At 38.1% G+C, this 57,671-nt stretch carries 52 protein-coding genes and 1 other RNA gene (1 of these 53 running past the window's edge); 25 read left to right on the forward strand and 28 right to left on the reverse strand.

The features are described 5' to 3' along the window. Nucleotides 1–270 precede the first annotated feature (270 nt). A complete protein-coding gene (locus DEU42_RS15595; protein WP_114759263.1) occupies nt 271–567 on the forward strand; it encodes a hypothetical protein in 297 nt (98 codons plus the stop codon). A 32-nt stretch (nt 568–599) separates the two neighbouring features. On the opposite strand, the gene DEU42_RS15600 is transcribed toward DEU42_RS15595, so the two are convergent. From DEU42_RS15600 to DEU42_RS15615, 4 genes are read right to left on the reverse strand one after another with little or no spacing between them, the layout of a single operon-like run. Further along, the gene (locus DEU42_RS15600; RefSeq protein WP_114759264.1) at nt 600–1,241 is read right to left on the reverse strand and encodes an endonuclease III domain-containing protein; all 642 of its coding nucleotides are present in this window, start codon (nt 1,239–1,241) and stop codon (nt 600–602) included. Between the two features lie 16 nt (nt 1,242–1,257). Next, nucleotides 1,258–1,650 (reverse strand): peptide-methionine (R)-S-oxide reductase MsrB, encoded by a 393-nt coding sequence (gene msrB / locus DEU42_RS15605; RefSeq protein WP_114759265.1) that lies wholly within the window; start codon nt 1,648–1,650, stop codon nt 1,258–1,260. A gap of 9 nt (nt 1,651–1,659) precedes the next feature. After that, on the reverse strand, nt 1,660–2,172 hold the full coding sequence (gene msrB, locus DEU42_RS15610; RefSeq protein ID WP_114759266.1) for a peptide-methionine (R)-S-oxide reductase MsrB: 513 nt from the start codon (nt 2,170–2,172) through the stop codon (nt 1,660–1,662). Continuing rightward, on the reverse strand, nt 2,169–3,032 hold the full coding sequence (locus DEU42_RS15615; RefSeq protein WP_114759267.1) for an alpha/beta hydrolase: 864 nt from the start codon (nt 3,030–3,032) through the stop codon (nt 2,169–2,171). Before DEU42_RS15615 ends, msrB (DEU42_RS15610) begins: the two co-directional genes overlap by 4 nt. Before the next feature lie 203 nt (nt 3,033–3,235). Here DEU42_RS15615 and DEU42_RS15620 point away from each other — a divergent pair, with 203 nt between their 5' ends. The 10 genes from DEU42_RS15620 (at nt 3,236) to DEU42_RS15675 (ending at nt 15,963) form a co-directional block, all read left to right on the forward strand. Next, entirely contained in the window at nt 3,236–4,051 is an 816-nt protein-coding gene (locus tag DEU42_RS15620; protein ID WP_114759268.1) for a M48 family metallopeptidase, read from the forward strand. Between the two features lie 225 nt (nt 4,052–4,276). Further along, nucleotides 4,277–5,686: a hypothetical protein gene (locus DEU42_RS15630; protein ID WP_147278139.1), complete on the forward strand. Its 1,410-nt coding sequence runs from the start codon at nt 4,277–4,279 to the stop codon at nt 5,684–5,686. A 106-nt stretch (nt 5,687–5,792) separates the two neighbouring features. Next, nucleotides 5,793–7,088: an MFS transporter gene (locus tag DEU42_RS15635; protein WP_114759271.1), complete on the forward strand. Its 1,296-nt coding sequence runs from the start codon at nt 5,793–5,795 to the stop codon at nt 7,086–7,088. A gap of 151 nt (nt 7,089–7,239) precedes the next feature. After that, a complete protein-coding gene (locus DEU42_RS15640; RefSeq protein WP_147278140.1) occupies nt 7,240–8,130 on the forward strand; it encodes a DUF6252 family protein in 891 nt (296 codons plus the stop codon). A 17-nt stretch (nt 8,131–8,147) separates the two neighbouring features. Beyond that, on the forward strand, nt 8,148–8,942 hold the full coding sequence (locus DEU42_RS15645; protein WP_114759273.1) for a hypothetical protein: 795 nt from the start codon (nt 8,148–8,150) through the stop codon (nt 8,940–8,942). 141 nt (nt 8,943–9,083) lie between these two features. After that, the gene (locus DEU42_RS15650; protein ID WP_114759274.1) at nt 9,084–9,992 is read left to right on the forward strand and encodes a DUF6252 family protein; all 909 of its coding nucleotides are present in this window, start codon (nt 9,084–9,086) and stop codon (nt 9,990–9,992) included. 191 nt (nt 9,993–10,183) lie between these two features. Then, complete coding sequence (gene lon / locus DEU42_RS15655; protein WP_114759275.1) at nt 10,184–12,634, forward strand: endopeptidase La; 2,451 nt, start codon at nt 10,184–10,186, stop codon at nt 12,632–12,634. Between the two features lie 109 nt (nt 12,635–12,743). Next, complete coding sequence (porQ, locus tag DEU42_RS15660) at nt 12,744–13,763, forward strand: type IX secretion system protein PorQ (protein WP_114759276.1); 1,020 nt, start codon at nt 12,744–12,746, stop codon at nt 13,761–13,763. 3 nt (nt 13,764–13,766) lie between these two features. Continuing rightward, on the forward strand, nt 13,767–14,459 hold the full coding sequence (gene cmk, locus DEU42_RS15665) for a (d)CMP kinase (RefSeq protein ID WP_114759277.1): 693 nt from the start codon (nt 13,767–13,769) through the stop codon (nt 14,457–14,459). Nucleotides 14,460–14,751: 292 nt separating this feature from the next. Next, nucleotides 14,752–15,963 (forward strand): nucleoside permease, encoded by a 1,212-nt coding sequence (locus DEU42_RS15675; protein ID WP_114759279.1) that lies wholly within the window; start codon nt 14,752–14,754, stop codon nt 15,961–15,963. Nucleotides 15,964–15,987: 24 nt separating this feature from the next. Here DEU42_RS15675 and DEU42_RS15680 read toward each other — a convergent pair whose 3' ends face one another. Continuing rightward, nucleotides 15,988–19,377 carry a T9SS type B sorting domain-containing protein gene (locus tag DEU42_RS15680; protein WP_158537894.1) on the reverse strand — a complete coding sequence of 1,130 codons (3,390 nt, stop codon included), beginning with the start codon at nt 19,375–19,377 and terminating at the stop codon, nt 15,988–15,990. 389 nt (nt 19,378–19,766) lie between these two features. Between DEU42_RS15680 and rpsA the strand changes: the two genes are divergently transcribed. The 4 genes from rpsA to DEU42_RS15700 all read left to right on the forward strand — a co-directional run bounded on the left by rpsA (nt 19,767) and on the right by DEU42_RS15700 (nt 23,720). Then, nucleotides 19,767–21,545, forward strand: coding sequence for a 30S ribosomal protein S1 (gene rpsA, locus DEU42_RS15685; protein WP_114759281.1), 1,779 nt, complete (start codon nt 19,767–19,769; stop codon nt 21,543–21,545). A gap of 121 nt (nt 21,546–21,666) precedes the next feature. After that, nucleotides 21,667–22,212: a hypothetical protein gene (locus DEU42_RS15690; RefSeq protein WP_114759282.1), complete on the forward strand. Its 546-nt coding sequence runs from the start codon at nt 21,667–21,669 to the stop codon at nt 22,210–22,212. Nucleotides 22,213–22,340: 128 nt separating this feature from the next. After that, complete coding sequence (locus DEU42_RS15695) at nt 22,341–22,964, forward strand: hypothetical protein (RefSeq protein WP_114759283.1); 624 nt, start codon at nt 22,341–22,343, stop codon at nt 22,962–22,964. Nucleotides 22,965–23,171: 207 nt separating this feature from the next. After that, the gene (locus tag DEU42_RS15700) at nt 23,172–23,720 is read left to right on the forward strand and encodes a fasciclin domain-containing protein (protein WP_114759284.1); all 549 of its coding nucleotides are present in this window, start codon (nt 23,172–23,174) and stop codon (nt 23,718–23,720) included. A 58-nt stretch (nt 23,721–23,778) separates the two neighbouring features. On the opposite strand, the gene DEU42_RS15705 is transcribed toward DEU42_RS15700, so the two are convergent. Both DEU42_RS15705 and DEU42_RS15710 read right to left on the reverse strand, forming a co-directional pair. Beyond that, complete coding sequence (locus tag DEU42_RS15705; RefSeq protein ID WP_114759285.1) at nt 23,779–24,246, reverse strand: hypothetical protein; 468 nt, start codon at nt 24,244–24,246, stop codon at nt 23,779–23,781. A gap of 130 nt (nt 24,247–24,376) precedes the next feature. Next, entirely contained in the window at nt 24,377–25,474 is a 1,098-nt protein-coding gene (locus tag DEU42_RS15710) for a glutaminyl-peptide cyclotransferase (RefSeq protein ID WP_114759286.1), read from the reverse strand. Nucleotides 25,475–25,562: 88 nt separating this feature from the next. On the opposite strand from DEU42_RS15710, the gene ffs reads away from it, so the two are divergent. Together ffs and DEU42_RS15720 are read left to right on the forward strand one after the other, a co-directional pair. Beyond that, nucleotides 25,563–25,661, forward strand: an RNA gene (ffs, locus tag DEU42_RS15715) — signal recognition particle sRNA small type. Nucleotides 25,662–25,764: 103 nt separating this feature from the next. Beyond that, the gene (locus DEU42_RS15720) at nt 25,765–26,742 is read left to right on the forward strand and encodes a polysaccharide deacetylase family protein (protein WP_114759287.1); all 978 of its coding nucleotides are present in this window, start codon (nt 25,765–25,767) and stop codon (nt 26,740–26,742) included. 55 nt (nt 26,743–26,797) lie between these two features. On the opposite strand, the gene DEU42_RS15725 is transcribed toward DEU42_RS15720, so the two are convergent. Together DEU42_RS15725 and DEU42_RS15730 are read right to left on the reverse strand one after the other, a co-directional pair. Beyond that, nucleotides 26,798–27,700 (reverse strand): alpha/beta hydrolase, encoded by a 903-nt coding sequence (locus DEU42_RS15725; protein WP_114759288.1) that lies wholly within the window; start codon nt 27,698–27,700, stop codon nt 26,798–26,800. A gap of 23 nt (nt 27,701–27,723) precedes the next feature. After that, nucleotides 27,724–29,436, reverse strand: a complete 1,713-nt coding sequence (locus tag DEU42_RS15730) for a family 43 glycosylhydrolase (protein ID WP_114759289.1) — start codon at nt 29,434–29,436, stop codon at nt 27,724–27,726. Nucleotides 29,437–29,562: 126 nt separating this feature from the next. Here DEU42_RS15730 and DEU42_RS15735 point away from each other — a divergent pair, with 126 nt between their 5' ends. Further along, nucleotides 29,563–30,366, forward strand: coding sequence for an SDR family oxidoreductase (locus DEU42_RS15735; protein ID WP_114759290.1), 804 nt, complete (start codon nt 29,563–29,565; stop codon nt 30,364–30,366). A 133-nt stretch (nt 30,367–30,499) separates the two neighbouring features. Further along, nucleotides 30,500–31,156 carry a fructose-6-phosphate aldolase gene (fsa, locus tag DEU42_RS15740; RefSeq protein WP_114759291.1) on the forward strand — a complete coding sequence of 219 codons (657 nt, stop codon included), beginning with the start codon at nt 30,500–30,502 and terminating at the stop codon, nt 31,154–31,156. 123 nt (nt 31,157–31,279) lie between these two features. Here fsa and DEU42_RS15745 read toward each other — a convergent pair whose 3' ends face one another. From DEU42_RS15745 to DEU42_RS15755, 3 genes are all read right to left on the reverse strand, one after another. Beyond that, a complete protein-coding gene (locus tag DEU42_RS15745) occupies nt 31,280–33,097 on the reverse strand; it encodes a chloride channel protein (protein ID WP_114759292.1) in 1,818 nt (605 codons plus the stop codon). Between the two features lie 83 nt (nt 33,098–33,180). Continuing rightward, nucleotides 33,181–33,474 (reverse strand): hypothetical protein, encoded by a 294-nt coding sequence (locus tag DEU42_RS15750; protein ID WP_114759293.1) that lies wholly within the window; start codon nt 33,472–33,474, stop codon nt 33,181–33,183. Continuing rightward, the gene (locus DEU42_RS15755) at nt 33,471–34,067 is read right to left on the reverse strand and encodes an ACP phosphodiesterase (protein WP_114759294.1); all 597 of its coding nucleotides are present in this window, start codon (nt 34,065–34,067) and stop codon (nt 33,471–33,473) included. Before DEU42_RS15755 ends, DEU42_RS15750 begins: the two co-directional genes overlap by 4 nt. A 139-nt stretch (nt 34,068–34,206) precedes the next feature. Between DEU42_RS15755 and glmM the strand changes: the two genes are divergently transcribed. Together glmM and def are read left to right on the forward strand one after the other, a co-directional pair. Continuing rightward, complete coding sequence (gene glmM, locus DEU42_RS15760; protein WP_114759333.1) at nt 34,207–35,595, forward strand: phosphoglucosamine mutase; 1,389 nt, start codon at nt 34,207–34,209, stop codon at nt 35,593–35,595. A 2-nt stretch (nt 35,596–35,597) separates the two neighbouring features. Beyond that, the gene (gene def / locus DEU42_RS15765) at nt 35,598–36,248 is read left to right on the forward strand and encodes a peptide deformylase (protein WP_114759295.1); all 651 of its coding nucleotides are present in this window, start codon (nt 35,598–35,600) and stop codon (nt 36,246–36,248) included. 228 nt (nt 36,249–36,476) lie between these two features. On the opposite strand, the gene DEU42_RS15770 is transcribed toward def, so the two are convergent. Further along, entirely contained in the window at nt 36,477–37,205 is a 729-nt protein-coding gene (locus DEU42_RS15770) for an ElyC/SanA/YdcF family protein (protein WP_114759296.1), read from the reverse strand. 127 nt (nt 37,206–37,332) lie between these two features. After that, nucleotides 37,333–41,265: a choice-of-anchor I family protein gene (locus DEU42_RS15775; protein ID WP_114759297.1), complete on the reverse strand. Its 3,933-nt coding sequence runs from the start codon at nt 41,263–41,265 to the stop codon at nt 37,333–37,335. A 248-nt stretch (nt 41,266–41,513) separates the two neighbouring features. On the opposite strand from DEU42_RS15775, the gene DEU42_RS15780 reads away from it, so the two are divergent. Further along, on the forward strand, nt 41,514–42,068 hold the full coding sequence (locus DEU42_RS15780; protein WP_114759298.1) for a Crp/Fnr family transcriptional regulator: 555 nt from the start codon (nt 41,514–41,516) through the stop codon (nt 42,066–42,068). Nucleotides 42,069–42,188: 120 nt separating this feature from the next. Next, nucleotides 42,189–43,001, forward strand: coding sequence for a hypothetical protein (locus tag DEU42_RS15785; protein ID WP_114759299.1), 813 nt, complete (start codon nt 42,189–42,191; stop codon nt 42,999–43,001). A 67-nt stretch (nt 43,002–43,068) separates the two neighbouring features. On the opposite strand, the gene tpiA is transcribed toward DEU42_RS15785, so the two are convergent. The 5 genes from tpiA to DEU42_RS15810 all read right to left on the reverse strand — a co-directional run bounded on the left by tpiA (nt 43,069) and on the right by DEU42_RS15810 (nt 47,403). Further along, nucleotides 43,069–43,821, reverse strand: coding sequence for a triose-phosphate isomerase (tpiA, locus tag DEU42_RS15790; RefSeq protein ID WP_114759300.1), 753 nt, complete (start codon nt 43,819–43,821; stop codon nt 43,069–43,071). Then, nucleotides 43,821–44,321: a TlpA family protein disulfide reductase gene (locus tag DEU42_RS15795; RefSeq protein ID WP_114759301.1), complete on the reverse strand. Its 501-nt coding sequence runs from the start codon at nt 44,319–44,321 to the stop codon at nt 43,821–43,823. Before DEU42_RS15795 ends, tpiA begins: the two co-directional genes overlap by 1 nt. A 219-nt stretch (nt 44,322–44,540) precedes the next feature. Further along, nucleotides 44,541–45,617: an ABC transporter permease gene (locus DEU42_RS15800; protein WP_114759302.1), complete on the reverse strand. Its 1,077-nt coding sequence runs from the start codon at nt 45,615–45,617 to the stop codon at nt 44,541–44,543. Between the two features lie 93 nt (nt 45,618–45,710). Beyond that, the gene (locus DEU42_RS15805; RefSeq protein WP_114759303.1) at nt 45,711–46,802 is read right to left on the reverse strand and encodes a MauE/DoxX family redox-associated membrane protein; all 1,092 of its coding nucleotides are present in this window, start codon (nt 46,800–46,802) and stop codon (nt 45,711–45,713) included. A 58-nt stretch (nt 46,803–46,860) separates the two neighbouring features. After that, on the reverse strand, nt 46,861–47,403 hold the full coding sequence (locus DEU42_RS15810) for a DUF1599 domain-containing protein (RefSeq protein WP_114759304.1): 543 nt from the start codon (nt 47,401–47,403) through the stop codon (nt 46,861–46,863). 84 nt (nt 47,404–47,487) lie between these two features. Here DEU42_RS15810 and folP point away from each other — a divergent pair, with 84 nt between their 5' ends. After that, nucleotides 47,488–48,312, forward strand: coding sequence for a dihydropteroate synthase (gene folP, locus DEU42_RS15815; RefSeq protein WP_114759305.1), 825 nt, complete (start codon nt 47,488–47,490; stop codon nt 48,310–48,312). Between the two features lie 55 nt (nt 48,313–48,367). On the opposite strand, the gene rlmH is transcribed toward folP, so the two are convergent. The 8 genes from rlmH to rpsF form a co-directional block, all read right to left on the reverse strand. Beyond that, nucleotides 48,368–48,841, reverse strand: a complete 474-nt coding sequence (gene rlmH, locus DEU42_RS15820) for a 23S rRNA (pseudouridine(1915)-N(3))-methyltransferase RlmH (protein ID WP_114759306.1) — start codon at nt 48,839–48,841, stop codon at nt 48,368–48,370. Nucleotides 48,842–48,887: 46 nt separating this feature from the next. Then, the gene (locus tag DEU42_RS15825; protein WP_114759307.1) at nt 48,888–49,895 is read right to left on the reverse strand and encodes a hypothetical protein; all 1,008 of its coding nucleotides are present in this window, start codon (nt 49,893–49,895) and stop codon (nt 48,888–48,890) included. Between the two features lie 2 nt (nt 49,896–49,897). After that, nucleotides 49,898–51,346 (reverse strand): MBOAT family O-acyltransferase, encoded by a 1,449-nt coding sequence (locus DEU42_RS15830; protein ID WP_114759308.1) that lies wholly within the window; start codon nt 51,344–51,346, stop codon nt 49,898–49,900. Between the two features lie 23 nt (nt 51,347–51,369). Next, a complete protein-coding gene (gene ligA, locus DEU42_RS15835; RefSeq protein WP_114759309.1) occupies nt 51,370–53,373 on the reverse strand; it encodes an NAD-dependent DNA ligase LigA in 2,004 nt (667 codons plus the stop codon). Nucleotides 53,374–53,473: 100 nt separating this feature from the next. After that, nucleotides 53,474–53,941, reverse strand: coding sequence for a DUF6495 family protein (locus DEU42_RS15840; protein WP_114759310.1), 468 nt, complete (start codon nt 53,939–53,941; stop codon nt 53,474–53,476). A gap of 113 nt (nt 53,942–54,054) precedes the next feature. Then, entirely contained in the window at nt 54,055–54,501 is a 447-nt protein-coding gene (rplI, locus tag DEU42_RS15845; RefSeq protein ID WP_114759311.1) for a 50S ribosomal protein L9, read from the reverse strand. Between the two features lie 15 nt (nt 54,502–54,516). Further along, complete coding sequence (gene rpsR, locus DEU42_RS15850) at nt 54,517–54,813, reverse strand: 30S ribosomal protein S18 (RefSeq protein ID WP_020211613.1); 297 nt, start codon at nt 54,811–54,813, stop codon at nt 54,517–54,519. Between the two features lie 2 nt (nt 54,814–54,815). Next, nucleotides 54,816–55,157: a 30S ribosomal protein S6 gene (gene rpsF, locus DEU42_RS15855; protein ID WP_114759312.1), complete on the reverse strand. Its 342-nt coding sequence runs from the start codon at nt 55,155–55,157 to the stop codon at nt 54,816–54,818. Between the two features lie 173 nt (nt 55,158–55,330). Between rpsF and DEU42_RS15860 the strand changes: the two genes are divergently transcribed. After that, nucleotides 55,331–56,023, forward strand: a complete 693-nt coding sequence (locus DEU42_RS15860; RefSeq protein ID WP_114759313.1) for a LytR/AlgR family response regulator transcription factor — start codon at nt 55,331–55,333, stop codon at nt 56,021–56,023. Nucleotides 56,024–56,065: 42 nt separating this feature from the next. Here DEU42_RS15860 and priA read toward each other — a convergent pair whose 3' ends face one another. Beyond that, nucleotides 56,066–57,671 carry the 3' portion of a primosomal protein N' gene (priA, locus tag DEU42_RS15865; RefSeq protein WP_114759314.1) on the reverse strand. It continues 842 nt past the right edge of the window, so the window shows 1,606 of its 2,448 coding nt (coding positions 843–2,448); its start codon lies off the right edge, out of view; it ends in the stop codon at nt 56,066–56,068.

Raw genomic sequence — 57,671 nt, forward strand, 5'->3', positions numbered from 1 at the left:
AGCCCGACTGCGCAGATGGTACTGCAATTTGTGGGAGAGTATGTCGTCGCCTTTCTTTTGAAAACCCTTCATCATTTACGATGAAGGGTTTTTTGTTTTATAGCATTATTGGTACTGCAATTTGTGGTAGCCGATAGCTATCGGGGGTAGTCGCATTTCTTTTACTTTTTTCGCGCTTGTCTCGTTTTTTGCTTTGAAAGTTTATGATTATTTTAATAACTCCCCTTTATAGGTTTAAGTAACTTTGAGATTATCACTAATCGATTTACTATGAGAAAGTTACTTTTTATGCTGACTATAACAGTATGTGTAGCAATAATCAGTCCGGTTAAAGCTTACATAAATGTATCTGGAATAATTATAGTTCAGGAAAAACAATACAAAAAAATTAATGTATCTGATATCCCTAAGGAGGTGTTGGATAAGATTAAAAAGCAATATGGTAATTATACTATAAAGGAAGCTCAGAAGGCTGATGACGGTGAATATAAGTTAATACTCAGCAAAGATGGAATTGATAACACGGCCACATTTACTTCAGCAGGAGATCTGATTAAGATATATTAATAAAAGAGAGAAGTATATTGCTCTCTCTTTTATTATTTGTGACTCAGACAATATTCACATACTTTATTCATGACACATTCGCTGTGTTTTGGATTGGTAGGTCTGCAAATTTCTCGTCCTAAAAATGAAATTGCCATCCCGATTTCACTCCACATATCTTTAGGCAATACTTCCATCATTTGTTTTTCAATTTTGGTTGCATCTTTACCTTTGGCAATGCCAAGTCTCGGAGCGACACGTAATACATGAAGATCAACCATAATTCCTTCGGGTTCTGAACCGGCTTCACGCATGATTACATTCGCAGACTTTCTGCCAACTCCTTTAAGAGCCGTCAGTTCTTTCATGGTTTTCGGAATGTTCCTATCTTCTTTAACCGTTTCCGCTATTTCCTGAAGCCAAGCTATCTTATTTTGATGAAAACGAACTTCTTCAAGATATTCCATAAGTCCGGCAGTATTAGCCTTCGCTAAAGCTTTCATATCAGGATACTTTTTAAAAAACGCAGGTGTAATTTTGTTGATATGAGCATCGCTGTCCTGTGCTGAAAGAACAACCATTATTAAAAGCTGGTAAATGTTCTTATAATCCAAAGGATGCTGTTTTCCCTTATATTTCGCTATAAGAGGTCGGAGCTCCTTTTGCCAGTTTACACTTTCGTTAAAAAGATCCATAAGCTGAAGTTACAAATTATTCCTTTAGGTCAATAGAAAGAGAGTTTACGCAATATCTTTGGCCGGTTTCAGTGGGGCCATCGTCAAAAACATGACCAAGGTGACTGCCGCAATTGGCACAGAGAATCTCAGTTCGCATCATTCCATGAGAAGTATCTTTGATATATTCTATTTTTCCAGAAATTGATTCGTCAAAAGATGGCCAACCACAGCCTGACTGGAATTTGGAATCGCTTTCAAATAAGGGTTCACCACAAGCACCACAACAGTATGTTCCTTTGTCAAATGTTAGGTTATATTTTCCTGAATGTGGAAATTCAGTCCCCTTTTCACGTAATATTCTGAATCTTTCTAAACCCAGTTCTTCTTTCCACTGAGCTTCAGTTTTTTCTATATTGTATTTTTCCATGAAGTAAGCTTATTTTTTGGCAGGTATAAATTTAATAGAAACTGAGTTAGTACAAAATCTATTTCCGGTAGTTTCTTCAGGCCCATCATCAAATACATGACCTAAGTGTCCACCACAATTCGCACACATAACTTCAGTTCGGGTCATGCCCAATGATTTATCTTCTTTATAAATTACCGAACCTTTTATTGCCTGGTCAAAAGATGGCCATCCGCATGAAGAATCAAACTTTGCATCAGATTTAAACAAAGGATTACCACAGGCTGCACAAACATATACACCTTTTTCAAAATGTTTATAATATTCTCCTGTGAAAGGTCTTTCTGTTGCTTTTTGACGAAGTACCTGATACTGTTCCTCGGTTAACACTTTTTTCCAATCAGCATCGGTAGTACTTTTGTCCAGTTTCACATTTTTATCAGTTTGCTGAAGCGTTTCAGTCTTTACTACTGCATTTTTCTTTTCCTGGCCCTGGCATGCAGCAAGGGTAAATAAGAGGGCAATAACAACTAGTTTTTTCATGATTCTAAGAATTGAATAATTTTTTTTATGACTTTATTGTCGCCTAAAATTTTACGATGCCCCAAGCCCTTTGTTATCATTATTTCATGATATGCAAGATGTTTTGCTATATGATGAGCCGCACTTACCGGTACATCTGTATCATCTTCATCATGAATTACCAAAACAGGACAAACTACATCCATTGCAGCTATATACGCTGAATAGGTGTTAATGGTTTCGCCAAATTTCTTTTCAAACAAACCAATCATTATTTTACCTGTATCAATATTCATTCCTAATTTTTCGGTAAAGTCATTCATTATATCCTCAATAACGTCTCCACTCCCTATAATTGCTGCTTTTTTTACCTTTAACCCTTTCTTAATTGCATTTAGAACCGACATAGCTCCCAATGAATGCCCAATTGCATACTCGAAAGGACCAAATTGTTTATCAAGTTCAAGAATGGCGGTAATAAATTCAGACATATCGCTGTATTTTCCTTCTGCTTTTCCATGTGAAGGAGCGTCGAAACTTATGGTGCTATAACCTTGCTTCAGGAGTTTATCGGCAATACTGTGCAATTGGGTTCCGCGGCCACTCCATCCGTGTACTAGCAAAACTTTTTTATCGCTTTCACCATAATGGTAAACATGTATTTTTTTTCCGATAGATGGTAGTAAAAAGTCATGTTGCCTGCTTTTGCTATCCATTTCTTCTTCACGTTTTGGAAGTCTGAATTTCATGGGTGTCGTAAAAAGTTTCATGGCAAATTTTGCTGCAAGACGTGGAGAAGTCATCTCCAGAATTTTAGCAGTAACCAATATCGGCTTTGGTATTCTCATCGAATCACGATGCTTTTTGGGATTATCGGACATTTTAAAGGAATTTTTCAGCAAGTTACAATTTATTATGCTTGCCTAGTTTTAAGTGTGTTATAAAATTGATAGTAGGTGTATTATGATTCAAATGTGAATTAATTTGAACATTCACAATACTTTAACTTCGCAGTGTTAATTTTTTGAAATAGTTATAAAATGAATTTCCTAAATTTGAATAGAATTTAATAAACTTCATAACCATGAGAAAAGGTGTATTAACATCATCTGCTTTTCTACTGCTTTTTATATTTGCCTGCAGTACGAATCCTTTAACAGGTAAATCGGATCTGAATTTTGTATCGAATGATCAGATATTTCCAACTGCTTTTGCAGAATATAGCCAGTTCCTGAAAGAAAATAAAGTAATCAAGGGAACGGCTGATGCGCAACGTGTTGTAACCGTAGGGCAAAAAATTAAAGCTGCGGCAGAAAAACTTCTTAATTCGAAAGGACAATCAAATTACCTTAACGGCTATGCATGGGAGTACAACCTTGTTGATAGCAAAGAGGTAAATGCCTGGTGTATGCCTGGAGGTAAAATTGTGGTTTATTCAGGGATTTTGCCAATTACGAAAGATGAAGCAGGACTTGCAACTGTAATGGGGCACGAAGTAGCTCACGCATTGTTAAATCATGGAGCTCAACGTATGAGTGCTGCGCAACTACAGCAACTAGGTGCTGCAGGTGTTCAGGTGGCGGCATCCGGGCAAAGTTCATCAACACAGGAAATACTTATGCAGGCTTATGGATTAGGATCTGAAGTAGGAGGGATGCTTCCTTTCAGTAGAAAACATGAAACCGAAGCTGATGAGATTGGCCTTACGCTTATGGCCATAGCTGGCTATAATCCGGATAAAGCCGTTGAATTTTGGCAAAGGATGGAAGCTAACTCAGGAGGAGCGACTCAACCTGAATTTTTGAGTACACACCCTTCAGGTTCAACAAGGATTGCACACATAAAGAGTATCGTTGCTAATGCAAAAGTGGAAGCAGCTAAGTTTGGAGTAAAATACTAATTGTATTGAAACAATAATATTGTTAGAAAGCTACCATAAGGTAGCTTTTTTTATTTTACAAAGTATTGAATGTTAAATTAGTAGTAATATAAGTATGAATATTTACGTTTTTTATGGAGGGAAAGCATTGGTTTGCTTGTTCTATAAATAAAGAAAAAGCTTTGTTTATACTGAAAATGCTGTATAAATCGATATGTATGTTTAAAAACAAAAATTTTAGAGAAAATGATGTGGAGATTTGTTTTGTTAGTATTTCCTTTATCCTTGATGGCTCAGGATCCGGTTATTTTCAGTAATGATAAATACAGTGGTATAAGTGGTGTAGGCTTTTCTCCTACGCAACCCTTTTTTAATCCGAATCCATGGGATGTAAATGTTATTGCGGAAGATATTTTTGTGCAGAATAACTATACTTATATTTCGAATTTAAGTATTGTTGGTATTCCAGGTGCTGATATCAAATCGGTAAATTTGTTTGACAATATTATGGGAGTTACCGGACTGCATATTCAGGATTATTACAATAAAGCTAAAGGTGGCTATCATTTCAGTTCCGATCTTTTAGGTCCATCATTTTCATTCACAACAGATATACAGCAGAAAAAATATGTTTTCGGACTGTTTACCCGAGTGCGCACTCAAGGCTCGGCTCTTGATATTGATAATTATTCACGAATAAATAATACCAATACTGATGCTGTTTACCTCTATGATTTTCATCCTTTCAAAACCAATTTTATGAACTGGGGCGAAGTAGGGATTAATGTTTCTACACAAATATTTGAGAAAAAAGAATTTAGATTGGTGCTTGGAGGCAGCCTGAAATATGAGATTGGTTATGATGCTATGAAAATTAACAGCAAGAGCACCGCGAATATTGTCAGGACTGTTGACAGTAATTTCGCGACCGATGGAGTATTGACAAATTATAATATTGATGCTTCTTATGCAACCGCCTATGATTCAGAAAAAAAGAAGTATGATTTTAAGTCTAACGGAAGAGGTTTGGGTGCTGATGTAGGACTAACTTTTATAAAATGGAATTACAGGATGGAAGATTATGACTATAAGATATCATTTAATGTACTGGATATAGGGTATATCAATTTTAAGGGACAGAATCATCATTTTAGGGGCAGGCCTTTTGACTTTAATAGTCTGTCGGGCAGAAACATTAACAGTCCTGAAGAATTAATGCATATTTTAAGCGAAGAGGTATACGGAGACCCCGACGCTTCGTTAGTAGGTACAGATTTTTCTATTGGCCTTCCTACAAGCATGCATGTTAATATGAGTAAAAGGATAAGGGATGATCATTATTTGAATTTTGATTTAGTGCAAAGAGCACCAGTTTTTAAAAACAGTCTCAGACGTGCTAATATTGCTAATGTTTCCTACTCGGTTCAAAAGAAAATATTGGGATATGGAGCTTCGGTTTCTATGTATGAATTCAGGGATTTACAGCTTGGTACTTATTTAAGGCTGGGGCCACTTATCATAGGAAGCGAAAACTTTTTGCCTCTTTTCTTTAAGCAAAAGAAACTTCATTCAGCGGATTTTTATTTTGCCATTAAGATTTATCCGTTTATTGAAAGAAATAGCGACAAACCCCATAGAAGTAATTGCAGATGCTGATGTTATGTGGATATGTTTTTAGTCATTAAAAGTTTACGACTTTATAACCTTAGACTTTACGATATAAGGAAAAATAAATTAGCTTTGGTTTTCCAAACCAAAAACTATGACACAATTAGAAAAAGGAAGTAAAAAGCTTCTGAATGCCTGGGCTTTTTACGATTGGGCTAACTCTGTATACAGCCTTGTGATCGCTTCGGCTATATTCCCAATTTTTTATGATGCTTTGTTCTCCTCAAAAGGTATTACTCATGTGCCTATTTTTGGTTCGTCAGTAAAGGGAACGGCGCTAATGAGCTTTGTAACTGCTTTTGCTTTTTTATTGGTGGCTTTTATATCGCCTTTACTTTCGGGTATTGCCGATTATTCAGGAAATAAGAAAGGTTTCCTTAAGCTCTTTTGTTATATAGGGGCATTATCGTGTATAGGACTTTACTGGTTTGACCTTGATAACATTTATCCGAGCCTTGTATTTTATTTCTTTGGTTTGGTTGGGTTTTGGGGTAGTCTTGTTTTTTATAATTCCTATCTTCCTGATGTTGCTTTTCCTGATCAACAGGATGCATTGAGTGCACGTGGCTATTCTATGGGGTATATTGGGAGTGTTATCTTACTGATCGTTAACCTTGGAATGGTTATGTCTGTGGAAGAGGGTGAGTCACAAATTACCATGATGCGCTGGTCATTTGTTTCTGTAGGTGTATGGTGGATATTGTTTAGCCAATATACCTATTACTATCTGCCAAAGGGAAATAAGCCTGCTAATAAGGTTACTGCCGATGTATTGCTTAATGGCTTTAGAGAACTTCGTAAAGTTTGGTTCCAGCTGAAGCAGAATATTACGCTTAAGAGATATTTGGGAGCTTTCTTTGTTTATAGTATGGCAGTACAAACAGTTATGCTTGTAGCTACATACTTTGGAGCGGAAGAGATTCAATGGGGAGAAGGTGGCGCGAAACAGATGGGGCTTATTATTAGCATACTGCTTATCCAACTCGTAGCAGTAGGAGGAGCTATTATTACATCAAGACTTTCTGAGAAATATGGAAATATAAAAGCACTAATAGGTATCAATTGCATTTGGGCAGTAATATGTATTGTCGCTTATTTTATATCGTTACCAATACACTTTTATGTAACTGCTGCATTTGTAGGTTTGGTTATGGGAGGTATACAGTCACTTTCACGTTCCACCTATTCAAAAATGTTGCCTGAAACACAGGATACAGCTTCCTTCTTTAGCTTTTATGATGTTACCGAGAAGGTTGGAATCGTGATAGGTATGGTGCTATATGGCGCTATTGACCAAATATTCGGAAGTATGCGTTATTCTGTAGTTTTCCTTACATTATTCTTTATTGTAGGTGTATTTTTGTTGCTAAGAGTAAACAGAAACAGATAGTTTGCTTAACTATATTGAATTGTCAGATGAAATATGTAAATAATAGTTTTGATAATTAAGAACTTATTTGTTTTTTTGACATTTTGTAGCATTAGCTTTTTGACTTAAACTGAAACCAAAATAATTATTATTAAAAACGACCAAAACTGATATGAAAAAACTTAGATTTCTAACGGCTTTTGTTGCTTTTGCAACTATGTTAGGGCTTACCTCTTGTTCTGATGATCCTGCCGAATTGCTTAATGGGGGACAAGGACCTGCAGGTTCGACTATTTTGAATGTAAACTACACGATTCCGGGAGATTCTACAAAGGTTTTTGTGGCTACAAGTGTTAATGCTACTGCTTCGGGAGATTATGTTACTATTGATGCTGAAAATGCTGATACAGGAGAATCATTAGTAATAGAATTTGGTAACCAGCTTAATAAGAATGGTGGTTTTGCTGAAGGAACTATAACTTATGTTGATGCTTCAGGTAATGAATATACCGCAACAAGTCCGTTTACAAGCCTGAATACAGGTGTTGTTAAATTGTCTGAGTCAGCTGCCGGTACTATAACAGGTGCATTCAGTTTTATAGGTTATGATAACAACGCTGCTGCTCCGGAAGACGGTGTTCCATTCTTTAGTGGTATTTTTGAACAGGTGCCATTATCGGGGACTCTTCCTACGCCACTTCCTTATGAGCCTCCATTTGAGGCTTCAATAAAAGCTACTGTTGGTGCTACAACTGTTGATTTTGGCACTGCCTGGTCTGTTGTAAATCAGCAAGGGCATACATTTAAAGGAACCAATACAGAACCAGCATATGAAATAAGTCTTTTTTTAACAGCTGTGAGTGAAGGTACCTTTGTGATTGATATGTCTACTGTATCAGCTTCGGTTACTGTTGGAGAGGATGTATATAATGCAGTTAGCGGTGAAATTATCATTACAGATGTTACAGATGGTATTGCAACAGGAACATTTACGTTTACCGCAGAAAATGAGTTTGGAACTGTCGAAGTGACAAATGGAACATTTAAAATGTCTGTTGAATAAAACTTAAAGGATAGATAATGAAAAAGAGCATCATACGATCTTTAGTAATAGTTTTAATTACGGCAATTGGTTTTGTTTCATGTGACACTGAACCCGTTGACCCGGTTTTAAACGATAACAACAATAATGGTGAGAATCCTGGTAATAGCCCCGGATCAAATCCTGGTACTGAACCTGGTACCAGTGATGGTGATTACTGGCCTTATGCTATTAATAATCAGTGGGTATTTGAACAGGATGGAGAAGCTAATCAGCCAATGAAGATTACTTCAACTGAGGTTGTAAACAATAAAACATATTATAAGATAGACCATTTCTTTGAAAATGAAGGAACTGGTGATGGATTTACAGGAAATGCTACCATGCTTCTTAGAAAAGAGGGGGGAAGTTATTCGGTAAGGGTAAGTGTTGAAATACCGTCGGAAGAAGGAATGTCTATCACTGTATCTCCTTTTGAGTATATTTTCCTTAAGGATAACCTTGAAGTAGGACAAACCTGGACAGATACGGCCGAACAAGTTACAAGTTATGAAATAGAAGGTTCTCCAATACCTATGCCTGACGTGGTAATGAATTTAACTTTTGAGGGCAAGATTTTAGCTAAAGATGTTACTGTTACTGTTAATGGAGTAACTTATAATGACGTTATTAAAATATCTTTTAAGCAAACTGCTGTAATTGAAGGAATGGGTACTGAAACGGTAACAAATTCTGAAATATGGTTTGCAAAAAATATAGGACCTGTTAAGTCTGTTGCAAATGCAGGGACGGATACTTTTACTCAGGAACTTCAGTCTTATATAGTAAATTAAGATAAAAATATCCTTTATTATACTGAAAAGCATCCGCATAAGCGGATGCTTTTTTTATAAAATATTATCGTTTACTTTTTAATAGTAATAATTTGTCTAAAAATACTTTTATATTTGGACTGAAAAAATAAACAATTAACTATGAAAAAGCTAAAAATCAGTTCTGTTGTATTGATCCTTCTTACAGTATTCAGTTTTATCTCTTGTGATACAGAACCTGTAGATCCGGTTTTAAATAATAACAACAATAATGGAGGTAACCCAAATAACCCAAATACTCCGGGTGTATTTAAAGTTGACTACAATGGATCAACACATACTGCCATAACTGCTGCAGCTTCTCTTGGTAATGAACTTATTCAGATTTCTGCTGTCTTTGGAACAAATGGTGAAGCTATCGGTATTGGTGTAGCAGCACCTCCGGTTGTAGGTACTTATGCTATGAATGATGATATTCTGATTGGATATAATCCAAGTGCTTCGTCTGAAGATAGCTATATAAACGCCACTAATGATGGCTATTTTGAAATTACAGCTATTGATACTGCTAATAAAACGGTTTCGGGTAAATTTAGTTTTAAAGGAACTTCTTTAAGTGATTCGTCAACGATTATGTTTACTAATGGTGTGTTTACGAATATCTCTTATACTGGAGAAGTAGGGGGAGGCAGTACACTTGATAATGTTTTTAAAGCAACTGTTGATAATGTAACTACAGATTATAGTGATGATACCCTTGGAGCGTATTTTGGAGTAGGTGATTCTGAATATGTTGTTATAACTGCTTTAGGCGATAAAAAAATCACTCTTCAGATTGATTACAACGCTGTACCTGGTACTTCTCAGTTTAAAGGGAACATTACACAGGGAATGCCTTTGGCTACTTTAACCGTTGATGGTGTAGAGTATACAAATATTACAGGAGGTAACCTTACAATTACTTATAATGATGGTGAGCGCATTACAGGAACTTTCAACTTCACAGTCAGAAATTCTGAAGGCGTGGCTATCCATACGGTAACCGGCGGTCAGTTTGATATCTTCTACTAAGAAAGTAGTATAAAAAAATAAAAATCCGCAGTCTGCGGATTTTTTTATGGCATAATGATTGTCATAAAAGTATGCAGGTATGATCTATATATGCCTCATTTTATTGATACAGAGGTTCTATGCTGATTTTCTTTTAAAATCGGCTAACTTTGTGTATCTATGTTTAATGACAAAATGACCTTTACAATAGTATGGCGAATCAAAAAATATTAAATATTGACAGTTTGTCACTTCAGGAACTGGATACAGATGCGGAATTGATTCCGTTAATGACACCTGAGGATGAAGAAGAAATGAATAACGAACAATTGCCTGAAACCCTGCCAATACTGCCATTGCGCAATATGGTGTTGTTTCCGGGAGTTGTTATCCCTATTACAGCAGGACGCGATAAGTCGATAAAACTTCTTAATGACGCCAATGCAGGCGGAAAAATCATTGGAGTTGTTGCTCAAAAAGACGAAAGTGTTGAAGAGCCCGCTATTGATGATATAAATACAGTAGGTACGGTAGCGAGAATCCTTAGAGTGCTTAAAATGCCTGATGGTAACACCACGGTGATCCTTCAGGGTAAAAAGCGTTTTGAAATCGATCAGGTTATTACTGATACTCCTTACCTGCAGGCTACAATAAAAGAAGTTAATGAAGTAAGGCCGGCATCCGGTGAAGCGGAGTTTACTACTATTATTGAGTCGATCAAGGAACTTGCTATACAAATAATCAAGGAAAGCCCCAACATCCCTACTGAGGCTACTTTTGCTATCAAGAATATTGAAAGTAACTCTTTCCTTGTAAACTTTGTGTCGAGTAATATGAACCTTACTGTTGAGGAAAAACAGGCTCTACTTGCCGAAAATGACCTTAAAGCGAGAGCGCTTGAGACACTTCGCTATATGAATCTTGAGCTTCAGAAACTTGAATTGAAGAATGATATACAAAGTAAAGTTCGTTTTGATCTTGACCAACAGCAACGTGAGTATTTCCTGCATCAGCAGATGAAAACCATCCAGGAAGAATTGGGTGGTGTTTCGCACGATCAGGAAATCGAAGAGATGCGCCAAAAGGGCAAAGCTAAAAAATGGACCGAAAAGGTTAAATCCCATTTTGATAAAGAGGTTGCCAAATTACAGCGCATGAATCCGCAGGTGGCGGAGTATGCAACTCAGCGTAATTATCTTGAGTTAATGCTTGACCTGCCTTGGAATGAATTCTCTAAAGATAATTTTGACCTTAAGCATGCCGAGAAAGTACTTCATAAAGACCATTATGGGCTTGATGATGTAAAAAAACGTATTATAGAACACCTTGCGGTGCTTAAGCTTCGTAAGGATATGAAATCGCCTATACTTTGTTTATACGGCCCTCCGGGTGTTGGTAAGACTTCAATAGGTAAATCTGTAGCTGAGGCATTAGGAAGAGAATATATACGTATTTCGCTTGGTGGACTTCGTGATGAGGCGGAAATAAGAGGACACAGGAAGACTTATATTGGTGCCATGCCGGGAAGAATTATCCAAAGCCTTAAAAAGGCGGGTACTTCTAATCCTGTATTTGTGCTGGATGAGATTGATAAGCTTAGTGTGAGCAATCAGGGTGATCCGTCATCTGCATTGCTGGAAGTGCTTGATCCGGAACAAAACAAAGAATTCTATGATAATTTCCTTGAGCTTGGTTTTGATCTTAGTAAAGTAATGTTTATCGCTACATCGAATAACCTTTCTACCATTCAGCCTGCACTTCGCGACAGGATGGAAATCATCAACATGACAGGTTATACGATAGAGGAGAAGGTTGAAATCGCTAAAAAACACCTTGTTCCCAAACAGATAAAAGAGCATGGCCTTGAATCGAAAGATCTGACTATTGGTAAAAAACAGATAGAAAAGATTGTTACGGGTTATACTCGCGAGTCGGGTGTAAGAGGATTGGAAAAACAAATCGCTAAAGTGATACGTCATTATGCGAAGTGTATTGCAATGGAAGAAGAATTTAATTCTAAAGTTACAGAAGAGGATGTTCTTGAAATTCTTGGTGCTCCTAAAATGGAACGCGATAAATATGAGAACAACGAAGTTGCCGGTGTGGTAACAGGTCTTGCGTGGACCAGTGTAGGGGGCGATATCCTTTTCATTGAGTCGATACTTTCTAAAGGTAAAGGCCACATGACAATGACAGGTAACCTTGGTACTGTAATGAAAGAGTCGGCTACTATAGCACTTGAATACATTAAATCAAATGCAGAGCAACTGGGTATTGATCCGGAAGTTATCAATAATTATAATATTCATATACACGTGCCTGAAGGTGCCACGCCTAAAGATGGGCCGAGTGCAGGTGTGGCTATGCTGACATCTTTAGTGTCTACTTTTACTCAGAAACGTGTTAAGAAAAGCCTTGCCATGACAGGCGAGATTACATTGCGAGGAAGAGTATTACCTGTGGGTGGAATTAAAGAAAAGATACTTGCTGCAAAAAGGGCAAATATTAAGGAAATCATTATGTGTGAGGATAACAGGAGGGATGTAGAGGAGATTAATCAGGATTATCTTCAGGGGCTGACTTTTCACTATGTAACCAAAATGGAAGATGTTATTAAACATGCTATAACCGATCAAAAAGCGAAAAATGCTAAAACGCTTTAAAACAGGTTAAATCATAAAAAAAAACGGCTAAAATTTCTTAGCCGTTTTTTTATTTAAAAATAATATCTTCGCATCTGCGTTATAGTATGCGAAATCCTATAAAACCACAATGTTTAAAAACCGGTATCTTTTACTCATCCTACTGTACACCACTTTGTCTTTTAGCCAGATAGGAGGTAAATATACCTATCAGTTCTTAAATCTTGTTACCTCTCCACGGCAGGCTGCTCTTGGCGGAAAAGTTGTTACCCTTTACGATTATGACGTAAATCAGGCTATTTTTAATCCTGCTACCATTAATCCTGAGATGGATAATCATCTTTCTGCCAATTATGGTAATTATTATGGTGAAGTCGCTTATGGTACGGCTGCCTATGCCTATACTTGGGACAGACACGTACAAACTTTTCATGTAGGAGTTAATTATGTAGATTACGGTACTTTTGAAGGCCGTGACGAAGCCGGGCTGATAACAGGTGATTTTACAGGTAGTGAAATCGCGCTTTCATTAGGATATTCTTATAATGTACCTTACACCGATCTTTATATTGGAGCCAATGCTAAGTTCATATCATCAACCCTGGAGAGTTATCACTCTTTTGGTGCTGCTGTAGATATTGGTGCTATTCTTATCGATGAGGACAATGATATTAATTACGGACTTGTAATACGTAATGCAGGTATGCAGCTTTCTACCTATGCAGGCACACGCGAGCAGCTTCCTTTAGAGATTATTGCAGGGATTTCTCAGGAGATGGAAAATGTACCATTAAGATGGCACATTACACTTGAGAATCTTCAGCAATGGAATATAGCTTTTTCCAATCCTAACCGTGCCGAGCAGGGTATAGACGGAGGAACAACAGAGGAAAAGGTTTCTTTCTTTAATAATGCGCTACGACATGTTATTCTGGGAGCTGAATTCCTTCCGGGAAAGAGTTTTAATCTTCGTGTAGGGTATAACTTCAGGAGAGCTGAAGAACTACGCTTAGAGGACAAACGAAGTTTTTCAGGAATTTCGGCAGGGGTAGGTATTAGATTTGGTAAATTGCGCTTTGATTATTCGTATTCACGATATACTCTTGCAGCAAATACCAGCCTTTTTGGCTTAATGATTAACTTACAGTAAGATTTGGATAAAAAAATTACCATAGCAATAGACGGTTTTTCCTCAACAGGTAAAAGCACCCTGGCAAAACAACTTGCAAGGCAATTAGGATATGTATATGTTGATACCGGAGCGATGTATCGTGCGGTTACCCTTTATGCAATGCGAAATGGCTTTATTACAGAAGGTGCTTTTGACAGGGAAGGATTAGTCGAAAGCCTTGATAATATTACACTTCGTTTTGTGTACAATCCTGAACTTGAACTTGCGGAAATGTTTCTAAATGGTGAGAATGTTGAAAAACAAATAAGAACATTAGAGGTTTCTAAACTTGTAAGTTATGTTGCCGAAGTACACGAAGTTCGTGTTAAGCTTGTGGAGCAGCAAAAGCATATGGGAGACCATAAAGGTGTGGTTATGGATGGAAGGGATATAGGCACAGTTGTGTTCCCGGATGCTGAACTTAAGATATTCATGAATTCTGCACCTGAAGTACGTGCACAACGTCGTTTTAAAGAGCTGACAGGACTTGGCCAGGTTGTTACTTATGACGACGTGTACAAAAATGTTGTTGAGCGTGATCATGTTGATACTCACCGAAAAGATTCACCTCTAGTAAAGGCCGATGACGCGATTGAGATGGATAATTCTAATATTTCCAAGCAGGAACAGCTTGATAAGGTGTTGGTTCTTGCAAAAGCGCTGATTTACGGCTAAACTATGCTGAATAAAGTTGCTGTGCTCATTGTCGCTGTGGTTTTTATGCAGCTAATATACTTTCTTCTTAAAAGTTCAAAAGAACGCCTTAAAAGCGGTAATACATATTTTAAAGGTAGAGAATATGTCAGAGGATGTTTTCTCCTTGTTCTTTTTGTTCTCCTAATTCTTTTTATGCTGTTTTAATCAATTGGCTTGCTTGATATTAAAACATAATTAACTTTACTATTTCTTAATAATCAAAGCGGTTTTTAATTAATAGATTTGCGGTTTTGATGCAAAAAGTTAATCTATGCGTATAAAAGCAAGGCTTACTGTCATGAATTTTCTTCAGTTTTTTATCTGGGGATCATGGCTTATTTCTCTGGGAAGTTACATGGGTGGTGTTCTTGGTTTTTCCGGAATACAGATTGGAAGTGTTTTTACCACAATGGGTATTGCTTCATTATTCATGCCCGGACTGTTGGGAATTGTAGCAGATCGCTGGCTAAATGCCGAACGCGTATTAGGAATCAGTCATATTATAGCGGCTTTATTTTTAATATATGCTTCTACGCTTACTGATTTTCCTTCATTTTACATTGCTATTTTACTACATTCCTTTTTTTATATGCCTACGATTGCACTAAACAATGCGGTGTCGTATGCGCTATTGGAAAGAAATAATTCTAATATCGTTAAAGAATTTCCTCCCATAAGGGTAATGGGAACAGTAGGTTTTGTTGTAGCTATGTGGGTAATCGATTTTTGTGGATGGACACAAAGCCCGTATCAACTTTATGTTAGTGCCGGTGCGGGTATATTTTTAGGGATATATTCTTTTACTATGCCTGCAGTAGTGCCGGCTCATAATCCTGAGAAAAAAAGTTTTGCTTCGGCGTTAGGGCTTGATGCCTTTGTGCTTTTCCGAAGAAAGAAGATGGCTGTTTTCTTTGTATTTGCCATGTTGCTTGGTGCGGCACTTCAGATAACCAATGCTTTTGGAGGTCCTTTCCTTGATGATTTTAAAACAACTCATCCAAATTCATTTGCTGTTCAGCGTCCAAATATATTATTATCAATTTCGCAGATATCCGAAACCCTTTTCATTCTGAGTATACCATTTTTCCTGAATCGTTTTGGGATTAAAAGGATAATGTTGTTCAGCATGCTGGCATGGGTATTACGTTTTGGTTTTTTTGCCCTTGGTGATCCTGATGAAAGGTTTTGGCTACTGTTGTTATCGATGATAGTGTATGGAATGGCCTTTGACTTCTTTAATATTTCGGGATCATTGTTTGTAGAGAAAGAAGCTGAACCTACAATACGTTCGAGTGCACAGGGATTGTTCATGATTATGTGTAACGGTGTAGGAGCTATTATTGGTGGACTTGCGAGTGGCTGGGTGGTAGATCATTTTACCGTAAATGGTGTAAAAGACTGGCAAAGCATTTGGTTTACTTTTGCTACTTATGCATTACTGCTGGCTATCATATTTCCAATAGCTTTCAGGGAGAAGAAGTAATACGTGTCAAATCGTTAAATATCTCTATCGTATCATGGAGAAATGTCCTTTAAGTTCCTGTCCGTTTTGGCGTTTTACTACAAACCAATAATCGGTAGCCGGAAGCTTATAGCCATTTAGTGTTCCATCCCAACCTTTACTGTCAGCTCCAAATCCGGTTATAAGCTTACCGTATCTGTCGTAGATATAAATCAGCATATCAGGTTCGAGTATCGACATGTATATTTTCCAGTATTCGTTAATTCCATCCCCGTTTGGAGTAAAGAATTTAGGATAGGTTAGTATATAAGCATCAAAAGTATCCAGACCACAATCAAATTCGTCTTTAACGTAAATGGTATATTGTCCAGGAGGAAGGTTATTAAAGGTAGGTGAATTTTGGAAATGAATGTTATCAATCGAATACAGGTAGCTGCTTGGTATAGCTGTTGTTTCCATAACAACTGTCAACACATTATCCTGATCGGTCCAGTCTTTTATAGTAACCGTATTAATAACAGGTATCGGTGATTTTACCACTTCCACAGTTTTAGAACCTTCACAGCCTATGTCGTCTTTTACGGTAACCGTATAATTCCCTTCATCACTTACGGTAATACTCTCAGGACCAATAATGTTTACTGTTCCCGAATCATTTGTCCATTTGTAATACGGATATCCACTGTCGGCAGTTATGGTAACGTCCTCACCTTCGCAGCCTCCCCATCTTTCTTTCATGTTGAGTACAGGCATAGGGTTAACAGTTAGTTTAAACCATGTAACGGCAGCACAATCAAAGCTCAAATCATGTGTTGCTCTTGCATATATGGTTGCAGTACCTGTTATTAAGTTAGATGGATCCGGAATGGGATTAATACCTGATTCAGCTTCATTTAAAGATGTATGGTAGGTGATGGTTACATCTGACGGATCCTGGTCGTCGAGTATTATTGGTGTATAAGGGGTGATGTTGAAAGATTCTTTGTTGTCACCATCCTGATCACATAATGACATACCGTTTAATAATGAAGGGTGCGGAACATATACTAACGGAGGGATTTCAGCTATATTAAATGTTAGTGGCTGAGTGTGATTACAAGGGTCACTGACCTCGACTGTATATACACCCGATGTTAATCCGGAGAATACATTGTTGGTGCCATTATCAACTAGGTACGCATCGCCATTATGACTAACGATTTTGTATGTAAGCGGAGGTACGCCTACGGCATCTATCAAAACATCTCCTGAGTTTCCGGAACAGTTTAAGCTTACTGCACCGTTTACAAATAAATCGCCGAAATATTCGAATTCGTAAAGTGTTGGTGTGCAAAACTTGGTTGTTTCTAAATTCTCACCATTTCCGAAAGTTGTAAATTGTTTTATTACCCTAAATTTTCCACTTGGATAAATTAAGTTATAGTGAGTAGTGTTGTTTGTTAGTTTTAATGCATTACTGTCAGCAAGAGTGATACCGGGAACAGGATAGCCAAGAACCTGGGTTCCTTCTTCATATTCGTCTCCGAGTGGATTAGGGTTACGCCACTTTCCGGTAGTTTCGTCCCATAACTGAAGATAAAAGCCTACAAAAGCGGTACCTGTACTCTGATGATTGATAAAAATGTCAAAAGATCCACAATGGGGAATAAGGACATATTCTTCAGTGGTTATTTTGTATTCGGGTACTACAGCATTAGCAAATGTCATCTCTATATCGTCGTCACAGTCATTATGTGCCTTGAATTTATATTGTCCGGGAGGAAGATGATCGATGTAGACTCCTTGACTTGGGATTACATACTGAGTTACTTCATAAGGAAGTGGATGGTCATTACTAAACGCTTCCGGTGCAGCTGTTATTTCTACATAGGTATATCCATTCGCAGCTCCTGTTAATGCGAGGGTGCCATAGCCAATTTCACAATCAGGACGAGAAAGGTATGACGATACATCTCCTTTATAGGGTAGGATTTTAAAAGGTACAGGAGGATAAGTTACACCGCAGGTATCTTTCATAACTATAAAATAATCGCCGGGAGGAAGTCCTCCTACTATAACCTTATCTCTTATTGTATTTTGGTTTATAATATATTGAGATATATCTACATCGTATGTTGTCGAATATTCAGGAGGGCCGGCTGTAATGGCAGCTTCAGCCATTGGGAGACCTGGTATAAAAGCGTCAATGCTTCCGCCTGCAATACAGGTTGAAGGATAGGTAATAACTGTTGGTTCAATTTCAGGAATTTCAAGAGTAACAGTTGGTGTTACTCCATCAGGTGTTCTGTTGCAGGTGTCATGAATTTTAACTGTATAGTCGCCAAATGGAAGAGGGTTGTTTTCATCTCCAAAAATTATAGGCATGTCAGCGGCAGTATAGGGGCCGGGATATTGTGCGTTATAGTCGGCAGGATTAAAGCCTGCAGGAGGATTAACAAATTCTAAAGTAAAAGGGCCATAAAATTTTCCAAACCTGTATTTAAGGCCTTTTTGCAAGCAGGCTAGCTCTATCATTTCGCCACTGCCTGTCAGTAGAATATCTATAGGGAATTCATCAGAAGCGATTACAGTTCCGCAGGTATCAGTAAATTCTACATTATAATGACATGGTTCATTATAGTGGTAATCAATAATTACTGATACCGGTGCCATTACTAGTTCACCTGTTGTTATGGTCTCGTTGTATATGTTTACTGTGCCATCATAATGAGTTACTGTGAATTTAGCTGTAAAAGGATAAGTGAGAGATACATTGTTTGTGCTAAGTAAATCATTTTTGATAGTTAACTTGTCACAGGCCGGTAGCTCTATATCCGGGAATTGTGCTGATGATACGGCATACTCGGGAATCTCTTCAAAAAGCGTTATAGAGTGTGGGATACCTACGCCGCAGCCGTTAGTTACTACTATTGAATATAAAACATTTTGAGTAAGTCCAGTAAATATGTTTGAACTCTGTGGACCGATATGGGAGCCATTGGCACCATTAAGTTCATAACTTATGGCGGCTCCGGTTAATACTTCAACTGTTATAGAACCATCGTTACCGCATAGAATCCCTTTTGGTTTCAGGTTAAAAGTCAATGGAGCGGTATTGTCTTCGATAGTTACCTGAACCGGAGGTGTGGGAGGGAGGATTTCTGTTTGTGGAGTTCCGGTGTATTGATGCGCTTCTACTTTATAAATGCCATCCTGCTGTCCTCCAACTGTTGTTGCGGAACTATTATGTACTAAAACCGGTGTCGATGAACCGTTAGGTCCCAGATAATATACGATGTATATAATATTAGCTCCTGGCTGAGCATTTTGTACAGAAAAACTTATGGAGCCATTTCCATTACAGGTTTCGTTCGTAGGGATGGCGGTTACTGTAAAATCCTGTGCTGAGAGCAATAGGGAAGAAAAAAGCAAAAGTGCTACCATGGCATATTTCATATATATGAAATATACCTCATTTAAATAGCGTTTATGAGAGTTTAAGTTCATTGTAAAATTAAGTTCTTAATTGACTTAATTTCAAGTTTTTTCCGAAGTCTAAGGTAGAAAAAAAATCATTACTATAAAAAGTATGTTAATTTATTTGATTTAAAATGTTATTATTCTGACAAATGTTGAATTTTATATAAATGTTTTTTCTGATTTTATTTACCTGCTTAAAAATGTGAGTGTTATACTTGTTTTTGTTTGAAAAAGTTGTACCTTTGCGCACCTTTTGGCAGATGTGGTTTCCTTAAGGGATTTAAACAATTTTATGTAAAACGCTTCTGTTGTTTTGCGCTGCACAAGAAACCGGGCTAAACACAGGATACAAATTTTTAATCAGCATGTCTGAACAAATTAAAACACAAGAGGAATTTCTAAAGGATTTTAACTGGCATAACTTCGAAGAAGGTATTGATGCAGTAGACGAACAAAACCTTAGAGAGTTTGAAAATCTTGTTGAAAAAACTTTCATCTCAACCGACAGCGATGAAGTAGTAGAAGGTACTGTAGTAAGAATTACTGACAGGGATGCTATTGTTGATATCAACGCTAAATCGGAAGGTGTTATTTCTCTTAACGAATTCCGTTACAATCCAAACCTTAAAGTAGGTGATAAAGTTGAGGTTCTTATCGACGTTCGTGAGGATAAATCAGGACAACTTGTATTGTCTCACAAAAAAGCACGTACAATCAAAGCATGGGATAGAGTTATCAATGCTAACGAAACTGGTGAAATCGTTAATGGTTTTGTTAAATGCAGAACTAAAGGCGGTATGATCGTTGACGTTTTCGGTATTGAGGCATTCCTTCCGGGATCTCAGATTGATGTTAAACCAATCAGAGATTACGATCAGTATGTGAACAAAACTATGGAATTTAAAGTTGTGAAAATCAACCACGAATTCAAAAACGTAGTAGTATCTCACAAAGCGCTTATCGAAGCAGATATCGAAGTACAGAAAAAAGAAATCATCGGACAACTTGAAAAAGGACAGGTTCTTGAAGGTGTTGTTAAAAACATCACATCTTATGGTGTATTCATCGATCTTGGAGGTGTTGACGGTCTTATCCACATCACTGACCTTTCTTGGAGCCGTATTAACCACCCTAGTGAAGTTCTTGAGCTTGATCAGAAACTTAACGTGGTTATCCTTGATTTCGATGATGAGAAAACAAGAATCCAACTTGGTCTTAAACAACTTCACGCTCACCCATGGGATGCGCTTGACGCAAACCTTGCAGTAGGTGATAAAGTTAAAGGTAAAGTAGTAGTTATCGCTGACTACGGTGCATTTATCGAAGTTGCTGAAGGTGTAGAAGGTCTTATCCACGTTTCTGAAATGTCTTGGTCTACGCACCTAAGATCTGCTCAGGATTTCGTTAAAGTTGGTGATGAGGTAGAAGCTGTTATCCTTACTCTTGACAGAGATGACCGTAAAATGTCTCTAGGTATCAAGCAACTTACTCAGGACCCATGGACTGACATCACTTCTAAATACCCTGTAGGTTCTAAACACACAGGTATCGTTAGAAACTTTACAAACTTTGGTATATTCGTAGAACTTGAAGAAGGTATCGATGGACTAATTTACATCTCTGACCTTTCTTGGACTAAGAAAATCAAACACCCAAGTGAGTTTGTAAACGTAGGTGATAAACTTGATGTTGTTGTACTTGAGCTAGACGTTGAAGGACGTAAACTATCTCTAGGTCACAAACAAACTCAGGCTAACCCATGGGATAAATATGAAGATTCTTTCGCTGTAGGTACTGTACATACAGGTGAGATTTCTGAAATCGTTGACAAAGGTGCTACTGTAGAGTTCGGTGACGATATTGTTGCTTTCATCCCTACACGTCACCTTGAGAAAGAAGATGGCAAAAAACTTAAAAAAGGTGAGTCAGCTGAATTCAAAGTTATCGAGTTCAACAAAGAATTCAAAAGAGTAGTAGCTTCTCACACTGCTACTTTCCGTGATGAGGAAGAGAAAAATGTAAGAACTGCTCAGGAGTCTAACGCTTCTGCGTCTTCTTCAAACAACGTTGAGAAAACCACTCTTGGTGATATCGACGCTCTTGCTGAACTAAAAGAAAGAATGGAAAAAGGAGAAAACAAATAATCCTTATCCTCTTTAAATATTGAAGCCCCTGTCAATGACAGGGGCTTTTTTTATTCAGTTTTGTTTTTATATTGCTATTTTTCTTACTTTTATAAAAATCAACACTTTAAAAAAATGAGCTATGAAATTACTATTGTTAATATCAGTTCTTTTTCTAAGTATAATACTACAGGCACAAACTTATGCTCCTTATACCGGTAATAAAGCAAATGAAACCAAAGTGTCTAAACCGGCAAAAAATAAAGATGAAAACAGTAAGCCTGTAATAGCTGAAAAAATACAGAAAGAGGAATTAAAAAAGCCTACAGACGATTTTCAGGACCTTATGAATAAAGCTGTAGAACAGTTTAATCAAAAAGATTATCGTAAAGCGGAGAGTTTTTATACCCGGGCACTCGATGTAAGTACCGAAGAAACAGCATGGAGGGCTTTGCTGTCGAGAGCTACGTTATACGGTATAATGAAAGATGATAAAAAAGCTGTCGCCGATCTAACAACTGCTATTGATAGCGGAAATACTCCCGAAAAGCAGTTGGCAATGATGTATATGCAAAGGGCAAGGATTGAGGCAAAAAACAAGAACATGGATTTTGCCTGCAATGACGTAGCGAAGGCAAAGGCGCTTGGTCTACCTGATGTACTCACTCAGGGGGTAGAATGTAAATAATGATGTAAATACAGGACTAAAATAGTAAAAGAATGCCCTCTCAACAATAAGAGGGCTTTTTTTGGTTTAATTTTTGTAGATCTTTATTTTTATTTTTACAATCATCAATTGAAATAAAATAACCTGTTATGAAAGTACTTTTATTATTTACCGGACTTTTAATGTGTATAAGCATTCAGGCTCAAACCTATGCACCATATTCAGGAAATAAAGCTAATGGAACTAAGGTTTCAAAACCGGTAAAAAATAAACCAGTAGTTACCGAAAAAACACCTGAAAAAGAAAATATAAACTCTAAAACGACTGTTTCAAAAACTGATTCGTCTAAGAATGAAAATAACAAACCGGTAGTTGCTGAAACAACACTGGCAAACGAAAATACAAAACCAAAAGAAAGCTATCGGGACTATATGACTATGGCTATTGAACAGCTTCACCAGAAAGATTATCAAAAGGCGCTCGATTTTTATGGTCTGGCATTGGGGGCAAGTACGCCGGAATCTGTTCATATTGTTTTGAAATCCAGAGCTATATTGTATGCTATAATGAAGGAAGATGAAAAAGCTGTTGCCGATCTTACGAAGGCTATTCAGTATAAGGGTACTCCCGAAACGCAACTGGCAATCCTTTATGTTATGAGGGCAAAAATGTATGCTAATAATAAGAATATGGACCTTGCCTGTAAAGATGCCACTAAAGCTAAGGCCCTTGGAGCATCATATGAAATGATAAGGGATATTGATTGTAAATAATATTTAATACTGATTGTGTTGCTTTTACGCAGTATACGGCATAACTAATAATCTTTTTGTTATTATTTATTTTAAAAAGGATAATGTTGATTCTGAGGAATAAATAACGGCTATTAGTTAAAAAAATCTAAAATTTTACTGTTTCCTAAAACCATGATTGTGTTTATGGCGTATCTGTCACTATAAACTTTTAACAAATAAACAATCATGAAAACTTCAAAATTCTTCGCAGCAGTAATTGTTTTGCTTTTAACCGTAGGTGCTGTTTCAGCACAAACAAAAATGGTAGGCGGTGCCGCAATGTATCCTAACAAAAATATTATTGAGAACGCCGTAAATTCGAAAGACCATACTACGCTTGTAGCTGCTGTTAAAGCTGCCGGCCTTGTCGAAACACTTGAGGGAAAAGGACCGTTTACTGTATTTGCGCCAACTAATGAGGCATTTGATAAACTTCCCAAAGGAACAGTAGAGACTCTTCTTAAACCGGAAAATAAAAAAATGTTACAGGGAGTACTTACCTACCATGTTGTAGCAGGTAAATGGAGCGCTGCTGATGTAATGTCGGCTATCAAGAAAGGTAAAGGGACAGCTGAAGTAACTACAGTGCAGGGTGGTAAGCTATGGTTTATGATGGATGGTAAAGACGTTTGGATCAAAGATGAAAAAGGAGGAAAAGCGAAAGTTACTATTGCTGATGTAAATCAGTCTAACGGAGTGATACATGTTATTGATACTGTACTGATGCACAAATAATAAATTAAGTTAGTGTTGGATATGAAAATCCCTGGTGTAAAAGGCATCAGGGATTTTTTTATTTGCCTTCAGGATTATATTTTTTGTGATACGGTCGTGGCATATATTTCCAGCTGTGAATAGGAGCAACGCCTGTTTCCAGGACTTCAATATCAAAGTTTCTTTTAAAATAATAAACATCTTCTCCTAACAACAGATGTAAACCTAAGGGCGGAGTAATGATCAGCGCCGCTATAATCCACAGGGTTATCGAAACTGCTTTTTTTATTCTTAAAGGGAATTTTTTACTTATTGCGTAAATGATTAGAAACCAAAAAGAAAAATAGCATAAAATATCTGCAAAAAACTCCATTATAAAAAACTGGTAAGCCATTGAGGTATGAAAAGCAGGGCAGGAGTATATAAACGGAAAACCATACATTACATAGTCCGGTGCATCAACAACAAGAACATACCACCACTTTGTAAAACCCGCAAAAGATATCAGAGTGAGCGGGAGGGTGAGTTTTAGGATCAGTTGTTTCATTGGAGAGTTGATTTACAGCTTAAATATATAAACTTAATTACAATAAAAAAGCCACCTACAGGTGGCTTTAAATATTTTGAGAGTTATTCAGGTTTGTCGAATCAACACATCAACAAATAACCAAATCTACTTAGTTGTGTATTCTTATCTCAAACATTTTGTCCCAGTTCTTACCGGTAACAAAGAATGTTTTGGTTTTAGCATTATAAGCGATACCGTTAAGCACGTCTACATCAATGTGCTTGGTGATCTTCGATTTAAGTGCTGAAAGGTCTAAAACAGCTTCTACAGCTCCGGTTTTAGGGTCAATAACTGCAATAGCATCTTTTTGATAAATGTTACCATAAATCTTACCATCTACCCATTCCAGTTCGTTTACATCCTTAATTTTTGTGCCTTTGGTGTACACGTTTATATAGTCTACCTCTTTCATTGTTTCCGGGTCTAGAATATATATTTTTTCCGAACCATCGGTCATATACAGGTGTGTACCATTATTGGTAAGTCCCCAGCCTTCGGTTTGTTTAAAATAAGGCACGGTTTTTATCTTTTCAAGGTTATCGGCATTATAAATATAGCTTTCATTACGTTTGTAGGTTAGCTGGTAGATCTTGTTGTTCAGTACCGTTGCACCTTCACCAAAGTTAGCCATATCAAGTTGTGTTCTTTTGTACACCTCTCCGTTTTTATAGTTTACCTTACGGATGTCTGACACTGCTCTCTTACCTGAAGGGCCTGAACCACTACCGGTACTCTCAATAAGTGTATCACGGTAAAATTCAAGTCCCTGTGTATAGGCTGTCATATCGTGAGGATAAGTATTAACAATATCATATTTTAATAATTTATAGTCAATACCGCTAACAAGTTCTACGCGGTTACTTACTTCAGCAGTTTCACCTCCGTAGTAAACAAGGGCTTTAATATTAAGGTAACCCAGTTTTTGACCGTTAAGAGCAAAGTCAAATTTTTTATTACCTACAGAAGTACCTACTTTTTTATCGTTTACAAAATAAACAACTGAGTCGATTGCTTCTTCTTTTGCGTTAGTAATCTGTAAAGCGAGAGTCTCCTGGGGTTGGTATTGCTGCTTTAAATTAGCTGTATCTATAGCAAATAAGTTGTTTTTATCTTCATTTTTGCCTCCACATGATAAAATTGTTGAGCCAAGGAAGGATAATACTAGTGCACCCAATAAAATGAATACGAATATGTTACGTTTTTTCATGGTTAAAAGAATAATAAAGCCAATATACAATTGTATTTTATATCTCACAATTGCCTTGCGAAAATACAAAAAGATTGTATATTTGCAGCGGCAAGTCCTACACGACCAGCTCCTGTTGACTCCTCCAGGGTGGGAACACAGCAAAGGTAAATGGTTGTAGCGGTGCGATGTAGGTCGCTTGCCATTTTTTTATTCTTTTTAGTCGTCTCCTTCGGGAGATTTTTTCGTTTTAAGGCTTCTGTTTATCCTGAGCTTATTAACTTAGTAGAGTTAATTATTACGGTTTTACGATGGCAAAAATCAAAACATTATTTCTTTTAGTTATACTATCATTGAATGGTTTGTGTTCTTTTGCTCAGGAAAAGGTTTCCGACTACGTTGCTTACTACGCATCTGCTAATTATAAAGGAAATGACATTGTTATATTCCGTAAGTTCAGGAAGAATGTCAGGCAGTATTACCTTACGGTAGATTTAAAAACACTAAATACCGCTGTTATTGCTGCATCTGAAGTAAAGCCTGTTGAATCCCCAATAGAACAGCTTTCAAAAACCTACGCTGCTTCTCCTTATTTTAAGGCATTAAGTTTTGTAAGCAAACAGTCTTTTGCTTTACAGGATGCAGGAATCATTCACGGTTATCCAAAAGAAAAAGGTATTACGCTTACCATTGACCTTTGTCCGTCGCATAAGTCGCTTGACAGGGGTATTTTTACGTCTCTGATAACTGAATTTTCAAAAACAGAACAGCCTGTTCCGGTTGCGCTTTCCATATCGGGGAAATTCATGCTGACCCACAAAGAGGATATCGACTGGCTAAAATCGTTGCAGGAGCAAAAGAAGATTGCGATTACATGGGTTAACCATACTTACAATCATTTTTATGAGCCCGGGATACCACTAACGGAGAACTTTTTGCTTAGTCCGGGAACAAATATCGATTTTGAAGTATTAGCCAATGAACGGCTAATGATTGAAAACGGATTAATTCCATCTATGTTTTTCAGGTTTCCGGGCTTGATATCGGATAATACAGTGGTTAAAGAAATTACATCTTACGGACTAATTCCTATTGGCAGCGATGCCTGGCTGGCGAAAGGGCAGTCATCAGGGCAGGGGAGTATTGTGCTGATTCATGGTAATGGTAACGAACCTATTGGGGTAAAAGATTTCCTGAAACTATTGCAGACCCAAAAACAGGCCGTAATGCAAAAGCAATGGCTGCTGTATGATCTAGGTAAAGCTGTGGATGATGAGTTTAAGGATTGATTTTCCTCCCCTTCCAGAAAGGGATTGTTTCTTTTGTTTCAGGACAAAAGAAAAATTACAACCACTGATTAGCAATCAGCCAGCTTTTTAAATTTTCCATCCATTTTTCAGAAGTGGTTGGGTTGTTCATACCATAACCATGACCACCTAATGGGTAAATATGCATTTCGCCATAGATCTTATTTTTCAATAATGCCTGATAGTAAACAATACTATTCTCTACAGGTACGGCACCATCATCTGCCGAATGGACTAAAAAAGCTTTAGGTGTATCAGGCGTAACCAACAGTTCGTTTGAATATTGGGCAACAAGTTCGGGTGAAGCGTTCTTGCCGATTAGATTTTCACGGCTGCCCATGTGTGTAAGTGCATCAGTGAAACTGATTACAGGGTAGATAAGTACAGAAAAATCAGGTCTTAGGGATGTATGTTTTGGGTTCTCTATAACTTCTCTTTTATATTGTGTCGATGCCGAAGCTGCCAGATGCCCACCTGCCGAAAAGCCCATTATACCAATTTTTGAAGTATCGATATTCCATTTTGTGGCATTTTCCCTTACCAGCTGAAAAGCACGCTGTACGTCCTGTAACGGACCGATGGTTTTATCCTGCATAATGTCATCCCCGGGAAGACGATATTTTAATACAAAGGCTGTAATACCCATCTCGTTAAAAGCTTTGGCTATATCAGCACCTTCGTGACCTACTGCCAATACGCCATAGCCTCCGCCCGGACAAATAATCACAGCACTCTTTTGAGCAGATTGTTTCTTCGGTTTGTAAACTGTCAGAGTAGGATTTGTTACATTACTAATGCAGTAAAAGCCATCGTTAGTGCTCTTTTCTTTTTTATCTGACGGTTTACTGTTTGGGATTGCTCCGTTGTATAGCGGAAGCATTTCCTGAGCTGACAAGTTCATCATAGCAAACAGGGTAAAAAGTATATATGTTTTTTTCATTGTTTTGTCTAGTTGTGCCTAAATTAATCAATTTTCTTAATGTCAGTTCCTTTGGTGATACCATTCTCATTGAAAGAATCTACTACAAAATAATAATCCCACTGGTTAGAAAGCGAGTTGATCTCAAGTGTGTCTGTACCATATACCTGAAAGTTTTGTAATAGCTCGTCGGGAGTCCTGCCAAAACGGATGTTGTAACCCGTAGCTTTTGTATCGCCTTTCCATTTTAATAGTACCGAACAACGATCCTGTGCATTTCTGTCAATAGTTAGTCCGGTTGCTATAGTCGGTTTTTTACCGTTGCCTTTGCCAAATACCCTTAAATCAGAAATTGCAAAAGTACCCGAGGGAGTATGTAGGTTAGTCACTTTCAGGTAGCGTGCTTTTACTGCCTTATCCAATACTATTAAATCATGAGGGGCATCGGCAGTGTTTTTTGATTTATCTACAAGTATTTTCCATGCTTTACCGTCTTCAGAATACTCAATAATGTACTGATAGTATATACCTTCCTGCCTTCCCTGAATTGTGGTTTTGTTTTCGGCGAAATTTAATTGCAGGGCATTAATCGTGTTTTTTTCGGTAAGGTCTATTGACAGCCATTCACCCTTATTGCCTGTCGCAGCACTCCAGTATGTTCTAATGTTTTCGTCGGCAGACAGTTTTGCTTCATAGCCGGCGGAGTTTGAAGATACAGTTACAGGTTTGTTGTAAGAGAGCAACATCCATTGCGGAACAAAATCAGCTTCTTTTATTCCTTTTTTCTGCGGAATTACCATTGGGTAATCGCCATAGCCGGTATAGGTATATATAGCATCGTTAGTATTAAAGAAAGCAGGGAAAAGGCTGAGCCTGCGTTCAAAATTATGCTTTATAGAGATAGTTGTTGTGGTAATGTGCCAGTAGTTACCGTATTTATCTTTAAACGTAGCACTGTGTCCTGTTCCCGTAGCAAAACCACCAGGTCGGTAAGAGAACGGGTTGTTCTTCATTAGTGTAAATGGACCAAGCGGATTATCGGCAACATACATGCCATCGCTATAGCTTCGGTATTCTGTTCCGGGAGTGGCATATTGCAGGTAATATTTATTGTTGAATTTTGTCATCCATGCTCCTTCGGTCCAGGGTTTATCTTTACTTTTATTAGTGTCACCCGGACGCTCCCACCCATTGTGGTCTGTATCCTCGTTCATGCAGGCTACTGGTTTGCCAATAGGATTAAGGGTTTTACGGTCAAGTTCAACGCCATAAATAGGATTTATGTTAGAGCAGCCATAGTACATATAGAGCCTTCCGTCATCATCAAGAAAAAGATCTGGGTCGGTTAGTGGAATAGGAAATCCTTCGTTTACAACCTGCCATTTTCCTGACTTTGGATTGGACGATTTGAATATCTTGCTGCTGGGTGAATCTTGTGTCGAGGCAACAAAGTAAATCGCATCGTCCATCACTACGGCTGCCGGAGCATAATCTTCAAAAGGCAGATCGGGAGAAGTTATAAAATCCCAATCGGAAAGATTTGTCGAATGCCAGTATCCACCTGATTTCGAAGCAAAAAGATAGTATTCGTCTTTATAGGTAACTATTACCGGATCGGCAGCTTCACGGCGTGAAGGCGCATCAAGGCAAAAGCGGTAGTTAAGGTTAAGCGGGTTACAGATAATTGCTGTTTTTTGCTGGGCAAAAGCAGTAAGCCCGGCCAACAGTAATGCGGCAAGGTATAATTTATTGGTCATGAGTTATTTGTTTGTTGTGGATGCTAATATAGTCATTTTGACAATAAGAGTGGTTTGTATCTTGAAAAAGGCAAACTTGTTATTCTCTGTCATAAATCCTATTTTCGCAATCCAAACATTTTCATAATGAGCAAAGTTATTTTAATTACCGGCGGTTCGTCGGGCATAGGTAAAGCAATAGGCGAATTTCTTCATGACAAAGGTTATACCGTATATGGTACAAGCCGAAAGCCGGAACAGATTATACGTTCTGTTTTTCCACTTGTTGCGCTTGACGTGCGAAATGCAGAAAGCATTAGTGAAGCTGTTGCAGAGGTTATAGCTAAAGCGGGAACCATAGATGTACTTATAAATAATGCAGGAGTGGGTATTACAGGACCTTTGGAAGAAATTCCGGCCGATGAAATACGCAATAACTTTGAAACGAACCTGTTTGGTCCTGTTGAGGTTATGAAGGCAGTACTTCCGCAAATGAGAGCTCAAAAAAGTGGTCTTATCATTAATGTAACTTCAATAGCAGGTTATATGGGGCTTCCATATCGTAGTGTTTATTCGGCGAGTAAAGGAGCACTGGAACTTATCAGTGAGGCTTTACGTATGGAAGTTAAACAATTTGGCGTAACCATAACCACGGTTGCTCCCGGTGATTTTGCAACAAATATTGCGGCAGGACGTTACCATGCTCCTGTTGTAAAAGGATCGGCTTATGAAAAGGTATATGGCAATATTCTTGCCACCATGAACGATCATGTAGATGCCGGTAGTGATCCTGTACAAATGGCAGAGGCGGTATATGCGATAATGAAGACTCCTAACCCTGAGGTGCATTACAAAGTAGGCGCTTTTATGCAGAAATTCTCGATTGTGCTTAAGCGTATCCTTCCAGGTAAAACCTATGAAAAGATGCTAATGAACCACTATAAGCTTTAATTAATATAGATGTAAGATAATGAACAGCATAGGCTGTTTTTTTGTTATATAAAAAACGTTTGAAATTATTGCATCGTGGTTTATAAATTGTAGCTTTGTGCAACTTTTATATCCACAAACAAAAGAGAATACGATGAAATTTTTTATTGACACAGCAAACCTTGCACAGATTAAAGAAGCTCAGGAACTTGGTGTTCTTGATGGCGTAACTACAAACCCTTCGCTTATGGCAAAGGAAGGTATTACAGGTAAGGACAACATCCTGAAACATTATGTTGACATATGCAATATTGTGGATGGTGACGTGAGCGCTGAGGTTAATGCTCTTGATTTTGAAGGAATGGTAAAGGAAGGCGAGGAACTTGCTGATCTTCATGAGCAGATTGTTGTAAAACTGCCTATGACCAAAGACGGCGTTAAGGCTGCTAAATATTTTGCAGACAGAGGTATTAAAACCAATGTAACCCTTGTATTCTCTGCCGGTCAGGCTATACTAGCGGCAAAGGCAGGAGCTACGTATGTTTCTCCATTTGTTGGGCGTCTTGATGACGTTTCTACAGATGGTCTTGGTCTTATCGAAGAGATTCGAATGATCTATGATAACTACGGTTACGAAACACAAATACTTGCTGCTTCTGTACGTCATACAATGCACATTGTTAACTGTGCAAAAATTGGAGCCGATGTTATGACAGGTCCATTATCTGCAATTACCGGTTTATTGAAACACCCACTTACAGATATCGGACTGGCACAATTTGTTGCCGATTTCGAAAAAGGAAATAAATAATATACTGATCGGTATATTGTTTCGACAATATAAAAACGGGCAGTCATTTTTGACTGCCCGTTTTTTTATGCTTAAGAAGCATATTTTATCTTTTTTGAAAAACCAAATTCAGGTAATCTGAAATTATTCAATCAGCATTTCTTTTAATTTAGTTCTGTAAGCCTCCAGTATTTTAGTCTTCGAAATGAAACCGTAATAGCGGTCCTCTTTTATAAGTGGAAGATAATCAGTATGTGTAACTTCAAATTTATCCATTATCATTTCAATTGAATCTTCCATACACGCCACTTCGGCAGGTACTGTCATTAGGTCTGCCAATGGAGTGTATTTCACCTGAAACGCATTAAAAAGTATAGGTCTTACCTTTTCAAAATCTATAACGCCAATTAATTTACGCTTATCATCTATAACGGCAAACTGTGCTTGTGGCGTAGTAGCTATCAGGCTTATCAGGTCTTCAGTTTTCTGATTTAGTGTAAGTGGTTGTACTTCAGTGTCGATGACTTTAAGAATATCAATTCCGGATAGTATGTTTTTATCCTTATCAGAGGTAAATACCTGACCCTTAGCTGCTAAATGTTTAACGTCCATAGAGTGTTTTTCGAATTGTTTAGATACTGCAAAACTAACCGACGAAACAATCATAAGAGGAACCATAAGCCCATAACCACCTGTAATTTCACCAATCAGGAACATAGCAGTTAATGGCGCATGGAATAGCCCACTCAATATTCCAGCCATACCAACAATAGTAAAGTTGGCTACCGGTATATTCTCAAACCCTAAAAGAGTGAAGAACTTAGCGACTAAAAAACCAAGGTAAGAGCCCACGAAAAGCGATGGGGCAAAGTTTCCACCGTTACCACCACTGGCCAGTGTGAGTCCTGTTGCATAAGCTTTTACAAGCATCGTAGCGCCCACAAATAGCAATAAAACCCAACCATTATCCCTGAACTGTTCCAGAATGGTATTGTCAAGAAGTTCCTGGGGGGTGTCATTGGCAAGTGTCTTAATGGTTTCATATCCCTCTCCAAAAAGCATGGGGAATACAAATATTAGTCCGGCAAGAGGTAGCGCTCCATAAAGTGCTTTCCGGTAGCCTTTTATGCGGAGATTTTCAAAATGAGCCTCTACTTTTTGGAAAGTACGTGCATGATATAGTGATACAAATCCTGCCAGCAATCCGATAAGTACATAGTAGGGTATGTTGTGGTAATCGAATTCGTATTGGTCTTTAAATGATAATAGTACTTCTTCGTTGATTACAATGTTAGATACAAGAGCACCTGTTGCTGCAGATATCATAATAGGGATAAAAGCTGTAATGGCTACGTCAGTGAGCACTACTTCAATTGCGAATAGCACTCCTGCAATCGGGGCATTAAATGCAGCTGCAATACCGGCAGCTACTCCACAGGCTAACAACAGGATACGATCTTTTTGTGAGAGTTTATAGTTTTGTGCAAAGTTAGATCCGAATGCAGCTCCTGTAATTGTAATGGGAGACTCAAGTCCTGCTGATCCTCCTAAGCCGACAGTAAGTGAGCTTGTTATAATCTGAGAATACATTTGCTTACGCGGCATGATACCACCTTTTTTGGCAACGGCATAAAGTATGCGCGAGCTACCCTTTTCAATTTTGCCATCAAGCAGACGTTTCACTACCCATACTGTAAGTAAGATACCCACAACGGGTAATATACTGTTTATGTAAGGTAATTTAAGATATTTGTTTACATAAGTAGCCAACAGAAAAACGTTGTGGGCAAAGCTTTTTAGGATAATTACAGCAAATGACGTAGAAATAGCAACTACTACACACGAAAGGTACATAAAATGCCTTTCAGACAGTAGATTTTTAAGTATAAAGAACAGGGTTTCAAGGCGGCGCAGGCTATTACGGAAAAATAATCTGACCTTTGAAACTTTACGGTTTTGCATGTTTTATGACTAAAATGTTGGGAATTTTTTAAAAATGCTAAGTTAAGCCATTCATTAAAAAATACCTAAGCATTATATGTTTTTTAAGGGCTAGGAGGAGGCATGAGTTCTCTTTCAGCAAGTATTTTTCGGATTGCACGTAGTTCCTTTTCAGATAAAGTATTTCTATTTATTAGTGCAATGAGATCTTTAGAGTCTGAGCTCCTATACTTTTGAATATAAATTTCAATCTCATCATCTGTATAATTTAACTCTTTAATTTTGTCAATTTCTGTATTAGCATAGTTACTAATTTGCTTCCTGTTACGATAAACTAAATATGCTACGGTAACGGCTAAGATTATAAAAATATAAGTGGTAAGGTTAAAAGATATCATGGTGTATTATTTTGAATTTCTGTTATCTTTTCTTTTACGAATACCTGTATATCCTCAAAAAAAGCAGTAAACTCAGTTTCATACTCTTTGTAGAATTCCTGTAACTCATCTACTGAAGTCCGCATACCGGATTTGTTTTTGGTGCGGTTATCCATTTGGGTGAGTATGCGTCCTATGCCTTCAATAGTGGCATAGCTGGCAAGCCAATTGTACTGCACCATATAAGGCATAAGGACTTTGGTTTTCTCTGTCAGCATTTCATAGTTCTCTTCCAGCGATTTGTAAAAAGCCAGGGTATAATCAAGAAGAGGCTGATTATGATAATCTGACCAGTTTTTTGCTAAAAAGTGATCATAGAAAATATCCATAATAACACCTGCATAATGGTGATAACGGGCATGAAGACGTTTAGTACCCTGTCTGAAAACAGGGTGAGCGTCGGTATAGGTGTCAATGGCACGGTGCAGCATAATTCCTTTCTGCACATCGGTGGGAAAGTTATCGGGTTTTCCGTGAATGCCATCAGCCATGAAGTTACCGATTTTTATCAGGTCATTATCACCTGAAAGGTATATGTGAGCAAGAAAGTTCATAGGTACAATATAGCGAAAAGTTTCGTAGTTTCAAATGCTTTGTAGCTTTCATTTTTCCCGGTTGATAAATTCCCACGCAAACTAAATGGAAAAAGAAGAGCTATCGCTTATATTTGCCTTACTAAAATTCGTAACCAAAATGACATTAATCAAATCTATATCAGGTATCAGGGGTACAATCGGTGGTCAAACCGGAGATAACCTGACACCACTTGATGCTGTAAAATTTGCTGCTGCTTATGGCACATGGTTGAAAAACCATACTAAAAAAGATAAACTTACCGTAGTTATAGGACGTGATGCACGTATATCGGGTCCGATGATACAAAGCCTTGTGGTTAATACATTAGTTGGTCTGGGTATCGATGTTATCGATCTTGACCTTTCTACAACTCCTACCGTTGAGGTAGCTGTTCCGCTTGAGAAAGCTGATGGTGGTATCATCCTTACAGCAAGTCATAATCCTAAACAATGGAATGCCCTGAAGTTGCTTAACGAAAAAGGAGAGTTCCTTAGCGGTGCTGATGGTGCTAAAATATTAGAAATCGCTGAAAGCGAAGCTTTCGATTTTGCCGATGTAGACAGCCTTGGTGAAGTTACCCGCAATGATGCGTATATGGACATCCATATTGATGAGGTGCTGGAACTACCTTTAGTAGATGCTGAAATCGTAAAACAAGCCGGTTTTAAAGTAGTTGTTGATGGTGTTAACTCGTCAGGAGGTATCATTATTCCTAAATTGCTTGAGCAGATGGGAGTTGAGGTAGTACGTTTATACTGTACACCTGACGGGCATTTTCCACACAATCCGGAACCACTTAAAGAACACCTTGGCGACATCTGTAAGCTGGTGGTGGAAGAGAAAGCACATTTTGGTATAGTAGTCGATCCGGATGTTGACCGTTTGGCATTTATATCTGACGATGGTGAGATGTTTGGCGAAGAATACACCCTTGTTGCTGTTGCTGATTACGTATTAAGCAAAACACCCGGTAATACAGTTTCTAATATGTCGTCTTCACGTGCACTACGTGATATCACCCAAAAACATGGCGGAATTTATGAAGCCAGTGCAGTAGGGGAGGTGAACGTTGTGGAAATGATGAAAAATAACAACGCTATCATAGGCGGCGAAGGTAATGGAGGTATCATTTATCCTGAACTTCACTATGGCCGTGACTCTCTGGTAGGAGTGGCTTTGTTCCTTACCTATCTTGCCGAAAAGAAAATGAGTGTGGCTGCTCTTAGAGCTTCATACCCTCAGTATTACATGAGCAAAAACAAAATTGAGCTTACCCCACAGATAGATGTTGATGCTATTCTTGTGGCTATGGCCGATAAATATAAAAATGAGCAGGTTAGCACTGTTGATGGTGTGAAAGTTGACTTTGCTGAAGACTGGGTACACTTAAGAAAATCGAATACTGAGCCTATCATCAGGATTTATACTGAGGCACATACACAGCAAAAAGCCGATGAGCTTGCAGTAAGGATTATCGATGAGATAAAAGCAGTAGCTGGAATCTAATCATGAAAAAAACGGTATTAACCTCACTATTCCTGATGCTGGTGGTTTCGGTTGAAGCCCAAAAGCTTTCTGAAACCGAACGTAGTATTATTTCGTCAGGCGGTAAGAAAGATATGATGCGTGTACTTCAGGTTACCGATCCGGCTGATGCTAAGATACTTAAAGGCGCATCTGTTGATATCGGACTAAAGGAAGAACTGCTGCCATTGCTGCTGGATCGTATGCTGGCAACTGTAAATGACCCTGCCAATACCGGTGTGGGAATTGCTGCGCCACAGATCGGTATTAACCGTAATGTGATATTGGTACAGCGTTTTGATAAGCCTGGTGAACCGTTTGAGGCATATATAAACCCTAAAATAAAATGGAGGTCGGCATTGCTGCGAAAGGGAACCGAAGGCTGCCTTTCAATAGCTGACATTAGGGGAGATGTGTTACGTCATTACACCGTCGAACTTGCTTATTATGACCGTAACGGGCAGCACCATGAAGAGATAATTGAAGGTTTTACAGCGGTAATCTTCCAGCATGAGACAGATCACCTGATGGGGATTCTGTTTACCGACAGGCTTGAACAGCAAAAAGAAATTGAGTATTCGCTTATCAATGGTGAAGTTAATCTTTACCTTGAAAACAGACTGAAAAGGCAGTAGTTGATTGTTTCTGTCTTTATTGATATAATTACCCCTGACAAAGTCAGGGGTAATTTTTTATTAATTTCCTACGGGAAATGTCTTCCTGAACGATTATATTTCTACCGAAATTTGAATCGCTACGCGATAATTTGTAAGCATTTAATCAGATAGCTCAATTTCCCGTTAGGGAAAAAATTTTGGTAGAAAACAGTTAGCCGTAACGATACGATTTCCCGTAGGGATAGATCATTTAAACCATTTATAATACAATTGTGCACTATATTCATACATAGCTGCTTCTGTATAAAATAATTTCATAGAGGATGGCCACCAGTTGTATACTGACTCTTTTGTACCTTCTTTTATTAAAAATCCTGTAGGTGCTGCTATGGGCTTCATACCTAATTTTTGGAAAACCGCCATTGCACGGGGCATATGTGTAGCACTGGTAACCAGTATGAATTTGTTTTTGGTTCCAAAACGTTTTTTATAGGCTAATGCTTCTTCATAAGTATTTCGCGGTGCGGGTAAGATAATTGTATCCTTTGGCGATACACCAAGGCTTACTGCCGCTTCACTACCTACTTTGCCTGTTGACATTTTATCATTTACTGCAAAACCCGAAAATGTGATAGGGCAGGAGGATTGTAGCTTATAGACACGAACTCCTTCAGTAACTCTTTGTAACGATTGTGCCGATAGTTTCTGGCTTGGGTAAAGGGAAGTGTCATCGGCGTGGTAATTACCCAATACAAGTACAGGAAGTCTTTCATTACCAGATGGTTTATATACCGGATAGTGCTGCTCTAAGTTACGGATAAGCCAGACAGGTAATGGAGTTACCGTAGACAGGAATAAGCCGGTAATAGTAATGATGAAGACTATTTTAGAGGTTTTCTTTTTCCTGAGTTTATGCAGTATAAATGCCGTGAGGATAAACATCCAGAAAATTGCGATTGGATTTAGATAGGTCATGGTTGGGATATTTACAGTACAAAGTACTTAAATATATTGATGCAGGAAAAGCCTTAAATGTAAAAATCCTGCCTTTTTAGGGGCAGGACTTTCAATTGAAAAAATTAAAAAACACGAAACTAACACTCTATTTAACGAGTAGCTTTTTCACGATACCTTCAGATGTTTTTACCAGGTACATACCTGCTGCCATGTTAGATGTATCTATTGTAAGGGCCTGTTTAGCCGATAAGATTAGTTTTCCGCTGTAGTCATATACTTCGATATCTGCAGCACGGTTAAAGTAAGCAACACCATTTACCGATGGGTTAGGGAATACCACGAACGTTTTAGGCTCAGGGTTGAATTCTCCACCACCAAGGGTTGTAGTATCAACTTCGAAAATAGTAAGCGTACCGCTTATTTCGTTTGCTACGATAATGTAGTCTTTTCCGTCAGGGCTGTCAGTAGCCTTAATGTGTGTTATGCCTTCCGGACCGTGGTCACCTGCATAAGCAGAAACGCTACGGCTGTTTTTATAGTCAACAAACTTAACATCAGTTGGGTCTGTTACATCATATACCATTACACCACCAATACGCTCAAGACCGATAAAGGCAAAAGTTTTACCACCAAGTTCAGCTATGGTTACACCTTCCGGTTCCGGACCTTTAGCACGGCTACGGCTTTTTGGCGAGTTGTCTTCGTGGTCAGAGTTGAATAATGCATTGATAGAAGGTGTAAGGGCTGTATACATTTCAAAATCATCACCACTGTCAAATACAATTTCTTTAGTGTCTGCATTGAAGATTGAGAATGAACGGGTACCTAACGCGTAGATTTCTTCATAAGCAGTACCTGCTTCGTTTTTACCATCAAAAGCAGTAACTCTGAAACGACCGGCGTTGAATGATTTTTTAAGCATATCAGCATGCGGGAATGCAGTAGGATCAAGGGTATAAGAAGAAGCTCCTATAGTTGTTCTTTCTACAAATCCTGTATATTCTTTTTCATCACCTTCATTAGCTGTCACTAAATAGTTAGTACCATTTACATTGTAGGTAGCTACACCATCCGGCATATAGTAAGCTTTAATTGGCCAGTTTGCGATAAGTATCTCATTGTTGTTGTCAGATATATCAAAACCGTTACCCATTGCGCTTACGTCTTTAGTACCAAGAGCCCAGATGTCTGTAATCGTGTTGTTCGTAAGGTTGATCTCAGCAATGGCATTGTTTTCCTGTAGGGTAACCCATGCTTTCTCAGAGTTAGCAGCTGTAGTGATATATTCCGGTTCGAAATCCTGCGACAGGGTACTCTCTTGCTTCAGTTTCCTCACACCAGAAGCAATAAGAGCTGATTCCTGTGCATTATATGCAGTAAAATATAGTGTAGTGACATTTGATTGCGTAAGGTTAGCTGCACCACCTGTAATGTCGATGATACTTACCGAACCTTCCGGGTCAATAGAATAGTCGCTGTTTGGCTGGCCTTCATTAGCAGTAAGTACTTTTGTTCCGTCAGGAGTAAAAGAGATATTGTCAGGAAGTGCACCTACAGTAACCTGATTGATGAATGTACCGTTAGTATCAAAGAATACTACCGATCCGTCAAGGTGTTCAGGGTTAGCCGGTGAAGCCACAGCTACAAGTCCGTTCTTAACGGCAACGCTGGTAACACCACCATAAACATTCATATCGATTGAAGATACTTCAGCAGGAGCGGTAGGATCAGAGAAGTTTACGATGTCAAGGTAACCTGCTACTGCACTGGTAGTGAATAGCCTTTGGCTTACAGGATCATAAACTACAATTTCACAAGTACTTGAATTCGCTCCTGAAGGGTCAAAGCTTCCGATGTAGTTAAGCTCGATTTCCTGATTAGGAACAGGAGCTGTTCTGTCGTTATCCTTAATGTAGATAGTAGCAAATGTTTCGCCTTCGATAGCAACACCGTTAGCATTTTCAAGACTTAGTACAAAGTACTCAGCGTGTTGCTCGGCGGTCGCATCGTCAAGAATGGGAATAGCGATTGTATGTGTAAGCGGGCTTAAACCTGTAAAGGTAAGTGTCTGTGTAGCAAACGTAAAGTCTTCACCAGCCGTAGCAGTGCTAAACGGAGCAGGTTTAAGAACCACGTCTACCGATCCTGCCTCAGGGCTTTCAAGGTTGATGATGAAGTTTAACGTACCGTGATCTTCATTCACTACGATAAAATCGTCAGCAAGTGATATTTTTGATGTATAATCGAAAGTAAAACTGTAAGAGCAAGCCATTTCAAGACCTGAAGCATCCATTACATTGTCTACTACCAGTGTGTTTTCAGAACCTGCAGCAAAAGGAGTAGTAAATGTAAGTGTTACAGTATTTTCGTTAAGAGTAGCTGAACTTAATCCTGCGACACCTGTATAGTTAGCTACATTGGTAGCCGATGCTGCCTCCAGTGCATTATTGAATGTAAGAATGATAGTTGTAGCTGAAGTTACAGTTGCGCTCTGTACTGCCGGAGCACCAGGGAATGCCCATGTAGGCCATGTTTGTGGCGCTGTAGCACCCGCAATACCAGTCCAGTTTGCTGGGTTAAGAATAGTAGCTTTAAGGTTTGCAGGAGCACCGGTTTGAGTTCCGCTGTAGAAAGCATTAACAGTGTTTCCGTTTACGTTTGCAGCGTTAGTACTGTTGTTGAAAGCAGTAGCGCCATCAGTAAGCGCAGCCGGTTTCATGGAAAGGCTTCCACCACAGTCAGTATTAGCAGTAACCCATCCGTTCGAGGTAAGAGCTGTAATATAGTTAGGATTTGCAGCAGTACCTGTATAAACAATCACCTGATCACCATTTGAGCTAAGACCAAAGCCCGAACCTGTAAGTGTACCTGTGCTCGCTATCATTGCTGATGTCTGGATAGTGATAACTGAACCTGCAGGAACACAGTCAGTAGCTGTCCAAATAAGACCGTTAGCACATTGTGGAGTCGTGTTCGTTGTGTATTTAGAATCGGTAATTGTAACGAAAGTACCCGGAGCGATATTTACAAATGTAAGAAGCGCTATTTCATCTTCTGTACCTGTAGCGTTCATTCTGTAAGCTGTAAAAGCCATGTCGCCTGCAACGATTGGCGACTGAACAGCGATGGTATTGAATGTAGCCGATTTTGTTTCGTCTATACCATTGTCAGCCATGTCTTCTACCGTGTTTGCTAAAAGCGCAATGTAGTATTGCTGAGCGTTAAGCAGGGTAGTAGTTGGTACAATTGTAATTGTATTGTTGGCATATGTTGCGTCAAACGGAACGATTGTTCCTGCCGCATCGTTAAGACGTAATTCTACAACAGCGTCTATGTTTGTATTGTTTATAGCAGAATTGTCGGCAAGACGGATAGGTTCATTAAAAGTAATAGTAGGATTTACCGATACTTCAATGTTCATATCATTGTTAGCTGGAGCGAAAACCGCTATGGGAGCAGCGATATCGCCGCCACCTACAACATCACCGTGTACGGTAAAGTTGTCAAAACGGTTATTACCTGCTGCACCTCCGGGAAGTTGTGAGAATTCTACCTTAAGCTTAAGATTAGCATTATTGTCTGCTGTTGTAATAGTAGAAAGATCCAGAGTAGCAAGTGTAGGATCGCCATCAACCGGTAATACTGTAGTTAGTACTGTATAAGTAGCACCACCATCAGTTGAGTACGACCATGTTTGTGTACCGGCTCCTGAACCTGAACGACGGGTTGTGAATCTGGCGATGATGTTCTCGTATCCTGTAGAAGGGATGGTGAATTCAAGTATACCACCTATAGGTGTATTAAAACGTAAGTGAGCCCCGGCAACATCACCATTTTGAGCATTGAGCGTTCCAAAATTTTGTCCTGTACCTCCGGCAAAGTCGATAATACTATTATTAGGACCTGCAGTAGCAGTAATTGCAGCACCACCATTAGTTATAGTAGGTGTTGTAATAGCCGCTATTGACGCATTGTTGTTAAAGTTCCAGTAATGGAGTAGGGACTGCGCATCTGCAAACTGAACCGTAAGGCTGAATCCGGCAAGCAGCAATCCTTTTTTAATGTAGTTGTTTAGCATGGTTTTTTGGTTTTTTAATAGTGCTACAAAACTCTACGTTATAGTTTATATTCTTATTAATAGAATAACAAGCTATTATTAAGATGACAGGAATTGAAGTTGCTTAATCGTAAACTTAAAGTTAACAGCTTAACGGTATGGTAACAATTATCCTGATAAAATAGTAACCTTTATTATATCTAAAGAAAAGTTAAAGAAGATTTTATTCTCATTAATTGTGAGTAAATTAGTTATAAAACAATTGAGCTATGCAAAAATTAATTACTTACCTGAATTCATTAGTGAGGTTTACTCCTGAAAGTTGGGAATTGATTAAACCGGTAATTATCAGGCGGACTTTTGAAAAGGGTGAATTATTATCGCAGCCTGAAGCTACAAATGACGCTCTGTATTTTGTAGAGCAAGGATACCTGCGCACTTTCGCTATTGAAGAGAGTGTTGAGGTTAATAAAGGACTTTATTTTGAAGGAGAGCTTGTAGCGGCTATTCAAGGAATAGCTATTGAGGCTTGTGAGTCTGTTACTGTATTGGTACTCGATAAAAGTACTTTTTTTGGAGATTTTGAGCTTATACCACAACTTACCGTTTTATGGAAAAACTGCCTTAGCTTTATAACTTCAAAAATTGAAGCGCATAACGATTTCTTTACATTGTATACGCCTTCTGAGCGTTATGAATATATCATAAAAAACAAACCAGAACTTTTAGAAAGGGTTCAGCCCCACATATTAGCTTCGTATCTTGGAGTGCCAAACGAAACACTAAACCGTATTAAGAGAAGACGATTACAGCTTAGTATGTAGTAAATTTATAAAAGGAGCGATATTTGTTTATATCGCTCCTTTTATAATTGATTCATTTAAAATAAATTAATGAATATATCGTTTAAAAATGTAAGTATTTAACTAGGTTTTTAAACTTATATGATCAACTCCAAATCCATTATCAGAACGGTATTTTTTGCAGTTTCTTTCTTTTCTTTCGCTACTTATTCACAGTCCAATGATTTTCCTGATTTTAGAGAATATCAAAAAGTAGGTTTGTTCATTAGCCCGGTTCTGTATTCAAAGGCAAAAGTTACCCGCGATTATGGGGATTATATACTTAATAATAAAAAAACGGCTAATATTAATTTTGGATTTGATTATTTAATTCGACCGGAACATAAATGGGCTTTTAAAACAGGGCTTCATCTCGACATGGTACCAATGTATAATTTTTCGGCAACAATAAAAGAAGGCGACCTATGGCCGGAATATAACAATTTTGAGATTGCTGCAATTGATAGATACAAATTCAATTTTACAATACCACTACTTGTACAGATTAAAAAACAAATGGGATATAATCTTTATTTTAATCTTGAGACTGGTTTTAATATGATGCTAATGCAAAAAGGGGGATATAGTTACTCAGCAGCATTTAGTAATGAGGATATGTCTGAGACACGTGAAGTATTCGCCATGTATGCTGATACGAATGGACCATTAATTGTATACCCTAACCTAGTTGTGTCTCCGGGTTTTTATTTTGCATTAAGCGGTGTACTTTTACAGACTAATGTTATATATCAAAAACCTTTAATTGGATTTTTTGAAGGAGAATATCAGTTTGGAAACCTTCTACAATCGGGTAATACAAGAGGTGATTATAAAATGTCAGGCGAATATATTGGGTTGCAGTTTACTGTACATTTAAAGAAAAAGCATCGTCGAACAACTAATGACGATGAATAAAACAATATAAAATAAAAAAGCGATAAGGAATACTTACCGCTTTCTTGTTTTATATATGTATCTCTGATTAGATAGCATTTACAATAGCAAGGAAATCATCAGCCTTAAGCGATGCTCCGCCGATTAGTCCGCCGTCAACATCCGGTTTACAGAATATTTCACGGGCGTTGTCAGCCTTAACGCTTCCTCCGTAAAGGATAGAAGTGTTTTTGGCAACAGTTTCGCTAACATTCGTTGCGATAAGGTTACGGATGAACGCGTGCATTTCCTGAGCCTGCTCAGGCGATGCTGTTTCTCCTGTACCGATAGCCCATACTGGCTCGTATGCAAGAACGATATTGTTCCAGTCGCTTTCGCTGATGTGGAACAAAGCTTCTCTTAACTGAGATTCTACAAGATTGAAGTGGTTGCCCGACTGTCTGTCAGCCAGTTCTTCACCGAAGCAGAAGATAATGGTAAGATTGTGTTTAAGTGCTGTATTTACTTTTTCAGCAAGCAGGGCATTGGTTTCACCAAAGTAAGCCCTTCTTTCAGAGTGGCCAAGGATAACCGTATTTACATGGATACCTTTAAGCATGCCTACAGAGATTTCTCCTGTATAAGCACCGCTTTCTGCCTGGTGCATATTTTGAGCAGCAACAATAATTCCTGTACCGTTAGTTTGTTGTACTGCAGCCTGCAGGTTAACAAAAGTAGGGGCAACTACCACTTTAGCAATGCCTCCTTCCTGTTTTTTAGCGATAATTTCAGCAAGCAGCGCCTGTGTCTGGGCACTGTCATTATTCATCTTCCAGTTTCCTGCAACGATTTGTTTTCTCATTATTTAAGTTTTTTTAGAATAGCGATAAGATTAGCATCGTCAGCTTCAATAGCTTTAAACAATGCGATTTTTCCATTTTTGTCAACTACCATGTAGCGTGGTATCCAGTCCAGCTTAATGTCATGGGCAAAGTCACCTTCTTTCATGCTTTTGCCTACGTGATAGTTATCACCTTTAACAGCATATTTTTCAATCCCTTCTTTCCACTTTTCATCAACTCTGTCATACGAAAGGAATACATAATCAACATTAGGGAATTGTTTTTGAAGGTCATACACTTTCGGCATACCTTTAATACAGTCAGGACACCACGATGCCCAAACATCTATTACAACGGTTTTGCCTTTGTGTTTTGCAAGGACTTCTTTAAACGTAATTTCTTTTCCGTCAAGTGAAGTCATTTTAGAATCCAGGGCAGCTTTGGTAAAAGCTGTTTCCTGTGCCTGTGAGCATGAAATCATACTGAACAGAACTATAGGTAATAAAAGCAGTTTTTTCATTTTTATTTATTAAAGAGTAACAAATTTACAATATCACATCCAACAAATATGTGGCCAAAACGAAATATTTGCAATGCGATTATCATTAAAAGTTATTATATCGTTTTCGTATTAAGGTGAACCAGAAGGCATACAAAGTTTTATCACTATTTCGATAGCTTCGGGACACAAAGCTTTGTGTTCTTAGTGTTTACATAGTGAACTTTGTGGTTAAAAAAATTATGATAATCTAATCCTCGGATCAAGATACGCATAGATAAGATCGACAAGGATGTTAATAATTACAAATGTAGCAGCAATCACCAATACCGATCCCATGATAACAGGAAGGTCTAATGTATTAAGTGCTTCCACAACTTCTTTTCCAAGGCCGTTCCATCCAAAGATATATTCTACAAATACCGCTCCGGCAAGCATTGACGCAAACCATCCTGATATAGCGGTCACAACCGGATTCAGGGCATTTTTCAAGGCATGTTTACGGATAATTCGCAGTTCGCTAAGCCCTTTTGCCCTTGCCGTACGAATATAATCCTGATTCAATACTTCCAGCAGGGAGTTACGCATTAGCTGTATCACGACACCAAGCGGACGAATACCCAGTACTATAGCGGGTAGTATTATGTTTTTCCATTTGATGTAAGAACCCTCGCCAAAATCATCAACTTCATATAAGCTGCCTGTCATATCGAGTCCGGTAACTTTATGAAGTACAAACCCGAAAACCCAGGCAAACAATATAGCCGCAAAGAAAGACGGAAGGCTCATGCCCAGTGTACTTACTAATGCAATTGTTCTGTCAATCCAGGTGTCTTTATATAAAGCGGAAATGATTCCGAATATAATGCCAATTACTATAGCTATTACAATCGCAAATATGGCGAGCACTATGGTGTTAGGTAAAGTATCGCCTATAACCTGTGTTACTTTCTTGCCGCTTTTCTGAAAGCTTTCACGCAGGTAAGGAGTTTTGATAACGGTAGTTGTACTACCTGCGGTGAATAATTTTACAGCACTGTATTTTCCTTCTGACAAATAGGTATAATCATCAGCATTGCTACTATGAAAAGAAACAGGTGAGAGGTCGTTCAGGTAATACAGGTACTGTATAGAAACAGGCTGATCAAAACCATACTTCTTTTTTATGAGAGCCAACTGTTCAGAATTTTCATTCTGGTCCAGCATCATACGTGCCGGGTCACCCGGCAGTACTGTAAACAAAAAGAATATGACAGTGACTACGCCAAAAAGCGTAAGCAAAGCATATCCTGTTTTATGTAGAAAGTATCGAATCAATTTATAAAGATTTGAAAATTAATTGATTTTAAAATTTGAAAATGTTTGTTTAAAGCATCTATTATCTCAAATCTAACATCTCAGTTCTCAATACTATTTTTTAATTTCTGAATATGGCTTTTTATACACCTTCATAAGTTCTGAAGCAACGAATTTCTTCTCATTGATGCCATCCCATTCTTTAATCTTGTTACCATTCCACAAGTAAACAATTCCAGGGGTGTCTTTGCTGTTGCCTAGCACTTTCCAAAAAGAAATGATATCAATTACCTTATATGGATATTGTGCTCCGGCAAATTTAAAGAAATCAGGAATTTTCTCAGCTTCCTCATCCATAAAGATAATTTGTACTTCTGGGAAGTCTTTATTTTTAGCTTTCATTTCTGTCAGTTGTTTTGCTGTATCCATACAGTGCTCACAACCCGGTGCAAATAATGCAACAATTTTTTTACCCTTATCTACATTCGAAAAATACGGTGCATAGCCTGATTTCGCCGGTTTAGGCTCATCAATAACAGTAACTTCTTTAATACCTTTTTCAGCTTCTTTTGTAGCAGGTACTACAGCTTCATCAGGAGTCAGAGAAATTGTGTCTGTTGGAGTTTCTTCAGTAGATTCTGTTACTTCAATTGCTTCAGTACTTGGCTCAATAGCAATGTTTTGTACGGGTTTTATAGGTGCCACCATAAATATTCCTAAAATACATGCTAATGTAACTGTTGTTAGCACCCAGAAATTATTTCGGTCTGAAACTGCAGGTAACAGTTTGTATAACCAAACCAATAGTCCTACAGCGACTATGTTTTTAATAATAGCTTCAACAGGTGTCATTGGAAGAAGTTCACCAAAACAACCACAGTTGCCTGCATTACCGCTACTTAAGGTCTCAATGGTCAGGTGTGTTATGAAGACCAATAAAAGGGCTATGGTAGCCGGAATTACAAAGCGTTTCAGCCAGTGTGGCTGAAGCAGTAAAAGCCCTAAAGCCAATTCAATACCTATAAGTGTTCTTGAGAATAGAGGAGCGAAACCTTCAGAGAATCCCATCGTGTACAATTGCTTTACCTCAAATGTAGAGATTGCAAAATAGGGGGAGGGGTACATTTTGGCTACAGCCGAAATGATGAATAAAAAGGCTACAACAATACGTATTGTTATGGGAATATATTTTTTTAAATTGTCCATTGGTAAGAGTTTTTTCTCAAATTTAAGGCTTATGCGAGTTCAATTTGTTAATGACTTGTTATTGACCGAATTTCATCAATATCAAAGCAAAAACAGCATAGTTTATCATATCCTGGTAATTGGCGTCAATGCCTTCAGATACAATCGTCTTACCTTTATTATCTTCGATTTGTTTTACACGAAGTATCTTTTGCAGGATAAGATCAGTTAGTGAGCTCACACGCATATCTCTCCATGCTTCACCATAGTCATGGTTTTTAGCTTCCATAAGGGTTTTGGTAAGTCCCAGTTTTTCGTCATACAGTTTTGTTGCTTCTTCAACATCAAGATCCGGCTGATCGGCAACACCTCTTTCAAGACTAATAAGGGCCATGATAGAGTAGTTGATGATACCTATGAATTCTCCCGTTTCATCTTCATCTACTTTACGTACTTCATTTTCCTGTAGACTGCGTATGCGTTGTGCTTTTATGAATATCTGGTCGGTAAGCGATGGCAGACGTAGTATGCGCCATGCACTTCCGTAATCTTTCATTTTGTTGATGTATAGTTGTCTGCAGATTGCAATTACCTTGTCGTATTCCTGGGAAGTATTACTCATTTAAGTAGTATCTTTGTATGTGAAATTTTTTCAAATGTAATAAAAAAGCCCCCTAAAGGCAAGGGCTATTTAAAAATAGAAGCTATGTTCATTAACTGTAAAGGCAGGCTTGTCGATTTATCACAACCCAAAGTAATGGGTATTCTTAACTGCACTCCCGATTCTTTTTTTGATGGTGGAAATTATAATAATGACAGCAAATTTTTAAATCAGGCCGAAAAGCTACTTGCCGATGGTGCTGATTTTATTGATATAGGTGCTTATTCTTCGAAACCCAATGCTGAATTCGTTTCGGAAGAGGAAGAGATAGCCCGAATGATTCCGGCAGTAGAGTTGGTAATTAAGCATTTTCCCGATACGCTTATCTCTGTTGATACTTTCCGTGGAGCTGTAGCTAAAGCTGCAGTAGAAAGCGGTGCAGCCATTGTAAATGATATTGCGGCAGGAATGCTGGATGATAAGATGCTGGAAACTCTAGGTCAGCTAAAAGTGCCTTATATCATGATGCATATGCGTGGTAACCCACAAACAATGGTGAAGCTGACACAGTATGATGATATAGTGGGAGAGATGCTGTTGTATTTTTCCGAAAGAATTGATGCAGCCCGTAAACATGGCATAGACGATATCATTATCGATCCCGGGTTTGGTTTTGCTAAAACATTGGAACAAAACTACGAAGTACTCAATAAAATGGAGCTTTTCAATATGACAGAGTTGCCTGTTTTAGCAGGTATATCGCGAAAATCCATGATTTATAAACTACTGGATGTAGCCCCTCAGGAGGCACTTAATGGTACGACTGTTCTTAATACCATTGCTTTACAAAAAGGAGCTAAAATACTAAGGGTTCATGATGTTAAAGAAGCACTAGAAACTGTAAAAATTGTTAATATGCTGATGCGTTGATTTATTTATTCTTCTTGAATTTCAAATCAACAAATAACCAAATCCACAAATCAGTTTACTGGTGGTGATAAGGTTCGTTTCTTAATATTGTAAACGCCCTGTATACTTGCTCTATAAAGAATAAACGCACCATTTGATGAGAGAATGTCATTGCCGAAAGTGATATTTTTCCCTGCGCTTTGCTGTATACTTCCGCACTAAATCCATAAGGTCCGCCGATAACAAACACGAGCGTCTTGATACCTGAGTTCATTTTCTTTTGCAACTCTTCCGAAAACCCAACACTACTGAAGTTTTTTCCATTTTCATCTAGTAATATCAACTGATCAGTTGGAGAGAGCTTGGATAGTATCAGCTCACCTTCTTTTTCCTTTTGTTGCGCTTCACTAAGATTTTTTACGTTCTTGATATCAGGAATTATTTCCAGTTCAAATTTCACGTAAAAAGAAAGACGCTTAGTATAATCGTCAATTAATTGCTGAAGCGCTTTGTTGTCGGTTTTGCCTATGGCAAGGAGTTTAATGTTCATTTTCTCTATTGCAAAGCTGCAAAGGTAAAGAGTTTTGATATAAAACTTACTGTGTGTAAATTTCCTTCATGATTTTTTTAGCAACCTGTGGCCTGTAGTGTGACGATTCGTAATAATTTCTGTAATCATTAGTAATGTCATTAATTCCTGAAAAATCATAAACAGTTTCTTTTCCAAATAACTTTATCAGATATGCTATGTCATCTTCATTGAGTTTCTTTTGGTCATAAAGAGGGTTGATTATGATCTTATAATTTGTGCCTTGTTTCTTAAATATCGTGGCTATAGTATTAAGTAGTTCTTTTTGTCTTTCTTTAATTACCTGAGGAGCATAATTTTGAACTGTATCTCTCTTATAAAACACTTTCATGCGCTCGGGTGTATAGAATTTACCTTCTTCAATTTCTTTGTCTACAATTGTATAACGCATTTCGTTAGTGCGTTTGTCATATAAGAAATGCTCTTCATCCAGAGTAGCTTTAGTCATGTAAGGTTTAATTTTTCCTGTTATTGTGTATTCAATGTATCCCGGGAAGAATTTATAGTTATAAAAAGTTTTTAAGAACTGTAGATGAAAATTAGCGGTATTCTCATAGGAAGTTAATTGAGGAGAGATAACAAAAAGGTGCCCGTCAAGGCTTTCGGCTCTATTTAATATCATGTGATCCACAATTAACAAGACATTATTTAACTTTTCTCCTTTTGAATCAATGTATTCTATCTTTTTACAAATGCCATATATAGTTTCGGCAGAAGCATCAAAATGATAAGCTTTGCTCTCTACCGGTATATATTTTTTCCATTCATCAATGCCATAAATTATAGAGCGCGAGTTTCCGAATATAAAAGAATCGTAATGCTCCGTCTTATACTGGTTTTCATATGTAGTAGTGCTTACGTAATCCTTATTTAGAGGAAAACTGATTTTTTTTTCAGAGTCATAAAAGCTATCATAATGCCATATTACTTTAAACGGATCCTTCCAAACATAAAAAAGCAGCACAACCAATAAAGGAGTGATAAATTTGAGAAATAAGATTAATAGCTTTTTCATGATTAAAACTGAAAATATATGAATTGTTGTTCTTTGCCGCCATATAAAACGATTGCAGCAATAAGGACATAATAAAATGTCCATCGGGCCGGACGTTTCCAGTTAAGTCCAAAAGTTTTAAGAGCATGAGGTTGTTCCCTGCCAATCCATTCAATAAACAGGAAAACCAGTGTTACACCAATCAAAAGCATGGCGATCTTTTTTTCTTCAAAATCAGGCGCCAGGAAAAGAGAGCTGGAAAACAATTTTCCGATGTAGCTAAAGGCATGCGTTATGTTTTCCGACCTGAAAAATATTCTTGAAAAGGCTGTTAAACCAAAAGTAATCACAATACCTGAGAACTCTCGGAAAGTAGGCATTAATTTGCCTTTGGCAACTATTTCAATATTCTTTCTATGTGTGTTTGTTAAGATGAGCGGTAAAAAGTATATAGCATTGATCGTTCCCCAGGCTATAAATGTCCAGTTGGCTCCATGCCAAAAACCACTCAGAATGAAAACGATAAAAATATTTCGTATCATTTTAGGAGTATTGGTTTTGCTACCACCAAGCGGAATATAAACATAGTCCCTTAACCAGCTGGATAATGAAATATGCCATCTCCTGTAAAATTCTGCGATGTCCCGGGAGAAATATGGATAAGCAAAATTGCGTAACAGATCTACTCCAAAAAGACGCGCTGTACCAATTGCAATATCCGAATAGCCTGAAAAATCGCCATACATCTGGAATGTAAAGAATAATGCTCCAAAAGCAAGACTGCTGCCATTCAGTTCGTCAGAATTATTAAATATCTGATTGGCATACTGAGCGCACTGATCGGCGATTACAATTTTTTTGAATAGCCCCCAGAGTATCTGACGGAGGCCATCTTTCATGTTATCCAGATTAAAAACGCGTTCGCGTTTTAGCTGAGGCAATAGGTGTGTGGCCCGTTCAATAGGTCCTGCTACCAGCAAAGGGAAGAAGCTCACGAAGAGCGCATAGTCTATAAAGTTTTTTTCTGCGGTAATTCTGCCTTTGTATATGTCTATAACATAGGATAATCCGTGAAAAGTATAAAATGAAATACCTACAGGCAAAATAATATTTAGAGTGGTGGTATGAACCGTTAGTCCAAAGTTGGCAACTGCCTGTGCAAAGCTTTCGACAAAAAAGTTATAATATTTAAAAACTCCAAGGAATCCCAGGTTTATGAGGATGCTGAGCCAAAACCAGAATTTTTTATTTTTCTGGCTTTTGCAGTTTTCCATTTTCAATCCTGTGAAGTAATCTAATAGTGTAGAAAACATCAGTAGAAAAAGAAAACGCCAATCCCAGCACGCATAAAAAAAGTAGCTGGCTACAAAAAGAAGTATATTTTGATATCGAAGATTTTTAGGACCTATCCACCAATAGAGTAAAAAAACTAATGGCAGGAAAACAGCAAATTGTATGGAGTTAAAGAGCATTTCTTTTAAAGTTTCTGAGGGGCTTAGTTACTAAGCAATTCTAAGAAATCATTTTCGCTAATAATCGCTACACCAAGTTGCGTTGCTTTCTCTAGTTTTGCAGGTCCCATATTATCGCCGGCTACTACATAATGTGTTTTAGAAGAAATAGAGCTTCCTACTTTACCGCCATTGTCCTCGATGGTCTTCTTCAGGTCGTCACGGGAGAATTTCTCAAACACTCCTGATACCACAAAGGTTTTTCCGGTAAGCTTATCACTTACTGTCGTATCGGCTGTAGCTACTGTTTCCAACTGAACACCATAACCTTTAAGGCGCTCAACGATTTTGCGGTTCTCTTCATTTTCAAAGAAAGCGATAACGCTTTGCGCTATACGTTCGCCAATCTCATCCACAAGTATCAGATCCATCAAGGATGCATTCGCCAGATTATCAATAGACTTATAATGTTTTGCCAGTTTTTTGGCTACGGTTTCACCAACATAACGGATACCTAATGCATATAGCACACGCTCAAACGGTACTTGTTTTGATTTCTCAATACCGTCAATAAGATTTTGCGCCGACTTGTCAGCCATACGCTCTAACGGAATCACCTGTTCTTTTTTCAGGTCATATAGGTCGGCATAATTGTGTACGAGGTCTGCATTATACAGCAGGGCAACGGTTTCTCCACCAAGGCCTTCAATATCCATTGCTTTACGCGAAATATAGTGTTGCGTTCGCCCAATGATCTGTGGCGGACAACCATAGAAGTTAGGACAATAGTGCTGCGCTTCGCCTTCTTTGCGTTCTAAAGGTGTATCGCACTCAGGGCATTTATCAATATAAATTGTCGGTGTTGAATCTTCCTGACGTTTGGTAAAATCTACAGCAATAATTTTAGGTATGATCTCACCTCCTTTTTCAACGAATACTTCGTCGCCAACACGAACATCGAGTTTCTCTATTTGGTCGGCATTGTGAAGCGATGCGCGTTTTACAATAGTTCCGGCAAGTTGTACAGGTTCAAGGTTGGCAACAGGTGTTATAGCTCCTGTTCTTCCTACCTGATAAGATATTGAGTTAAGGCGTGTGGTAACACGTTCTGCTTTAAATTTATAGGCAATGGCCCAACGTGGTGATTTGGCAGTGTAGCCAAGCTCATCCTGTTGGTGCAGGTCATTTACTTTGATAACTACGCCATCAGTTTCGTACGGGAGGTCATGGCGGTGTGTGTCCCAATGATCAATAAAGGCAAACACGTCGTCCATGCTTTTGGCAAGTTCTGATTGCTTCGGTACTTTAAAACCCCATTGGCGCGCTTTCTCAAGTCCTTCAAATTGTGTTTCAAATGGCAGGTTGTTACCTACCACAAAATATAGTAAACAGTCAAGAGGGCGTTTCGCTACTTCGGCACTGTCCTGAAGTTTTAAGCTGCCCGATGCTGTATTTCTAGGGTTAGAATATGGCGTTTCGCCAATTTCTATCAGCTCCTGGTTCATTTTAGCAAATCCCTCTAATGGAAGGATTATCTCGCCGCGTATTTCAAATTTTTCAGGATAATTGTTGCCTTTCAGTTTTAAAGGAACAGCTTTAATAGTTTTGATGTTGGTCGTAACCTCGTCCCCCTGAAAACCGTCGCCTCGGGTTACGGCTTTAGAAAGCACTCCATTTTCATAAGTAATGCTTATGGAAGCACCATCATATTTTAATTCGCAAACATATTCTACCTTATCAGTACCCAAACCTTTCTGTACACGTTTTTCCCACTCCTGCAATTCTTCTTTAGAATAACCGTTGTCAAGTGAGTACATGCGTCGCTCATGTACAATAGTATTGAAGTTTTTGGTTATGGCTCCGCCAACACGCTGGGTAGGGGAGTTTTCGTCAAAATATTCAGGGTACTTATCTTCAAGGGTCTGTAACTCTTTGAGCTTCATGTCAAACTCAAGGTCACTTATGGTAGGATTGTCTAATACGTAGTAATTATGATTGTGTTGGTTAAGCTCTTCGCGCAGTGCCTGAATGGTTTCAAGGATATCCATGTATCAAATGTTTGTTTGCCCTGCTAATTTAACCAACTTTCCGAAAATCACTAGTATTATAAATGATGAATTTAAATAAAAAATCGCCCTAAGGCGATTTTTAAAACATATCTTCTATCTGTCCGTACAGTACACCATCACTCAGTATGGCGCCCTGTTCTATCAGACTGAATATTTCGGCTTTTCGGTCTTCGCCAAAGGCTTTTTTACCACGTGTAAGATGTACTTCGTCTGAGAAAATATTCTCGTTAAGCCATATCAGTCCGCTTTCGGTCATAAAGTCGGCAGGAGTGTTGTGTGCATGTATAACGATGCTTTCCATTCCTTCCTGATCAAGTTTAAAAAGAAAGATATGGTTTTTGGAATAATGCTCCAGCCATTCTGCTTTTTCCAGAACGCTGTCCCATATCATATCTGAAAAAACATCGATTTCCTGTTCGGCTACTTCGGCCTTTTCTTCTTTCAGTTTGTCCCATTCTGCTTTATCGATCTGCTGCGAGGCCAGAAAACGTACAAATTCAGGGTGAAGTTCTTCCAGTTGTTGTTTGGTAAGTCTTGCGTATTTCATAGTGTAAGTTGCAAATTTTCAAAGCGGCAAAGTTACAAAGTTCATTGTGGCTTTGAAATGTGTGTAAATAAAAAAGCCTCCCAAAAGGAAGGCTTTTCATATAATTCTGAAAATTACTGTTGTGCTTCAGCAACGATTTCGTAAGCAAGCTCAACGATAACATCACGGTGAAGTCTTACGTTAGCAGTATATTTACCTGTACGTTTAACGATTCCGCTAGTGATGTATTTTTTCTCGATTGGCTGACCAGCTTTCTCAAGAGCTTCAGCGATATCAGCATTGGTTACAGAACCAAATAGTTTCTCGCCACCTGCTTTAGCAGTAATTTTTATTTCAAGGGCTTTAAGAGCTTCAGCAGTTTTCTTAGCGTCATCTACTAATTTTTGCTCTTTAAAAGCACGTTGTTTTAAGTTTTCAGCTAGTATTTTTTTAGCTGTTGGAGTTGCCATAGTAGCAAATCCTTGAGGTATTAGGTAGTTACGGCCATATCCGGCTTTAACTGTAACTACATCGTCCTTAAATCCTAGATTTTGAACGTCTTGCTTAAGTATAAGTTCCATTACAATGACTAGTTTTTATTTTAATAAATCAGCCACATATGGCATTAATGCTAAATGACGTGCTCTTTTTACTGCTACAGAAACTTTTCTCTGGTATTTTAGAGAAGTACCTGTTAAACGACGAGGAAGGATTTTACCTTGCTCGTTAACGAATTTCAATAGGAAATCAGGATCTTTGTAATCAACATATTTGATTCCTGATTTTTTGAAACGACAATACTTTTTAGTTTTGTTTGTCTCTATGTTTAGAGGCGTAAGATATCTGATATCTCCGTCTTTTTTGCCTTTAGCTGATTGCTCTATTGTAGACATAATTAGTTTGCTTTAGATTTTAGTTTTTCCCTTCTTCTTTCTGCCCAAGATACAGCGTGTTTGTCAAGAGCAACAGTTAAGAAACGCATAACTCTCTCGTCACGACGGAACTCAGTTTCAAATCCGATTAGGATATCAGCCGGAGCTTCAAATTGGAAAAGCGTGTAGAATCCGCTTTTTTTGTTTTGGATTTCATAAGCCAGTTTTTTAAGGCCCCAATCCTCTTTTGATACCATTTTGGCTCCACGTGAAGTAAGGTAATCTTCAAACTTACTTACTGTTTCCTTTACCTGAGTTTCAGATAAAACGGGATTCAAAATGAAAACAGTTTCATAGTGATTCATAATACAAAGTATTTATTTGTTATAAAATTGGGTGCAAAAATAGTAATTTATATTTAATGCGCAATCATAAAATTTGATTTTCCTTGTGTTAAAAAACGGTTTTTTTATTTATATTTGTATTCTTCCAGCCCAAAAAGAAAAAATTTACTGAATATTCTAATTAATAAAAGCCAATGAAACTAAACTGTGTTGTTGTCGATGATAGTACAATACATAGGATAACCATCGCTAAACTGGTTAATGAACACCCGGACCTTACTCTTGTGGGAGATTTTTCCAATGCGTCGGAAACCAGGAGCTGCATCCTTAATAAGAATGTAGACTTGCTTTTTCTTGATATAGAGATGCCGGTACAGAGTGGATTTGACCTGTTAGATGGCCTTAAGACAAGGCCCCAGATTATCTTTGTGTCTGCGAAATCAGATTATGCTTTAAAGGCTTTTGATTATGCAGCAGTTGATTATTTGCATAAGCCTATTACAAAAGACCGCTTTAATAAAGCTGTTCAAAAGGCTATTGAAGCTGCGCAACGCAAAAAAGAAACGGTTGAAGATGATGGTGATTTTATCTTTATAAAAAGTAATCTTAAAAACTTTAAGATCTTCATATCAAAAATAAAATGGATTGAAGCTTTTGGTGACTATGTAAAGTTAAACACTGAAGACGAAACCCATCTTGTATTGTCTACTATGAAATCTTTTGAAAGCGAATTGCCTTCAGAGAAATTTCTAAGAGTACATAAATCGTTTATTATTAATATAGATAAGGTTGATCGTTTCAATAGTAAATTTGCTGAGATTGGTAATACTAAAATACCGCTTAGCCGAAATAAAAAAGAAGATTTGGCGAAAGCTCTGAATAAATAAAATAAAAACCGAAGCACTTAACTTCGGTTTTTTTTATGTCTTCTAATATGGGTCTACATTTATGGTTACTCTTACAGGTCTGTACTGTGGCACGGCTTCAAAGCTGGAAAGTGTTCTTTCAATATTCTTTTTTGTATTACCCAACGGCATACCTCCGGGAATCTTTATCATTATGGTGCGGATGTATTCATTCCTTATCCTGTTTATGCCGGGTTCTTCGGGGCCCAGTACCGGAACACCAATATTCTGATTAAGCACATTATAGAGCCATAATGCACTGTCTTTTAATTTCTCGTAATCCTTATGACGTAAAGTGATTCTTATAAGTCTGTAAAATGGAGGGTATTTAAAGTTGTGTCTTTCATATACCTGTTCTTTGTACATGGCGGTATAGTCATTGGTGGTAACCTGCTGAATGATATTGTGCAAAGGGTTGTACGTCTGGATGTAAACTTTTCCTCTGACGTCTTTTCGTCCTGCGCGTCCTGCTACCTGTACCATCATCTGATAAGCGCGTTCGAAAGCACGGAAATCCGGTTGATATAACATATTATCGGCATTCATGATACCGACCATGCCTACGTTATCAAAATGCAGTCCTTTGGCAAGCATCTGCGTACCAACCAAAATATCTATCTCACGGTTTTTAAAAGAGTCTATTATTTTTTCATACCCATGCTTGCCACGTGTAGTGTCCTGATCCATTCGCCACGAATTCTTATTCGGGAAAAGTGACTTCAGTTCCATTTCAATTTGTTCTGTTCCGAAGCCTTTGGTGTTAAGGTCGGTGGAATGGCATTTATGGCAATTGGTGGGATTGGCGATATTGTACCCACAGTAATGGCATCGGAGGGCATTCTTGTACTTATAGTAAGTAAGGCTTACATCGCATTGTGGACATTGCGGAACGTGGCCACATGTCATACATTCTACCCAGGGAGAAAAACCCCTGCGGTTTTGGAATAGTATAACCTGCTTTCCATTATATAGGGTTTCGGCAATCGCATCGATCATCTCATCACTGAAATGCCCAGTCATGCGTTTGCGTTTGTATTTGTCTTTAAGATCTATTAATATAATTTCAGGAGGCATTACGTTTCCGAAACGCTCCCTTATTTCAACATAGCTATACTTGCCATGCGAAGCATTGTAATAGGTTTCTATACCCGGAGTTGCCGAGCCAAGCAATACTTTTGCCTGATGGGCGTTGGCTAAAACTACTGCCGCATCGCGGGCATGATATCGTGGAGCAGGGTCAACTTGTTTAAATGTTTGTTCGTGCTCCTCATCAATAATGATAAGTCCTAAATCTGAGAAAGGCAGGAATAAAGCTGATCGCGCTCCGATTACAACCTTTGCCTTTTCCGATCCTGATAATACCTGTTGCCAGGTTTCCACACGTTCGTTGTTGGTGTATTTAGAATGGAAAACGGATACCTCATTGCCAAAATAAGCGGTTAACCTTACGACTAACTGGGTGGTCAGGGCGATCTCGGGTAACAGGTAAAGTACCTGTTTTCCGGTGGCAATGTATTCTTCTATTAGTTTTATATAGATTTCTGTCTTACCGCTAGAGGTAACTCCGTGTAATAGTGTGACATCCTTTTGTATAAAACTCGTTTTTATTTCTTCAAAAGCCTGCTGTTGT

Origin of the sequence: Flavobacterium sp. AG291, assembly GCF_003350375.1 — a bacterium.
In the GTDB taxonomy this organism is placed as follows: domain Bacteria; phylum Bacteroidota; class Bacteroidia; order Flavobacteriales; family Flavobacteriaceae; genus Flavobacterium; species Flavobacterium suzhouense.

Excerpts from the sequence above, each read along its gene's own strand:
- ligA (WP_114759309.1), bottom strand. The coding sequence starts at position 53,373 with ATGGATATCCTTGAAACCATTCAGGCACTGCGCGAAGAGCTTAACCAA.
- msrB (WP_114759266.1), bottom strand. The coding sequence starts at position 2,172 with ATGAAAAAACTAGTTGTTATTGCCCTCTTATTTACCCTTGCTGCATGC.
- DEU42_RS15745 (WP_114759292.1), bottom strand. The coding sequence starts at position 33,097 with ATGCAAAACCGTAAAGTTTCAAAGGTCAGATTATTTTTCCGTAATAGC.
- DEU42_RS15675 (WP_114759279.1), top strand. The coding sequence starts at position 14,752 with ATGCGTATAAAAGCAAGGCTTACTGTCATGAATTTTCTTCAGTTTTTT.
- DEU42_RS15595 (WP_114759263.1), top strand. The coding sequence starts at position 271 with ATGAGAAAGTTACTTTTTATGCTGACTATAACAGTATGTGTAGCAATA.
- tpiA (WP_114759300.1), bottom strand. The coding sequence starts at position 43,821 with ATGAGAAAACAAATCGTTGCAGGAAACTGGAAGATGAATAATGACAGT.
- DEU42_RS15640 (WP_147278140.1), top strand. The coding sequence starts at position 7,240 with ATGAAAAAACTTAGATTTCTAACGGCTTTTGTTGCTTTTGCAACTATG.
- DEU42_RS15615 (WP_114759267.1), bottom strand. The coding sequence starts at position 3,032 with ATGTCCGATAATCCCAAAAAGCATCGTGATTCGATGAGAATACCAAAG.
- DEU42_RS15650 (WP_114759274.1), top strand. The coding sequence starts at position 9,084 with ATGAAAAAGCTAAAAATCAGTTCTGTTGTATTGATCCTTCTTACAGTA.
- rpsR (WP_020211613.1), bottom strand. The coding sequence starts at position 54,813 with ATGTCTACAATAGAGCAATCAGCTAAAGGCAAAAAAGACGGAGATATC.
- rpsA (WP_114759281.1), top strand. The coding sequence starts at position 19,767 with ATGTCTGAACAAATTAAAACACAAGAGGAATTTCTAAAGGATTTTAAC.
- DEU42_RS15720 (WP_114759287.1), top strand. The coding sequence starts at position 25,765 with ATGGCAAAAATCAAAACATTATTTCTTTTAGTTATACTATCATTGAAT.
- DEU42_RS15795 (WP_114759301.1), bottom strand. The coding sequence starts at position 44,321 with ATGAAAAAACTGCTTTTATTACCTATAGTTCTGTTCAGTATGATTTCA.
- DEU42_RS15620 (WP_114759268.1), top strand. The coding sequence starts at position 3,236 with ATGAGAAAAGGTGTATTAACATCATCTGCTTTTCTACTGCTTTTTATA.
- def (WP_114759295.1), top strand. The coding sequence starts at position 35,598 with ATGAAAAAAACGGTATTAACCTCACTATTCCTGATGCTGGTGGTTTCG.
- DEU42_RS15695 (WP_114759283.1), top strand. The coding sequence starts at position 22,341 with ATGAAAGTACTTTTATTATTTACCGGACTTTTAATGTGTATAAGCATT.
- DEU42_RS15690 (WP_114759282.1), top strand. The coding sequence starts at position 21,667 with ATGAAATTACTATTGTTAATATCAGTTCTTTTTCTAAGTATAATACTA.
- DEU42_RS15805 (WP_114759303.1), bottom strand. The coding sequence starts at position 46,802 with ATGGACAATTTAAAAAAATATATTCCCATAACAATACGTATTGTTGTA.
- glmM (WP_114759333.1), top strand. The coding sequence starts at position 34,207 with ATGACATTAATCAAATCTATATCAGGTATCAGGGGTACAATCGGTGGT.
- DEU42_RS15735 (WP_114759290.1), top strand. The coding sequence starts at position 29,563 with ATGAGCAAAGTTATTTTAATTACCGGCGGTTCGTCGGGCATAGGTAAA.
- DEU42_RS15680 (WP_158537894.1), bottom strand. The coding sequence starts at position 19,377 with ATGAAATATGCCATGGTAGCACTTTTGCTTTTTTCTTCCCTATTGCTC.
- DEU42_RS15780 (WP_114759298.1), top strand. The coding sequence starts at position 41,514 with ATGCAAAAATTAATTACTTACCTGAATTCATTAGTGAGGTTTACTCCT.
- DEU42_RS15770 (WP_114759296.1), bottom strand. The coding sequence starts at position 37,205 with ATGACCTATCTAAATCCAATCGCAATTTTCTGGATGTTTATCCTCACG.
- DEU42_RS15725 (WP_114759288.1), bottom strand. The coding sequence starts at position 27,700 with ATGAAAAAAACATATATACTTTTTACCCTGTTTGCTATGATGAACTTG.
- DEU42_RS15825 (WP_114759307.1), bottom strand. The coding sequence starts at position 49,895 with ATGAAAAAGCTATTAATCTTATTTCTCAAATTTATCACTCCTTTATTG.
- DEU42_RS15645 (WP_114759273.1), top strand. The coding sequence starts at position 8,148 with ATGAAAAAGAGCATCATACGATCTTTAGTAATAGTTTTAATTACGGCA.
- DEU42_RS15830 (WP_114759308.1), bottom strand. The coding sequence starts at position 51,346 with ATGCTCTTTAACTCCATACAATTTGCTGTTTTCCTGCCATTAGTTTTT.
- porQ (WP_114759276.1), top strand. The coding sequence starts at position 12,744 with ATGTTTAAAAACCGGTATCTTTTACTCATCCTACTGTACACCACTTTG.
- DEU42_RS15860 (WP_114759313.1), top strand. The coding sequence starts at position 55,331 with ATGAAACTAAACTGTGTTGTTGTCGATGATAGTACAATACATAGGATA.
- DEU42_RS15775 (WP_114759297.1), bottom strand. The coding sequence starts at position 41,265 with ATGCTAAACAACTACATTAAAAAAGGATTGCTGCTTGCCGGATTCAGC.
- fsa (WP_114759291.1), top strand. The coding sequence starts at position 30,500 with ATGAAATTTTTTATTGACACAGCAAACCTTGCACAGATTAAAGAAGCT.
- DEU42_RS15700 (WP_114759284.1), top strand. The coding sequence starts at position 23,172 with ATGAAAACTTCAAAATTCTTCGCAGCAGTAATTGTTTTGCTTTTAACC.
- DEU42_RS15750 (WP_114759293.1), bottom strand. The coding sequence starts at position 33,474 with ATGATATCTTTTAACCTTACCACTTATATTTTTATAATCTTAGCCGTT.
- DEU42_RS15730 (WP_114759289.1), bottom strand. The coding sequence starts at position 29,436 with ATGACCAATAAATTATACCTTGCCGCATTACTGTTGGCCGGGCTTACT.
- rlmH (WP_114759306.1), bottom strand. The coding sequence starts at position 48,841 with ATGAACATTAAACTCCTTGCCATAGGCAAAACCGACAACAAAGCGCTT.
- lon (WP_114759275.1), top strand. The coding sequence starts at position 10,184 with ATGGCGAATCAAAAAATATTAAATATTGACAGTTTGTCACTTCAGGAA.
- rplI (WP_114759311.1), bottom strand. The coding sequence starts at position 54,501 with ATGGAACTTATACTTAAGCAAGACGTTCAAAATCTAGGATTTAAGGAC.
- DEU42_RS15635 (WP_114759271.1), top strand. The coding sequence starts at position 5,793 with ATGACACAATTAGAAAAAGGAAGTAAAAAGCTTCTGAATGCCTGGGCT.
- msrB (WP_114759265.1), bottom strand. The coding sequence starts at position 1,650 with ATGGAAAAATACAATATAGAAAAAACTGAAGCTCAGTGGAAAGAAGAA.
- folP (WP_114759305.1), top strand. The coding sequence starts at position 47,488 with ATGTTCATTAACTGTAAAGGCAGGCTTGTCGATTTATCACAACCCAAA.
- DEU42_RS15630 (WP_147278139.1), top strand. The coding sequence starts at position 4,277 with ATGATGTGGAGATTTGTTTTGTTAGTATTTCCTTTATCCTTGATGGCT.
- DEU42_RS15840 (WP_114759310.1), bottom strand. The coding sequence starts at position 53,941 with ATGAAATACGCAAGACTTACCAAACAACAACTGGAAGAACTTCACCCT.
- DEU42_RS15810 (WP_114759304.1), bottom strand. The coding sequence starts at position 47,403 with ATGAGTAATACTTCCCAGGAATACGACAAGGTAATTGCAATCTGCAGA.
- DEU42_RS15755 (WP_114759294.1), bottom strand. The coding sequence starts at position 34,067 with ATGAACTTTCTTGCTCACATATACCTTTCAGGTGATAATGACCTGATA.
- DEU42_RS15785 (WP_114759299.1), top strand. The coding sequence starts at position 42,189 with ATGATCAACTCCAAATCCATTATCAGAACGGTATTTTTTGCAGTTTCT.
- DEU42_RS15710 (WP_114759286.1), bottom strand. The coding sequence starts at position 25,474 with ATGAAAAAACGTAACATATTCGTATTCATTTTATTGGGTGCACTAGTA.
- DEU42_RS15705 (WP_114759285.1), bottom strand. The coding sequence starts at position 24,246 with ATGAAACAACTGATCCTAAAACTCACCCTCCCGCTCACTCTGATATCT.
- DEU42_RS15600 (WP_114759264.1), bottom strand. The coding sequence starts at position 1,241 with ATGGATCTTTTTAACGAAAGTGTAAACTGGCAAAAGGAGCTCCGACCT.
- rpsF (WP_114759312.1), bottom strand. The coding sequence starts at position 55,157 with ATGAATCACTATGAAACTGTTTTCATTTTGAATCCCGTTTTATCTGAA.